We start from the raw sequence: 45,437 nt of genomic DNA on the forward strand, positions 1-45,437 counted from the left end.
CTATGATTTTTTCTTCCTGTTTTCCCATGACTGTTTCTCCTGAAAAAAGTATAGCAAAAAGCTCGATTTTACGCGAATTTCAAGGATTTGACATTCCGTCAAAATGACATGTGTATAAGCTTATGATTCGTCAGAAACCGAAAAAAATCGGACATGGATTTCCACATTTTCTGACATATGTACCAGAATAAACCGCGAATTGTGGATTACACAGATGATATAGGAGTTAATTTAAAAAATCCGAGAGGCTGTCCACAACAGCGTCTCGGATCCTTTGAAAAATATATTTTTAAATTCAGCGTTTTTAACAATATGAAATAGTAGGGGTGTGAACAGTAACTTATTTTCGCAGCGAACAAGGCATCCTGGCTTAACTGTTACGGACTAAATCATCTGAAGCCGCCTGTCTCAGCTGTTTACTGTATCCTGATATCCGTGATGGCCACCTGATTTCCGGTGATGGCGGCGTAAATCTTCTTTGCCCCATCCTGAACCCTGGTGGTATTCTCGATGAAGATGCCCAGATTCTCGGAATTCAGTATTATGCGATTCCCCTTACGCAGGAAAACCACCTCATATTCCACACCATCCTTGTTGAGACGCTTCCAGTCCTCCCAGGAAGTAAACGCCTCGGTCTTTTTCATGGTAAACTTGTTCTCGGCATACTCATTGCTGTTCTCATTTTCACCATTCAGCTTGATGAGAGCATACTCATGATACCCCATTCCCTTAACCTTCCTGTCGTCAGACGAGAAAATAACGATGTAGGGGCAGTCCCACACAAGGCTTGCTGACGGAAGAGTCATTGAATGGAATTTTAGCTGTGTCCAGTCCTTGATCTCGATAGCTTCGGTTGAAGCTGTTCTGTCTCGATCCACCTGTACATTCGGAATATCCGATGTCAGTCTTTCAATATAACTGATTTCTTCAGCGATACGTGGAATTTCACCCTTTTGTACTGCTTTTTCTGTCTGTTCAGTTTCAATATCATATATACGGCAATTTTCTCCGGTAAGGGCAAGGAATGCGGATTTTGACTTATTGGGTAAAGCAATGACAGCATCAACTGTTTTTTTCGCACTTAGGAGCTGAAGCTTTATATGATCCTCATATCTTCCCATAACAATTTCAAAATAATGTTCATGATCCTCTTTTTTGACTAAAGCTTTATCTTCTTTGTCATCATATACAACATTATCTTCTTTATGTGTACGGCTATATACAAAAGTATTTTCTGTGACCTTAACTTCTGTATTCCTTGCTCCCGTTGATATGATATGACCATCAAACCACAGCTCTCCGTACTCAGAATAGTTATAAGCCTCAATGGATTTTGCATTACCATGAACATGTCGGTCAAAAGACTCAAAAAGAATTATGGATGGTATTGCCGGGCCTGTTTCCTGTTCCCACGCCTTGCACTTAAATCTTACCTTACATATATTGTTTAATATCGGGACACCGATGGTGAACTGATCCCTGTATTTCCTGCATTCTATTTCCTTTTGTATGGCTGTCTCTGTTCCATCCAATATCTCTTTGCTGTCAGAATCAATTATCTGTATCATGATACCGGCAAACTGAGGATCAAACTGTCCGCCTGACTCATTAAAAAGCTCCTCCCTGACTATCTGCATAGGAAGTGGTCCCCTGAATCTTTTTTTAGTAACCATGGCATCATAGGAATTCGCAACCGAGATGATCCTGGATATCTCAGGTATCAGATCCCCTGACAAGCCTTCAGGGTAACCTTTTCCGTCAAATCTTTCATAACTGTACCGGGCACTTTGGCTAAGATATGGATACTCGGTTATACTTGACAGTATTTCCCAACTCATCAGAGGTTTTTTCTTTACTATCTCATATTCCTCTTCTGTCAGGTCATCAGTCTTACCTATAAGACTGTCAGGCAAGCCCACCATACCGATATCATGAAGCAATGCCGCATAATAAATCTTTTCACATTCCTCTTCATTTTTTCCGCTCAGGCTGCCGATACGTCTTGCTATATTCGCAACTCTTGAAGCATGCCCCTGAAGAAAAGGATCTTTTTTCTCAATAGCGGCAACAAATGCCGTTGCAGTCTGATCAAACATCCTCTTCATGCTCATCTTTTCTTCATGAAGGATTTCCATTTCAAGCTTGTGGGCTCTGTCCAGAGTTTCATTCATATCGATAAGCACGCAAATATATATGATCACCACCATTCCCGCCAGGCTGATATTAATGATGGATATGCCATATACAAAATACTGTATAATGCTTGCAGCTATCGGAAGGATCGTAAATATCAAGAGTGGGATGATGATCTTTTTTCGAAGCCGGTGGTATAGTCTGCTGACTACCATGAGCTGAATTGCTGCGATCAGAATTGGTACGCAATAGGATATTACAAATCCCGGAGACCTGACATAATGATTGGTTTCATCAAAGGTATAATACAATCCGGTAAACTGCGAAATGATGATCAGGAGCTCTCCTACCAGAGAAAGCTCGTCATTTACATACAGAAGCTTCGGGACTTTATTTAATCCGACATCGTGTATGCATATATCCTTTATATATTGATTCACCGAAAACAGCACGGCTATGATCATACTGAAAACCAGAAAATTGGAGATCCTGGTCATAAAGAAGCCGAAGGGATCTGCCTGGCTGCGATAAATATAAGCATATCTGTCAGCAAACAACAGCACCATTGCTGAAAGCTCCATACCGATCATGGAAGCTTTTCTCCTGAAGCTGACAGATCTTGAGACAAGACTGAAGAAAGCAGTCATTCCGCATATGCTTCCCAGAATGAGCATTATATTTAGTTGGTGTAATGCTAAAAATTCGATCATGTAACACCTGCCATCAGCTTCACTTTGAAAGTGTAAAGAAATCCCATAAAAAATCCTTCCCTTTAGAAGCATTGAAAAAAACACCATTTATGTATTATAAAGATCATGGCTTACCGGCAGAACATCTCTTCCATTCCATCCCAGTCCAGTTTTTTCAGCATCCCCGCAAGTTCTCTGAGCTTTTCAGCATCTGTATCCGGCAGCTTATACTTACTGAGCTGCTCGACTATCATTTCCACCGAATCATAATCCATCTGCGGAATAATTTCCTTCAGCGCTTCATAAGCATCACGGAGTTCTTCCTCCGGAACAGGCTCCATACTGCTGTCAGACTGCTTTGCTTCAATTCTCTGAAGCTTCCCTTTAAATGTTTCATATTCCGAAAGAAGCATGTCTGTATGGGCTTCAATATGTTCTAAGTCCTCCTCATCACCGGCCGCTTCCAGTCTGGCTGCAAGCTGGCTCAGAGCCAGGGCTCCGATTATCCTTGCCGAGCTCTTCAAAGCATGTACCTTGATGGTGTAAAGTCTTATATTCCGGCTTTCAAAGGCATCCTTGATGACTTTTGAGTTTTCGTCAATGGTTTCATAGAATAATTTGAGAGCAAAAATATAGTTGCTGATTCCACCTGAGTTTTTGATACCCTCCTCCGCATCTATTCCATCTGTTCCATATATCCACATCATATTATCAGGCATGGATACAGGTTCATCAACGGTTTCCGTATCCGTCGGTTTTTGCATCATCTCATCCGGCAGATGCTTCATGATGGTTTTTTCCAGAACAAGGCTGTCTACAGGCTTGCTAAGTCTTCCGTTAAAGCCTCTGGAGATATAATATTCCTCAGTCAGGGCAGCATTTGCAGTAAGGACATACACAGGAAGCTCAGGATAGTCTTCCCTTATCTTCTCTACAGTTTCTATGCCGTCCATTCCGGGCATCATATGATCCAGCAGGACGATATTGAATTTTGTTTCCTTAAGCTTTTCAAGACACTCTTCACCGCTTGTTGCAGTTGTAACAAATATCTTTGTAGGCTTCAGAAGACCTTTTATGACACTCAGGTTCATTGGTGTATCATCAACCACCAGCACATCCGCATCAGGAGCAATGAACTGCGGAACGTAAGCTCCCCTGATGGAGGTATCATCATGCTCAAGGAATACCCCCATGGGGGCAGCATCCAGAATCTTCTGAGTGACTGTGAAGATAAATTCAGAACCTTTTCCGTAAGTACTTTTACATACCAGGGTTCCGTTCATCAGCTCCGCAAATCTTTTCGAGATATCAAGTCCGAGACCGGTTCCCATGATATTGATGTTCTTATCCTGATCCAGACGCTCATAGGCCGTAAAAAGTCTGTCCTGATCCTCGGGCTTTATTCCTATTCCGGTATCTTTAACAGAAAAAACAATTTTACATATATCATCCTTCCGTTCATTCATTGATACCTGTAGGATAAATCCCCCTTTTTCTGTATACTTGACTGCATTTGTAAGAAGATTCAATATTATTTCCTTGATCTTCCCGCTATCTCCCAAAAGCTGTTTCGGCAAGATTTCATCAACCACAACATCAAAGGTAAGCTCTTTTTCGGTACTTCTCACCTTGATCATGGAGACAACGGATCTAAGAAGCTCCTGCAAATCATAGGACTGTTCTGAGACCTGCATCTTTCCTGATTCCACTCTGGAGATATCGAGGAAATCATTAATGATACTAAGAAGTGATTCCGAAGCATTTCTGATATCCATGGCGTAATTCATAATGGACATAAAATATCCCATGGGAACACCCTTTGCATCTTCTCTTAATATCATTTCATCCATTCCCATGATGGTATTTATGGGAGTCCGAAGCTCATGTGTAATATTGGCAAGAAACCTCGTCTTTGCACTATTGGCACGCTCAGCCTCATCCTTTGCATGCCGTATCTCCTCATACTGTCTGCGAATGATGGTCGTATTCATGGTATGCCAAACCACAAGTCCCATAAGTATTGCCGCAAGGAGAATCAGGAGAAGCTTAGTGATGAGCAGCTCTCCTATCCTCGGTATCTTATTAATCTTATATGTGTTCTCCGAAATCAGCGTCCTTCTGTCATTTTTGTATATCTCGATATGAAGCTCATAAACACCATAGGGAAGATTGGTATACTCCAGGGTACTAAGCTTACTTCTCTCTTCAAAAACACCTTCATCAGATACTCCGTCAAGATATATATGTACCGGAGGATCAGAAACGGAATAATCAAAAATATCCGGAACTATCTTTACCCTGCTTACATCCGAGGGTATGGTAAAATGCTTTTCATCATCAGGATATATTTTAGACCCGTCACAATCTATATATTCCAGCTTAGTCTTTATATATGAACTGCCGGCGTAAATATCTTTAACATTGGTTTTTATGACTCCCTGCCTTCCCGCAATGAACATTTCCCCGTTTTCGTTCATGGCACTGAAGGAATTTCCGGTGATGGCATATGGAAGTCCGTTATTAACGGTATATAGATCATAATGATCTACAGCATCTGACAGCATTTCCCTGTCCTTGACAACGTAAAGCCCCAAAGAGGAGAGGATCCAAAGCTTATCATCCTCGTCAAAATATATGTCATAATTGTTGCTATAGGGGAATCCCGAAACCTGTTTCAGGCTTCCATTCCTGAAATACTGAATAGAGTTTGAGGTTATTGCCCAGACAACATCCCTTACGGGATCATTCTTTACTCTGAGAACAACATCACTCGTGAGACCATCCTCGCGGCTTATCCTGGCAACCTGATCACCTTCAGCGATATATAGCCCTCCGCCGTCGGTACCCATATATATTTTACCGTCAGTACCCTGAGCAACGGTCAGGATGGTGGAGTTTGACATGCCATCCTTATGACTATAGGTCCTGATGACCTTTCCGTTCTTTATGACTGCGAGACCTTCGTTTGTACCCACAAGCATGCTGCCATCATCAGCCTCAGCTGTACATCTTATCTCATCAGAAGGCAGTCCGTCCTTTCCGGTATATCTGGTTATCTGGCCATCAACTGACCTTTTTACAAGTCCCACACCGTTAGTATATACAGATACCCAGATGTTCCCGCCGGAATCCTTTGTGATGCACCTTATCCTGTTATTTTTCAGGAAATTGCATAACTCATCATCTATGGGCTCCCCATTCATATTGAGGACTGTGTATCCCGAGTCGGAACCGATATGTATACTGTCTCCTGTCAGACACACTGCGTTAACAACATCTTTATTTATACCTGCTGCTTCGGTCAGGTCGATAAAATTGTTTGAAACAAGCTTCATGACGCCCTGTTTAGAAGAGGCGAACCATAAATTCCCCTGATAATCAGAAATCATCCTCTCAATGCCGCTGTTAAGCTTTATATCAGAAAGTATATGTAATTTGTCTGATTCATCAAGATAGCCCACTGTATCCGAGGACATCACAAAAACCCTGCCGCAGCTGTAGCTCAGCCATTCAACATTCTTTATCGGCGCTATGGAGATCCTTTTCATATCCATTGAGACAGCGCCAAAATCCCCATAGTAAATCTCTTTGCTGTCGGTGCTCATATAGAATTTGCCGTTACTTTCCGGATCATGGATTATCGAAGATATTTTTTTTATCCCCAGCTCATTGCTGCCATGTATCTCAGAAAAGGCACCGTTTTTTATAAGAAAAATGTCTCCCTCTGAGGTAAGTCCGTACACCCTGCCATCCGGGGTTTTCCCAAGTCTCATTATGCGATGACCATCTACCCTGCTGTCAGAAAGCTGAAGTATTTCTCCCGAAACAGTTATATAAGCCATTCCGGAGATAGTCCCTATGTAAATATTACCTTTACCATCCTCGCATATAGCACGGATCGATGAAGAAGGAAGTCCTTCTTCATATGTATAGTGGATCCTTTTTTCTCCTTCTATCAGAATCACTCCATTATCATTTGTGCCTACCCATATCCTCCCTTTACTGTCTTCATATATATCTCTTGCACTTGTAAGGCCGTCAGTTGAATCAAGTCTTTCAAATTTTGAACCGTTGTAACAAATAACTCCGCTGTAGCCGCCTATAAAGATATGTCCGTCTGACCCACTGCAGATACACATGGCATCGGAGGTGGGCAGCCCGTTTTGAGCATCATATATCTCGGTGGTATATGACATTCCGCTTATCTGTCCTGTTGCGGCATAACCTCCCCCTGTCCTTTCCTGTTCTGCCTCTGATGTGCCGGTGTACTGATCTGCGGCAACAGCATCCACAGCCCCAAAAACCGAAAAAACCATACACATGACAGTTATCAGCATGATCAGTTTTTTATAAGCTCGATACATCATAAGTTCCAATACTCCTACTTATTCTGTCTTGTTATACTTTCTAAGTATCACCTTGACTTCCGGAAGCGCCTCAAAAAAAACCTCTACACATTTTGGATCAAATTGCTTTCCTGACCCATCCTTAAGTATCTCCAGCGCTTCATCAATGGGAAACGCAGGTTTATATACTCTGGGGGAGGTAAGTGCGTCAAAAACATCCGCAACTGCCATTATCCTAGCCGAAAGTGGTATCACCTCACCATGCAGCCCCTCAGGATACCCTTTTCCATCCCATCTCTCATGATGATATGATGCCATATTACGTGCTTCCTTTAAATAGTTTTCACCATTTACAGTGCTTATGGCATTTTCGATTATCTTCTTACCGTGAATAGTATGGGTCTTCATTATCTCAAATTCTTCAGGTGTCAGTTTTCCCGGCTTGTTAAGTACATTGTCAGGTATATTGATCTTTCCGACATCATGCAGGGGGGCACTTCTGACAACATCTGAGACGAACTTAGGAGTGATCTTTTCCGGATAATAGCCTTTTTTTACAAGACCCTCAACAATTATCTTTACATAGGCCGCTGTTTTCTGAATGTGTGCTCCCGTATCGGAATCACGGTTTTCGACCATATCCGCCATGGTTATGATAAGACCATCCTGCATCATGGCAGTCGATTCTGACAAGCGTCTCAGCCTTCTCATCTGTTCAGCCTGATTCAGCGTCAGCTCACAAACAGATGTATACAGCTTCTCAACCTCATCCCCCGTATGTATATCCAGTTTTCTCAGAACCCTTATATTCCTGTCCAGGGTTTCCTGGTCATATCCGGAATTCGAAAAGCTGTCTACGCACTTGGCAAGACTGCTTATAGGGTAAGAAGTATACATGTCTGTAACAGAGAGTCCGTAAACAAGTATCACCAGTAAGAATCCGGAAAGAATGATGGCGACCCTCAGCAAAAATGTCCTGACATACATCGCCATGTAATCAAGACTTACATCAGCACCCACATAGCAGACACAGTTGCCTTCCTTATCTTTGACCGGATGGTAAACTGTCATAAGCCATTTACCAAAACTGTTGTTTTCTATGGGACTGATCTCCTTTCCCTGAAGAAGATCCGGCAAATAGGGATAAAATGCTTCTTCAATAGGGCTGAAATCACCAGGCTCATAGTGTATGGCTTCATTTTCCGTAGCAAGATCGAAAATGAATACACATCCCTCTTCCTCAACTTTAAGAACATACAGATACTCAACCCCGGAGGCATTGCTGCGGATTTTGTAAAGCAGCTCTTCCGTCTCATCGTATCCCTCGGCATTTCTGCCCTTTCTGATATAATCCTCAACTCTGTCAGGATCTATAACAGAAGCGGCAAATAAAACAGCATTATGTGCATTATTTGTCCTTTCCCTTATTTCGTTTTCAAAGAACAGGCTTCCTCCTATCCACCCCATGATGGCGCATAAAATAACGGAAATACTTATCAGAACAGATATCATCCTGATCCTGGAGGATTTTTTAAGATCCTTTTCCCATTCCTTTATTTCATTAAGCTCTATCTTTGTAAGCGGTCTCTGTTTCCATATACCCTTACGGATAGCTGTCTTTTTTTCATCCGGAATGAAACGAAGCAAAAATGATACAGTGAATACAGATATTATCTTATCGAGGATATTGAAAAATATGTTTATGATAAAATATGCCAAAGTAAATGATATTTGCAATGATTTCGAAAGAGCTTCCGTGAAAACATTCATGGACAGGCTCAGGCTTTTTCCGAGTATTATCATACTCACAAAGGTTCCTAAGGTTCCGCAAAGGATTCCGGCAGCGATGCCAAGTCGTAAAAGCTCCCCCGGCTTTTGAAAACTGTACTTCTTTATAAAGTAATCTGTATAAATCGCAACAAGGACGTTTATAAAAGCGAAATACAGAGTACCGTCCATGTAAAAATTACTTATGATATTTGTGACAAAAGCAGTCAAAACACCCGGGAATACGCCTCCCAGTACAACTGCCCAAATGCTTCCAATGGTGTCAAAATATAAAGGCAATCCAAATTTTGCCACCAGAAAAGACATGCCGACATTGATGGCTACACCTATGATCACCACCATGACACGTTCATGAAATTCCTGTTTTATCTTATTTGATCTTAAATTCATAATTCGGCCTGCTCCAATATCCTACACTTCTTTATTTCGACATTTTTTTACAAATATATATATTTTTATAAAAAAAAACTGATATCAGTTAAATCCTTAAAAGGATCAACCAATATCAGTCAGAACTTAAATTCTGTTTTATGACGGCTTATATAAGACAACATGTCAAGACCGAAATCTCAAGGTCAGTTTCGCGGCATTGGCAGAAACCGTATTTACGATGTTGTCCACATCTGCCAGGGCCTCACTCAGGTTTCTTCCGCTCTTTACTTCTGCAACTATGATGTTGGAGAGGATTTCCGTCATCATGTTGCTGACGTCATCCGGTCCGAAGGAAACCCTTCCATCCTTGTCAACATTGGCCCTCATCTGAAAAGCTCTGCCGTAAGGGAACATGGACGGTATGGGCTGTGGTGCAGCAGACATGGCACTTAAGCGATCCCTCAGGGCCTCCATGATATGTCTTCCCAAAGGTGAGTTAATATCTATTTCCTGTATGCCATTTACATCAACCGCATCTCCCATATCCTGCTTAAGCTTTTGAGATTGTTTCTCAAGCTCTGCTTTTGAATCATTATATTTCTTATCAAGCCGCTCTATATCCCGGTTAAATTCCTGAAGCTTGTCATTGGTGCATTTAACAACCGTCTCAGCCAGTTTATCGTAGGTGGAAACGATGGAGCCGTCTTCTATACGTCCATCCACGTAGGCGACAAAATCCTCCATTACCTGAAATCTGTCATCCTGAGACCTGTCCAGAAGTATGAGCAGATCTTCATCGCCCTTCCCCATGTATGCAGAGTACACCCTGTCATCTGCATCATAGATATATAAAATATAATGATCTTCAAAACCATTTATTTTTTTCTTAATAGCATTCATACATGTGTCCTCTCTCTGCTCACAATTTTTAATCGTGAGAGCCACGGAACTTCAGATGTTCCAAGCTGATCAGCCGAAACCATCCCTGTGAAAACCAGGCTCCAAAAAAGCCGCCGGGATTAGTTTCTTATTATACTAATCGGCAAAAAGCAGTAAACAGATAATACCAAAGCCTATACAAAAAATCAAATGGTCAGGCCAATGTCACCTTCACCTTATGATCGTACCATTTTCCTTTTGCTCCAAGGAGGGCAAGGTCGAATTCCTGATCCAGTTCCTCAACCGGGATATCGAAGCCATATACCTCTTCCTTTGTTCCGTCGGAATAGGTAACTTCATCCGTAGTCGGCTCTAATATCTTTGACCCTGCTTTTTCTGCATCCTTTGCAAGTCCCGGGAAAAGCTTCACTATGTTCTTTGAAGCAAGACTTACATGGATAGTCATCCTCCCGTCTTCCACGGTAAGTTTTCCGAGGTCTGCATTAGCCTCGTTTACATGGAACATGCTGCTGTCGGTGGTGAACTTTGCATCATATTCTCCGTCCTCAAGGGCAGTTACTTCTTCTGTGGTTCTTTTGGTTCCGGCTGATTTCTGTGAAGCCTTGATGGCAGCACCGGAATGCGCGGCATAAACCTCCTGAACTTCCTTTATGCTGCCAAGACCTGCGATCTGTGTGTCCACGCTGTCAAATGCTTCCGAAGCAAGGAACATGCTCTTCCAGGAGTCATCCTCGTCCCCGGCCATGTCATTGTTTGCGTGATCTCCGGCAACCACCATTAAAGGTCTCAAAATAACCTTCCTGTAGCCGGCATCCTTAATTTTTTCGATAACCGCCTCACAGGCTGTATCCTCAGGTTCACCCTCAACAGTTCCGATGAAAACATTGGCATATCCAAGCTTTTCCATCTGTGCCTGCATCTGGCTGTAGGTCACCTTTGCCGTATGAGAGGTTCCGTGGCCCATAAATACAAAAGCAGTACCGTCTTTTTCTGCATCCTTTATATCCTTGAAGCCGGCGGTTTTGACCGCTTCCTCAGTGATCGCCTCAGCTACAGACTCCTTGTCTTCATTTACGGTATCCGCATCTTTTCCTACCTCTCCAAGAAGAGGCTCGGCAACGGTGACACTCTCGAACATATCTTCATAATCTGCAAGTATGTCGCAGAGCTCGTCATACTCCGCACCATGCATGAGATGTGTAGGCTGAACCACAAGATGCTTTACCTTGTTTTCAACTGCGCGTTCCAGAGCCTGCTCAACATTATCGATCTTTTCCTCATCACGGGCCTGTATATGGTTAATGATGGTCTGTGCTGTGAAAGCTCTTCTTACTGACCAGTCCGGGAATTCCTCTGCAAGATACTTTTCGATACCGCCAATGTCTTCTGCTCTGCTGTTATTGAAGGAAGTACCAAAGCTTACCACCAGAAGTTCGTTTTCGCCAATGTCGTCCGCATTCAAAGGATCGTCCTTTGAAGCATCGCCGGTGTCTCTTCCGAAATAATCGGGATCCGCATGTTCACCTTCAACCATTTCCTTCTGCTCATCTGTAAGGGCGTCCCAGGCTTCCTTTGCCTCCCTGCACTGATCATCCGTGTCATCGTTTCTTTCCTGAACATAGATGGCATCAATGAGTTCCGCTACATGATCGGCTTTTGCCTTATCATCCTCTCCGGAAGCTTCACCTGATGCAGCGGTGGTTTCTTCTTTTGCTTCCCCTGATGCAGCAGTGGTTTCTTCCTTTGCTCCCCCTGTTGTTTCTTCAGCCGTTTCAGTTTCCTGAACCGCAGCCGCTTCAGTTTCTGCACCTGCTTCAGGTACACTTGTGCTTTCGCAGGCTGCCATCGTGACTGATGTAAGCACTGCAGCTAAAAGAACAGTAAGTTTTCTCTTTTTCATTTTTCCTCCCCAAATTAACTATTTATCAAATCGTCCGCTGCACTTCTCAGGTATCCCCCTGTACTATATACTGCAGCCAACGACAGGTAAAACGACATTGATATCCTATTTATAACACTAATCTCATGGATTGCAACAACAGTTTAAACTGCTCATCCGTAATGCCGTAAAGCTCCTTAAGCACATCCGGCTGAAGCACTTCCTCCGGTTTCCCTGCCCTGCTGATGCCCTCTTCCCCTACGCATATGACCTTATCCGCAATAACTCTGGCAAGCTCAAATTCATGAAGTGACATGACTATGGTGATATTCTTTTCACTTCTCAACTTTTTAAGTATCTCTATCAGTTCAAGCTTGTGGCGAATGTCGAGATAAGACATGGGCTCATCCAGTATCAGTATCTTCGGCTCCTGGGCAAGAGCTCTTCCTATAAGTATCCTCTGTTTCTGCCCGTCGCTGAGCTTCCTGAAGGGTCTTTCGGCAAGCTCTGAAATTCCCAGAAGCTTTATGATCCCATCCACCACAGCATGATCCTTTTCGTTCAGTATCCCCATTTTTCCTGTGTAAGGATATCTTCCGGTTTCGATAATGTCTCTGCCGGTCATATATTCCGGATCGATACGTTCGGTGAGAAGCAGCGACAGAACTTTCGCAAGCTCTGAAGAACCAAATTTCCTAAGCTCCCGTCCGCTCACATAGACAGCTCCCAAAACCGGTTCAAGCTGCTTTGAGATAGTCTTTAAAATAGTGGACTTCCCGGCTCCGTTTGGTCCTATCAGGGTAACTATCTCTCCCTTTCCGATTTCAAGATCAATGTTCTCTATGATGGCATCACCCTCATACCCGACGGAAAGTCCGTTGAGCCGGATGATATCTTTCATGGCGACATCACTGTCATCCCTGACGGAAAGTCCGTTGGGTCTGATGATATTTTTCATGGCGGCATCACTGTCATCCCCTGCAGAAGATCCCTTCTGTTTCAGGGCTTTTTTGTCGGTGTAATTTTCAGGCCTTTCCATCCAGCCTCCTGTCCATCAGCATAAAAATAACTATCGGCGCTCCAAAAATACTTGTAACGGTGCTGATATTAAGCTCCGTCGGAGCAAAGGTACATCTTGCAATAAGATCACATAGCATGCAGAAAACCGCACCGCTCATAAAGGATACCGGAATCAGTACCACAGGATCCGAGCTTTTAAGCATCTGTTTTGATAGAAACGGAACTGCTATACCCACAAAAGAAACCGGTCCCGCAAAGGCGGTTACACATGCTGAAAGAACACTTGATAAAAGTATGATGACTATGCGGAAGACCTTAACATTGACACCCATACTTTTTGCATAATTCTCTCCAAGCCGTAGTGCCCCTATGGGTTTAGATAAAAGAAACGTGATGATGAGGGTAATGCCTATAACCACGGTGGATACAAAAACCCCGTCCCAGCTCATACCGGAAAAGCTTCCCATGGACCACCCTCGCAGATTAATGATGTCCTTGTCCTCAGCAAAGGTCAGAAGAAAATCCGTAGCCGCGGAACATATATAGCCTATCATGATGCCGGCCACTAAGAGTCCCGCTTTATGCCGGACGCTGCCCGAAACAAGAATAATGAATGCTGTTGACAAAAGTGCTCCTGCAAAGGCTGAAAGAATCATGGCAAGCGATGAGCCGGATTTTGACATATTTACCCAGAAAATCATATTGAGGGCAACCGTGAATTTGGCTCCTGAAGAGATTCCCAGCACAAAAGGTCCGGCTATGGGGTTTCCGAAAAAGGTCTGAAGCAGAAACCCGGATACCGCAAGAGCCCCGCCCAGAAGGGCCGCCATGATAACCCTCGGCAGCCTGATGATCCGGATGATCTTCACAACATTGGAATCACCGGCTTTACCTGTCAGGGCTTCAAGGATCTCTTTTACCGAACCCGGCACACTGCCTGTTGTAAGGTTGAGTACAAATACGGCAGAAAATGCCAGGACCAGAAAGATGCCGACACATAGATATCGATGTATTCTTTTTTTAGTGTTATTTTCAATCATTATTATTTAGCCCACTTTTAAGAACTATATAAATAAACAACTCTTTTCACTTATGGCACTTATTATCCGGTGCATTAACTGCATTTCACAAGAAAAGACGCAGCTTCATCTTTGCCGGTCAAAATGATGTTTATGTCCTTCGCGAATTCGGAAACCCTGTCGGTGGACTGATAGAATTTCCTGTCAATAAGGTAAACATTACCCTCCTTTACCGCTTTGAAATCCTTTAGCAGCGGGCTTTTGTTCAGAAGGTCGCTGAGGGTTTTTACATCCGTATCGATGTTTGTGTTGTAGATGAGAAAATCTGCTTCGGAAGCTTTTGAATAGAACTCCTCCATAGATATGCCCGTACTTCCGGAGTCGATGGAATCGAAAACATTGATGCCGCCGCCGTCTCTTATCATGGCAGAAACATAATCTCCCGAATCCCGGACTATGGCGAGCCCCCGGGTGTTGAAATGGAAAAAGGCAACGGTTTTATCCGTCTTTTCGAAGCCGGTATCGGCCCCTGACCGCAACACTTCATCCTTGAAGAATGCTTCCGCCTTTTCCTCTTCATCAAGTAAGGCTCCGTACAAACGTATCCATTCTGTGCGCCCCAGAGCACTAGTTTCATAGCTGGACCAGTCTGTAAAAACCGGAATTCCCAAAGCCTCAAGCTGCTCCTTCACATTGGGCTCATGAAGGATCATGGTGGATTCTATAGCCAGTCCACAGTTTCCGGTAAGCAACATTTCATAATCCGGCGCACTGTACTTTCCCGCAAACTTCATCCTTCCGGATTCCAATGCTTCCTTTGGTGCTTCAATGCTCCAGCCTGACACATCTGTGCCGGTAAAACCGATGGTATCCATAGCTCCCATGGCATCAAAAAGTGACATGGCACTCGTTGCGGCAAGATATATGTTGCTGACAGGTTTCCTGATAACAGTGGTGTTTTCCGGAAGCTTGCCCGGTTCTTCGGCTCCCTCCGGAATTACAAGATACCGGCTTCCATCTATAACAGAAATAAGCTTTACATCATTTTCATAATAATGAACCGCAAATCCCTTTGCATACTTCAGCTCCATAGAATGATCATATTTCAGGCCTTCTATGGTGGAAATATCCTTTGTAAGATTTAAAGACAGATCATTGATCTGATCTTTTACTCCGGCACTACTAGCAGGGTTATTTGTCGCTCCCGATATTTCATCGAGAGAAATGTATATCGTGTAGCTAATTTCATGAGGTGAGGACATAGCCGTGGTGCAGCCAATGAGCGTCATCTCCTCATCAAGCTTCACGGGGACCTTGAAAGTCGATGTTTTCTCCGTATATTCTCCGGTGATCTTTAAATCATCAACACGGATATACTCATAATTCGGGCTTGAAAAAGCTATGGAAGCTATCGCCTCTCCGCCTGAAAGCTCAACCTCTTCACAGGATATCGTCACCCTGCCGCTGCCCCCGGAATAATTGAAGACTGCAGGCACATATATGCCATCAAGCTTTGAACCTTCGCCGGCATATGTTGACATTATCTGAACAGCTTCCAATGACGTTTCTATATAGGCTTCTGTTTCGGATTTTTCGTTTACAGATTCCTGTCTTAACGTTTCTTCGGAAAATTCCTGCGAAGATTCCCGCATGGGATTTGATATTCCACAGGAAAGAAGAAAGAAAAATGCCAGTAACAATACCGGCAGAGATATTTTAAAAGTCATTCATTTCCTCGATCATATTGAGTTTATTCATCTATAGAATATCTGATTTACATAGATGCATTGATATCCGTAGATGCTTTGATATCCGTAAGAACGGTTTTGACATCATCAAAAACCGTATCTCGCAAAGTGAGTTTTCCGGAATCCTCGGGAAAACTGATTATCAGAGTAATGACTTTAGTACCTCAAGTACGCCATCTTCCCAATACGGCTTTATCACTTCATCTGCAACAGCCTTAAGCTCATCTCTCGCATTTCCGACAGCGTAGCTGTGTCCGGCACTTTTTAGCATTTCTATGTCATTAATATTATCTCCGAAGGCATAAGTATCCACTTTACCGATGCCGAGATACTCCTGAAGCCACTTTAATGCAGTCCCCTTGCTTGCATTCTTCTCCACACAATCCATCCAGGCACTTCCGGCTGAAGCAATCTTCGCTTTATCCTTCCATTTCGGAGTAAAGCCTTCCCTGCATGCCTCCTCGCAGTCAACACCATGAAAAACCGAAAGTTTGATAACCGGATCCTTTATATCATCGATATCCTTCATAGGAGTCATTTCAAACCCATAGGACTCAGTAAGCCAGCGATACATCTCACTATCCGGATCAAGTGCATATCCTGAAGCTCCTGTTGATATAAAACCATCACACCCCGGAATCTTCATTGCATCCCTGAACAACCCCTTCCAGAGACTTTCTTCCATAGGAAAGTTTTTGATGATCTTCCCATCCTTCCATATGCTGGTTCCGCCATCGCAAATAAAATATAATTCATTCACAAATGAACCTAAAAGCTTCGAAGCACTGGAGAAAGACCTGCCGCTGGAAATCACCACCTGAATCCCTTTATCCAGTAATTCCTTTACCACTTCGAAATACTCCGGATTGATATCCAAAGTCCCATCCTTCACCAAAGTTCCATCAACATCCGAAATCACAATTTTATTCATATATTAAAAACCTCAAAAACATTTTAAAGTTGCTCTTTACTGTACAGATTTTTATTCTATATATTTTCAGGGCGACATGCAAGTTTGATTGATATGTAGAACAGTTCAGCCGGTATGCCTTATTTTCGCAGTGAACAAGGCATTACATTGACCCAAATTCCGTTTACCAGCATTTGAGTCATCCTGAATGGCAGGTTATAATGACTCAATTTCAGGTAATCAGGATTTGGGTCATACTGAATGGCAGGTTACATTGACTCAATTTCAGGTAATCAGGATTTAAGTCATACTGAATGACAGGTTACATTGACTCAATTTCAGGTAATCAGGATTTGAGTCATACTGAATGACAGATTACATTGACTTATATTCTGAATTCTGAGTTTTAAGGTCAATCAGTGGTTCCAATAACTCCGGATGGTGGGGAAAAGAGCCGACCACGGTCTTTGCGAGCCATTGCCGGCTGAACTGTTTTCCCCCAATAAAAAAAGACGGTCGCCCGCCAAGGTGATCGTCTTATCTGTCCAGCACCTGCAACTGCCAAAGATCCATGTCTTCCAAAGAAAACGTATTATGGGTCGGTGTAAATGCCGATGCAAGTTCTTTTGCGGTAACAGTGAAAATGTTTGCCATTCCCGTGACAAGAGTGATCTTACCCTCCTCTTCATTGATAACGGCAGCATGTTTTCCGTCCGCAATGTTCTTGTAAATTCTAGTCTCGTTAATAACCATGAATGAAATACCTCCTCATCTATAAATGCATGATTTCCGCCGTTTATATCTGACACACAGATGTCAATCTAACCGGCTATATCAAGACTAATCGGTGAGTTTACATACAAATCCTGCCATTTGCTGCCGACACACATTTTAGACCCGTACAATTACTCACCCGGTTTTGCAAATTTGTTGCACGAAATTTCTTTACTATCTATTATATCGGCAGAAATTATTTTTACTATAACAAAAGATTTTTTATTTTTACAAAATTCATAAAAAATAATAGTAGCTATTCAAAAATATAATTTTATATATCTCTTCTTTAGTGTAAAATGTTTCTCAATTGCAGTTTCTTCGGATGACAATATTTTATCATTCCTATTAACTTTGCAATTTGATCCGTATCACGGATTTTATCATTCGTTTTACGTCTAAGGGGGATACTATGGAAAACTTCAAATCATTTCTGAAACGTAAGGATATCGAGATTTCAGTGAAACGTTATCTTATCGATGCTCTGGGTGCCATGGCACCGGGACTTTTTGCTTCACTTCTTATAGGAACCATCATTAACACACTTGGTTCACAGCTCCATATTCCGTTTCTGACCAACACAGTGGCAACTATCGCCGGAACGAAATACACCGTCGGCGGACTTGCTTCCGCAATGAGCGGTCCGGCAATGGCTGTTGCCATCGGTTATGCACTTCACTGCCCGCCATTGGTTCTGTTTTCTCTCATAACTGTAGGCTTCGCTTCCAATGCTTTGGGCGGTGCAGGCGGACCTCTCGCGGTACTTTTTGTGGCAATCTTCGCAGCTGAGGCAGGTAAAGCCATATCAAAGGAGACAAAGATAGACATTCTTGTAACTCCTCTTCTGACTATAGGTATAGGCATTTTCCTCTCTGCTCTGTGGGCCCCGGCACTTGGTAAAGCAGCCATGAAAACAGGAACTCTCATCATGTGGGCTACCGCTCAGCAGCCTTTCATAATGGGGATTTTAGTGTCTGTTATCGTGGGCATAGCATTGACACTTCCTATTTCTTCCGCTGCCATATGTGCGGCTTTAAGCCTTACGGGACTTGCGGGAGGTGCCGCAGTTGCAGGCTGCTGTGCCCAGATGGTAGGCTTTGCATTTATGAGTTATAAAGAAAACGGCGTGGGCGGTCTCGTATCCCAGGGTATAGGAACCTCCATGCTTCAGATGGGAAACATAGTTAAGAATCCACGTATATGGATCGCACCTATACTCTGTTCCGCCATCACAGGACCTCTCGCAACCTGCGTTTTCAAAATGCAGATGAACGGAACTCCTATTTCATCCGGTATGGGAACCTGCGGATTTGTCGGACAGATCGGTGTTTACACAGGCTGGCTTAATGACATTCAGGCCGGTACAAAGGCTGCTATCACAGCAAATGACTGGATTGCTTTATTTCTGATATGCTTCATCCTTCCCGCAGTTTTGTGCCCGGTATTCAATATGTTCTTTACAAAACTTGGCTGGGTGAACCCCGGAGATATGAAGCTTTAATTAGAACAGTTGAGTTTTTCCTCCTCTGCTCATCCATTGACCGCCGGTCTGTATGAAAGACGTTTTTCTTTCTACGGTCCTTTAATGCTGAAAAGTTCGAGGTGTTTTGCCTCGCACTTTTTTATTAAGCAACTACATTTAAATCTTTCGTTATGGTATCATTAAATTAAGTAAGGATATTTGGAACGGGTAAAAATCAAATAAGAAACAGCATGTAGATTTCATAAAGGAAGGGTTGTGAAATGGGTATAAACAAACGTGATTTCGGAAAAGGAGCCATAAGCGGATATGGCATCCAGCTAAATGATCTCAGCTGCGGAGCTGTCATCAGCTTCATAACAAAGCACAGAGGTATCGTTCAAAGTCTCTATCCCGAAGTTGAATTGGATGATATGCTGGGCTGGCTCTATTATGATAACAAAATAAGTGACAATGATTTTGAGTCTGTACTTTATGACCATGGCATGGACTTTTTTCCCTACATAATCGGCCTGGTTCTCAATATAGACCATGGCACAACCGGTTTTCTTGGTTTCGTGGGAGAAGAATTCTTCGGAGACTGTCTCCTGTGGATGCCCTTATATCCTTGGGAAATGACGGATTCAGACAAAAATCTCACTAAAGAAGAATTGGATGAGATTTTCGCAAAGCTTTTGGATGAACTGGGCATCAAGGGAACCCCCAGATTTCTTTCATTGTTCTACGATGATTTCCCCGCAGATTTTAAATTGAACTGACAGAAATGAAGGAGAGGAAACCCCTCTCCTTCTTCTTTTTAGTTACACGTATCCATCGGGGACGGTTCTCGCCGGCGAGAACCGTCCCCGATGGATATGTCACCTTTGAAACGATATACTCGTCAACCTTATAGGATAGTCCGTTATTTTCCAGGGCACCGATAAATCTAAGGGGCAGAATAACTCCCTTTACAGGATCGATCCAGCGGGCCAATGCTTCAACCCCAGCAACCCTTCCGGAAAGAGTCCTGATGATGGGCTGATAATAAACTTCGATATTGCCGGAGGCCAATGCTGAATCAACATTTTCAAGAATATAGGCTTCAAGGGCATCGGTTTTATCAAATCCCGGCTTATAAACGCAATAAAACCTGTCTGGATCGTCTCTTATATGGTCACAGGCAATCTTAGCAAGATCACAATCGATCATAACAGCAATATCGTCTGTACTCATATTATAGATTCCTGCATTCAGCTGTATGAGCTCTCCTTTTTCCCCAGAAAGAACAGCCGTATTCAGGTTTTCAAGCTTTTCAATAAGTCCAAAAGTTTCAGAACAGAAAAAATACTTGTCTTCAGAAAGACGTGAAATATGTTCATCTTTAAAAAGGTCACGAACAACAGAAAACAAGTCCTCCATAGTCTTGCTGTCCTGATTTGTCACCTGACTGTCAGTGGAAGGATCAAAAATGGTGAAATCAAAATAAACCAAAGAATGCTTTGGAAAATCAAAATCGGTCTTGATCTTGCCCAAAACATCTTCTGCGTATGCTAAAACATCACCTACAACGGATAAAGGTGTAAAACCATACCAGCTACCGGTTTTCTTGTTCCCGTTTTCAATGACATTATACTCATTCATCACAAAATCCTTTTAAAAGTAAATCTCAGTTTTCTTCCAACAAACAGCTTCCGGAATGCTGCGGAACATCCTGAACCTTCATATCCACAAATCGGAAAATATTTTCACTATCATGTACGTATATGTCGGCACATTTTACGAAAATATATCCTTTTATTAAATAATAATTTCACATTTTTTGAACGATTTACCAAAGTATGATAATATCTACTTGTATAAACATCATTTAACATATACAAAAACTGATTCAGAAAAAAATTTCAATTATAATTAGCTATGGTTAAACTTAATGATTATTTGTACGAAGGCTATACTGTTCTGGAAATTCTGCATAAGTACAGTGCAGATCTGAAAAAAGATGCTCTTTTGACCCGGAATCAGCTGGATATCGCTCATTGTAATTTTTTACTGGAGCTGTCGGAAATCCTTGAACATAATGAATTCCTTACGTCTGAATCCCAGCGTATCCAGGACTTCTACATATATTTGTCCGAAAAATATCCTTATTTATCCTTTAATTTAAAGGGACGCATCAAATCCATATTAAGAGCCGAAAAGAAATTCAACGGCTACATCGTGCAGTTTATTTATGATTATTATCTTGAGCACAATGAATATCCACCTATTTCGGCACTTAAGGCAAAGGTGAACAATTTCCGGGATCTTATCGCCTACAGGATAGTCATATCCCTTCCTCCAAGCAATCGTTCGGAAGGACAGGATCTCGAGACAGAAGAACTGAAGTATCTGTATGAAATGGCTAATGTTCTGCCGGAGTTTCTTGAAGAACGCGGTTTCACCGCAGAGCTTGCCAATCTGAAACAGCCAAACACTTCTCCCTTACTGTCCGGTGCAGTCATGCCCTATTACAGGGATTATATAGTTAATCCACGTTCCTCAGGATATCGCTCATTGCATATTACCTTTTATGACAGAATTTCCAGAAATTTCACAGAAGTTCAGCTAAGAACAAAGGATATGGATGACTATGCCGAGATAGGTACGGCAAACCATTATTTTTACGAGAAAAAGCAGGATAATCCTCTGGTTCAGAGGAACACTATTCCTGTTGGCGAAAACCTTTACTTTGACGAAGCCTATAACCGCATCATCGAACTCAGAAACTTAGATTTATCCAAAGTTAATGTCAACATGTTCAACGCTTTGGATAACAATACCATGAATGACGGCTGCGGTCTTTATAAAGGCAGGCTCATCCTGCCCTATGAACATCTTGCAAAAATCCGGGGACCACTATGAGGTGGTTCCCGGATTTTTAAATTCAAAAGCAAAAGGAGACGGTTCTACGGTGAGAACCGTCTCCTTTTTTCATTTTACTGACCGGCACCGTACTATCCCGGTATGGTCGTAAGCCTGTTCAGACATGGATTGTGTTTGTAACATTTCAGGAAATTCCGAATATTCGATGCTCTAAACGGCATCCGCTTCTATATCAGTCTGACCGCCAATGCTTACTTCTGATAATCATCCTGCGCAGCATAATCGTCGTTATACTGTGGCTCCATAGGTGAAACAGAAGCCTGTGAAGGTGTAGGCTGCATAGCATTGTTGAGCTCTCTTCTATTGTTTACAACAACACTGTAGGTCTTCTGCATGCTATCCTGCATAGCCTGGAATCTCTGATGCTGTTCAGAAATAGAATTGCTCATAAGTGCTTCTATAGATGCAAGAATAGAATCTGTATATGAAATAGCGCTGGCCTTAACGCTGTTTGCCTCGGCTGTTGCATTGGCAAGGATCTGATCAGCCTGTGCCTGTGCCTGCTGAACAAGTTCATTGGCCTTGTTGTATGCCTGCTGCATGATTTCATTCTCTGAAACCATCTCTTCAGTCTGCTGTTTAGCATCCTGGATCATAGCATCTGCCTGGCTCTTTGCATCAGCCAGAATAGCATCCTGCTGTGAAATGATCTTCTGGTATTTCTTTATCTCATCAGGCACTCTGAGTCTGAGCTCAACGAGAAGCTCCTCCATCTCTTCTTTATTTACAAGAATCTTTGTATTTGAAAGAGGCTGAAATTTGCAGCCGTCAATGTATTCTTCAATCTCACCAATTAACTGTTCTATTCTGCTCATTTATCTATTCCACCCTTACGTTATTTTTTATATTTTTCTTTGATTTTTTTCTCTACATTTTCCGGAACGAATTCATGAATCATTCCGCCATAGCTGGCGATTTCTTTCACCGTACTGGAACTAAGATAAGAATACTTAAGATTTGTAGTTAAGAACATAGTATCAATATCGGGTGCTATGACCTTGTTGGTCTGTGCAAGCTGAAGTTCATACTCAAAATCAGTTACTGCACGAAGCCCTCTGACCATAACTGTCGCTCCGCAATCTCTTGCAAAGTTCACAGTGAGGCCATCAAATGATCTGACCTCGACATTAGCATAATCCCGAGTCAAATCCTCAATCATTCTAACACGTTCATCCATCGAAAACAACGGAGTTTTCGAGCTGTTTACGAGAACCCCGACTATCAGCTTATCAACCATCTTCGAGGCTCTTTCTATAATATCAAGATGACCATATGTAATCGGATCAAAGGAACCGGGATAAACACCTACTATCATATCTCTTCTTCTTTCTCGGTATATATTTATAGCACGTAAACTTATCGCTTGTAAACAGCAACATTTTCCAAACTATTGCAGTTTTTTGAAGAAAACATGTTTATTTGTTTTATATGTTTTCTCTTTTTGGAGCTCATAACCCATTTTTGTTATATCTTCCGATATATCATCATTAAGATCTGCTTCTATAACAAAAAGAGTATTGTCATCAACATAATCTGCGTCATGCATCAGCTCCATAGCTTTTCTCTCAAAGCCCTTATTATAAGGAGGATCCATGAAAACGACACCAAAGTGATAACCTTTTCCATTCAGCCGGTTTAAAGCTGACATATAGTCCGAGCTCATAACCAGGGATCTGTCCTCAAAGCGACAGTGCTCAATGTTTTCCTGTATGCAGGCTACTGCCTTCGGATTGTTTTCCACAAATACCGCTCTCCTTGAGCCTCTGGAAAGAGCCTCTATACCGATCCCTCCGGATCCGGAAAAAAGATCAAGGAAATCGATACCCGGCACTTCAAACTGAAGCATATTAAAAAGGGTTTCCTTGATACGATCCGTTGTGGGGCGTGTATCCATCGAATCTATGGTTTTAAGCAAAAGTCTTCTTGCAGTTCCTGCAATAACTCTCATATCATTACCTCCCGGGGGACAGTCATAAGCCAGATGATATAGCTTGTATCCGACCCTGCAATTATAAGTTTATCATCAAACCTTGATTACGTTCTGTACATCACTTATCAAAAACATCATCGCGAAATGATTCTACATTAAGAATGCATTATTTACAACTGAGGAAATGCTTATCCATGAACTTTATTTTATACTAAAGAACGTAGCTTTCTTCCAGAAACATATCAAGTTCGTGTCTCAGTTCCATGTTTTCAGGATTTGCAAGTCCAGGATCTGTCCTAAACACATAAATTGCATCTTCCGATGCCTTTTGCAGGAGCTCCTTATCCTGATATATATCCGCAATACTGAAATCCAAAGCTCCCGACTGTCTGATGCCGAAGATATCTCCGGGGCCCCTCAGTCTGAGATCCTCCTCTGCTATATGGAAGCCGTCATTGGAGGACGCAAGTATCGAAAGTCTTTCCTTTGATTTTTTTGAATTCTCCGTATCCACAAAAATACAAAAGCTTTGATGAGAGGATCTCCCCACACGTCCCCTGAGCTGGTGAAGCTGCGCAAGTCCGAAGCGCTCTGCATTCTCAACCATCATGACTGTGGCATTGGGCACATCCACGCCCACCTCAACCACAGTAGTGGATACAAGAATATCGATTTCCTTTTTCAGGAAACGCTCCATTATTTCATCCTTTTCTTTGGGTTTCATTTTCCCGTGAAGCTTTTCTACCTTTATCTCCTTGGGGAACACCCTCCGAATCTTCGAAACATAGTCGGTAACATTTTCAAGGTCAAGAATATCATTCTCTTCAACCATCGGACAAATGATATAGGCCTGCCTTCCTTTCTTTATCTCGTCGTATATAAACTTATAGGCTTTCTGACGATAGCCTTCATTCACAACAGCATTCTTTATGGGCAAACGATTGGATGGAAGCTCTTTTATCATAGAGACCTGCATGTCCGCATACATAAGCATTGCCAGAGTACGGGGAATGGGGGTCGCCGACATTACCAGTATATGGGGACTTCTTCCCTTTTCGTTTAATGTCTTTCTTTGGTTGACTCCGAATCTGTGCTGCTCATCCGTGACCACCAGAGCCAGATCTTTATAGATAACCTTTTCCTGAAACAGTGCATGGGTGCCTATGATTATATCTGCTTTATGGTTTTCGATCTCCTCATAGATCTCCCGTCGCTCTTTTGCCTTGAGTGATCCCGTAACCAGCACTGCCTTAAGGTTCAGATCATTGTCCTCCAGAAGCTTTTTCATTTTGTCATAATGCTGACCTGCCAGGATTTCTGTGGGAGCCATGATAGCTGCCTGATAACCGTTAAGTGCTGTTTCAAGACAGGCCACAAAGGAAACTATAGTCTTTCCGGAACCTACATCTCCCTGAAGAAGTCTGTTCATGATCATTCCGGAAGAGAGATCTTTTCTTATGATTTTAATGGCTTCAGACTGACCATTTGTCAGAGAGAACGGAAGCTTTTTTATAAAATCATCTACACGTTTATCAGGAGTAAGCTTAAAGCAGGATTTCAGATCCTCCGTATTCTGCTTCTTCTTCACGAGGGCTAATGAAAACAAAAAAAGTTCATTATAGGCAAGACGGCCTCTGGCCTTTTCAAAGTCCTCTATGGTATCCGGAAAATGAACATGTGCCACAGCATCCTTCATTTCCATAAGGTTTCTATTGTATCTTATGGCAGCGGGGACAAAATCCGTCTTATACTCAGCCACCTCTATGGCCTGACTGACTGCTTTCACGATGGAGGCATTGGACAAGCCCTTCACCTGACTGTAAACAGGCTCAAGGGTATCCACTTTCTTTTCATAAGCCTCGGGAGAAAAGAGCTTTGGCTGGTTCATGGTTTTCTGGCCGTTGTAGCTTCCGACTTTTCCCATGAAAACAAACATTGATCCGGCTCTCAGGGTATTCCGGAGAAAGGGCGCATTGAACCAGGTGATCCTGAGTCTTCCGGAAATATCCTTTAAATATACACTGGTCATAAGGAGTCCGTGCATTCTGACAACAGCCGCATCTTTTTCCAGCATACCTGTCACCGCCTGCACTTCACCCTCCTGAAGATTCCCTATGGGGACAGGTTTATGAAAGCTCACATATGTGTTGGGGAAAAAATACAGCAAATCATTAACTGAATATATTCCGAGCTTGTTATATAGTTTTTCTGTTTTTGGACCAATGCCCTTAAGATCTTTTAGTTCCATACTTTCTATATAGGTATATTCTATGCCTTAACTACAGGATTTCTGTGTGCCGGATTTAGACCGGTACATATTCCACAGCCTTATCGTGAACTGAAAATCGCTCCCGAGTAATCTCAGGAGCGAAATATGGTCTATAATCTGTGTGATGATAATGTCGGCTTATCCATCCGACACATCTTCAGGATAAAATGCTTATTCTACTGAAAGGAAGTAGTAGTATATCGGCTGTCCGCCAAACTGAAGCTCTGTCTCCAGGGACGGGTACTTCTTACGGATGACTCCCGCAAGCTTTTCCGCCTCTTCCTCTTTCACATCAAGTCCGTAATAAATGGTAATAATCTCAGACTCGCTGTTTACCATCTTTGAAACTGCTTCCTCCACAGCTTTTCCGATGTCCTTCTGAACAGAAAGAAGTCCTTCATCACCCAGAGCCATGATATCGTTTTCCTCTATTGCATGGCCGTCAATTGTAGTATTACGGACAGCATAGGTGATCTCGGCAGAACTTACATATTCTGAAGCATCCTTCATAGCTTCAAAGTTTTCGTCTGCGGTCATATCCGGGCTGAAGCTTATCATAGCGGATATTCCCTGAGGAATGGTTTTTGTAGGCACAACCATGATGGTTTTGTCCTCAACAATTGCCTTAGCCTGATTTGCTGCAAGGATAATGTTTTTATTGTTAGGCAAAACGAAAACTGTCTTGGCATTAACCTTCTCACAGGCATTTATGATATCCTCGGTTGAAGGATTCATGGTCTGTCCGCCTTCGATAACGTAGTCAACACCGACTCCCTTAAAGATTTCAGTGAGACCGTCACCGGCAGAAACAGAAATGAAACCGAATTCCTTCATAGGTTCACTGCTTGCAACTCCGGCTTCATCATCCTTTCTTGCAGAGGCTTCCTCTGCGGCGATCTTTGACGCATCCTTAATGAGAACTTCGTTGTGCTCAAGTCTCATATTATCAACCTTCATCTTTGAGAGATATCCCATGCTGAGACCCTTTTCAAAGGCATCACCGGGGTGGTTGGTATGCACATGGACCTTGATGACATTTTCATCCGAAAAGCAAACGATAGAGTCTCCCACACCGTTCAGCCAGTCTCTGAGACCGTCAACCTCTTCATCTGTAAATTCATGGTCACCGTTAACCATAAACTCCGTACAATAACCGAATTTGATCTCGGCTGTTGAAATGTCTCCTCTGGATTTTCTCTCGCTTACAGGTGCTGCGGAAGGATTTACATCGATTTCAAGATCCTTAACATCTATGTCAAGCTTCTCACCTTTTACTATGGAAAGCGCACCCTTTACCACAGTCATAAGTCCCTGTCCGCCTGAATCAACAACACCTGCTTCTTTCAATACCGGAAGCATCTCCGGGGTTTTGGCAAGAACTTCATCTCCGTAAGCTATTACATCAGAAAGCATCTTGACGATATCTTCTTCTGATACAGATACTTCTGTGATACAATCTGCCATTCCCTTGGCTACGGTAAGTATCGTACCTTCTTTAGGCTTCATTACCGCCTTATATGCAGTCTCAACTGCCCGATTAAAGGCTCTTGCAAGAGTAAGCCCGTCAATATAACCTGACCCGGAATTCTCACGTATCTCCTTTGTGAAACCTCTGATCAGCTGGCTTAATATAACTCCCGAGTTTCCTCTTGCACCGCGGAGCGAACCGCTGGCCATGGCCTTAGCCACATTATCGATGGTAGGCTCTGCAATGGCAGCAACCTCCTTTGCAGCTGACATGATAGTCATGGTCATATTGGTTCCGGTATCACCGTCCGGAACAGGAAATACGTTGAGCTCGTTGATGTATTCCTTATTCGCATTGAGATTATTTGCGGCTGCAAGAAAAGCATCCTTTAACTTTTTTGCATCAATCTGATTACCCACAGGTAATTCCTCCTATATTAACGTTGCTTTGGGGAGCTTTAATCTGCATACAGATGCAGCTCTAATCAGCTCCTTTAAAACCGGTACATCAATCAATAACTCTTACGCCTTCAACGTAAATCTTTACATTCTTTACCTTCATACCGGTATACTCTTCAACTTTATATCTTACGTTTTCGATAAGGTTGTCGGCAACTGCCTTGATGCTGACACCATAGGAAACGATGACATGGAAATCCAGAAGGATCTCATTATCCTCAATCTTCACCATGATGCCCTTTGTAAGACTTTCTCTCTTAAGAAGCTTTACAAGACCACCGGACTGATATGACACCTTAGCCATACCAACGATTCCAAAACACTCTATCGCGGTAGTTCCTGCATAGGTAGCAATAACATCGGGATTGATCTGAATTTCACCCAGCTTGGATGCGATTGTTCCTTTCATAAAGTACCTCCAGAAATATCTTAATTCATATAAAAAATCTTCAGTTAAAACCACGCATTAACATAAGGCACATCCTACGATACTGTCTTTCAGATGTACCCATGTCTTTTGATTATAACATATATATCATAACCATGCACTCTTACTTTGGTCCGGTGACCACAAGAGAGCGCTCTTGCATGAAAAAAGGGTATTACGAAAATGCTCTCGTAATACCCTATCATACATCAACTAGACGATCCTGAATCAAGCGTTTGCTTCAACAGTCTTAGATGTACCGATTGCACGCTGAACCTTGCCAGATCTTAAGCAGGAAGTACATACATACATCTTCTTTGTACCGCCATTTACCATAACTCTGACTGACTTAACGTTAGCCTTCCAGATCTTGTTTGATCTTCTATGTGAATGGCTTACCTTATTTCCGAAGTGAACTGCCTTCTCACAAACTGCGCATTTTGCCATGGTTGCACCTCCCTTTCACAATAATCGAATCAGATGCACATCTGAATTCGCGACTTGAATATACTATCAAATATCATTCTATAATGCAAGCTTTATTTTACAAAAAAAACTTTTATTACGAGGATCAAATTTAGCAATAATTGCCAAGCTGACGATTTGCTCAGGCTATGTTAAGCTGCAACATCCGGTGCATAACCGGATCTGGCCGGTCTGCAGCTGACATCTGCAATTTCAGAGTGACAGCCGGATCAAATCTCATCCACCATATATGTGTCTTCAGCATTATCAGCTATTTTGTCGGCAGCAGCCTGGGCATCCCTGGAGACTCTGTTTCCGCCGGTTATCTTATCGATGGCTTCCGGCAGCATATCTAGGATCTTTGTCATGGCATCCTGATTCTTGATATTAACAAGCTTAGTGTTGCCGCCCTGTAAAATAAGAATAGCTGTCGGGGTGATCCTTGAGCTTAATGCTCCCGCACCGCCTTCTCCCTCTTTTGTCTCCTTGGGCTTTACAAATCCTCCTGCTCCCATACCACAGCTGACTTCAATAAGCGGGATCAATGTTGCATCACCAACCTTAACAGGCTCGCCCACAACTGTCTTGGAATTTACAAAACCATCCATCCCCTGAAACAGAGTGTTTAAAATATTCTGTACATTATTGTTGTTATTTTCATCCATCATTAATCCCCCTTGAAATGGTTTGCGACTACCAGTCGGATTTTTTTATTCATCATAAGTTCAACGATCGAGACCAAAAGATGTATAAGCCTGATATGTCCTTTGAAGTTCATATCCCCTTTCATAACAGGTCTGTTGAATACCGGTTCGATGGAAAACTCTCTTCCATACAGAGGATGCAGCAAACTCAGGTACATCAGAACCTGACCCACAGTTGCAGGATCTTCTGATCCATATACAAAATGTCCCTTCAGCACTCGGAATTTATAGTGTTTTATAAGATACCGGACATTTTTTACGAGAAGCCCGACTGCCTTCTGATTTTCAGGATCGTTTATCTGTTCTCTTATTTTGTTTATATTTTGAACAACATCCTTTATTCTACCAAGAAATGCCGCAAATTGCTCTTTGATTTTATCTAAAAGTGTTTTTTCTATTATATGTCTGGTGTTGGATTTTTTGCTGTCGGGTGCCTGCTCAGGGCTTTGCTCCGAAGTTTCGGAAGGTTCTTTTTCCTGATCAGGTTCAACCGGTTCCATATCATCCGAAGGTTCTATGACGGATACTTCATCGGTAATATCAGTTTCGGTTGTACTGATATCTTCAACATCAGCTTGTTCCAGATTCGAAATCTCTGATGATTCGGTAACAGTCACCGATGTTTCTTCCGGTTTAACCATTGCTTCCGATGTTTTTTCGGTGTCTTCTACGATTTGATCATCGTCTGAACCGGTTTCTTCTGCCTTTTCTAATAAAATATCTGTCGAGTCAACATTCTCTTTAGAAGTCACATTTTCATCCTCCTCGGATTCTGTCTCTTCCAAATCCTCTTCTCTCAAAGCTTCTGCTTCCTCTTGAGGTTCATCCTCCTCCGGAGATTTCATGAGAGTTATCCATAACACTTTCAGAAACATCTGAAGTCCCTCATCTGTATAGACGGCTTTGAAACGTACGATTTTCATCAGCCAGTCGGCTTTGAAATTTATACTATAATCCGTTAACTCCTCGCCCTTATATCCTTCGGAAGCATATCTTATGGGAACAAACAGAATCACTGCCAGAAGCAGCAGGATCAGCAACAAAAAAAGGAGGAGTATGCCGCCTATGACTTTTAATATCGTCAGGACAATCATCAATTCCTCCTTGTTTAATGGTTTAGTTTAAAAATCTTTTCTGGCCAGTATCATCTTAGTGACACAATCCACCGCATCTTTGTAACCGTAACCTATGCCAAGTATTTCAACATTTTCCGTATCCAGTTTCGGATTCAGAAACATGGCCTGATTATAAATCTCATAAAGATTCGGGCTCTTGGCTTCAACTATGACATACGCTCCCGGTTGAAAGTGCCTTTTTTGAAGATTTTCAAGTATATATTTCTTATGTTCTGCAGCATGTCTGCCCCAAAACATATTTTTAGAAAAGATCATACAAATTTACATTCCGCCCTCTGTGATAACCCTGATATTTTTTGCCATATAATCCACTAAAGATACTATGGTAAGAATCAAAGCAATGACTGCGAATATATCCATGACAAGCTTCAAAGCAGGAACATTAATGATCAAAAGGATAACAGTAAACATCTGAAATACCGTTTTGAATTTCCCCCACCAGGAGGCCGCTATAACGATTCCGTTGTCAGCCGCTACAAGTCTGAAGCCTGAAATGATAAACTCGCGGGCAATTATGATGATCACATACCATGCCGGAAGCTGATCAAGTTCAATAAGACATATCAGAGCCGAGCACACCAGAAGCTTATCCGCAAGGGGATCCATAAACTTTCCAAAATCAGTCACGAGATTCTGACGGCGCGCAATCTGTCCATCCAGGAAATCCGTGAATGAAGCAAGGCAGAATACTACCAGCGCCGCTATACGCATATTCTGATCTGTGCCCCCCTTAAAAAGAAGCAGGAACACAAAAACCGGGATCATGACAACACGAAGTAAAGTCAGTTTATTTGGTAAATTCATCAGATACGCTCCCCAATCAGGTCATAACCGTCTGCATCAATAATACGGCAGTCGATCATATCACCGGAAACTTTATTGTTGTAATCTCCTGCATCAACGAAAACCAGACTGTCGATATCAGGATTATCCATGTATGAACGGGTGAGATACATATTGTTGTCAGGATCGTAACCTACAATGATTACACGAAGCTCCCGTCCAACCTGCTCTCTTGCTTTTTCAAAAGCGATACCCTGCTGAAGCTTCATTATCTCGTCCTGACGCTGAAGCTTTATCTTTTGCGGGATCTGAGGTTTCATTTCTGCCGCGGCAGTACCCTCTTCCTGAGAATATGGAAATACTCCAAGCCTGTCGAAACGCATTTCCTTTACAAAATCCTTCAGGATGGCAAAGTCTTCTTCTGTTTCTCCCGGGAATCCCGTAATAAGAGTGGTTCTCAGGACTATATCCGGAATAGCATTACGAAGCGCAGCTATCCTCTCCTTAAGTTCAGCCTGTCTTGTCTTTCTGTGCATATTCTCAAGGATATGATCCGAGGCATGCTGTATAGGTATATCAAGATAATGAACAACCTTTTTGTTGTCACGGATAGCAGCGATAAGTTCATCATCGATTTCTTCCGGATAACAATAGAGAATACGGATCCACTCGATACCATCTATCTCTGAAAGTTTTTCCAGAAGTTCGGGAAGAGCCTTCTTATGGTAAATATCCTTTCCATATAAGGTTGTCTCCTGAGCCACAAGGATAAGTTCCTTAGTTCCTCTTTCCGCAAGCATCTCAGCTTCTTCTACGAGATGCTCCATGGGAACAGAACGATAATGTCCTCTTAATGAAGGAATGATACAGTAAGTGCAATACTTATCACAGCCTTCGGCAATCTTCAGGTATGAGGTGTAATTGTCAGCATTATCAACCCGGGCAAGCTGAACATCCAGCTTATCCACATAATCACTTATACCCATGACTTCATCAACCTCAGGCAATTCCTTCCTGATCTGGTCTTTATAGCGTTCAACTAAACAGCCGGCGACTATGATTTTCTTAAGATTCGCCGACTGCTTATATTCACCCATTTCAATAATGGTATTTATGCTCTCTTCCTTTGCATCCCCGATGAAAGAACAGGTATTTATGATAGCGATATCAGCCTCTGCAGGATCATCGGTTATCTCTGAACCGGGATACTTCTCCAGCAGATTACTGAGCATCTTTTCACTATCAACCCGGTTTTTATCACAACCGAGAGATATCATATGTATCTTCATATTTATGCTTCGCTATCGGAATTATAGTCATCTTCTGATGATGCTGAAGGTGAATTGTCAATTATCTCAGATGTGCCATCATCTTCCTCATCATATTCTTCTGTAGCAAAATCAAAACGCTTTTCAACAGCATTGGTTCTGATCTCGTCCTCTACTTCAGCTCCACGCTTGATGGTTATGGCATTTTTAGCAAGCTCCTCTACTGCAATTGAAAGAGGCTTTCTGCCGGGATCTACAGGGAGAACAGGCTCCGCACCATCGATCAGCTGTCTTGCACGCTTTGCGCTTGCGATAACAACAGAATATCTGCTTTCTACAAGTTTATCGGTGTCATCCTGAATGGCATTGGTATTGTTAGCCGCATCGATCAGGTCATTATATGTTTGCTGTGACATCTTCTATCCTCCTAAGATCTTTTCTCACATTTTCAATGATATCAATATGCTGAGCCGCTCTTTCGTGCTGAGCACGAATGAGATTATGCAATTTTTCGGTGCATGTGTCAATATCATCATTTATTAAAATATAATCATAGGCTTCTACACCTTCAGACTCCTGAACAGCCCTCTGAAGCCGCTTTTCAACAACCTCGGGAGATTCTGTTCCTCTTCCTATAAGACGGCTCTTCAACTCTTCTCCGGAAGGAGGAGTAATGAAGACAAGTACCGCTTCCGGAAACTTCTCCTTGATCTTGAGCGCCCCCTGTATCTCTATCTCCAGAAGCACGTCCTTTCCGGCATCAAGCTGCGACCGGACAAATTCCTTCGGAGTGCCATAGTAGTTATCTACATACCGGGCATACTCCACAAGCTCATCCTTGCTGATCATCTCTTCAAACTCTTCCTTTGTTTTGAAGAAATACTCTCGTCCGTCAAGTTCTCCTTCTCTCGGCTTACGGGTGGTACAGGATACAGACAGGGCATAATTGTTATATTTGGCAAGCAGGTTCTTCATAAGAGTACCTTTGCCCGCACCGGAAAAGCCCGATACCACAACCAGCGATCCTTTGTTCATAAAATATTCCTCTCATCTATTAACGCTGTTTTTGAGCCTTAATATCTGACACACAGATGCACATCTATCCGGCTCTATAAATGCCATCAAAAACTCTCTGCTTTATACAGGATTCCGAATTATACCATAAAAACCCGCCATCCACACATACGAGTATTTAACATTGGCAAAAGCCGGTTCTGCATGACAGTGTTAATGTTATCACTCCAGATTCTGAATCTGCTCTCTTATCTTCTCTATCAGAGTTTTGAGTCCGATAGCATCATCTGAAATTATAAGATCATTAGCCTTGCTGAGGGTTGTATTGGCCTCACGGTTCATCTCCTGTGCCAGGAAATCAAGTTCTCTTCCCACAGAGCCGCCCTTTTCGAGCTTTTCCCTCATATTTTTAATATGACTGTGGAGGCGAACCCTCTCTTCATCCGTACAGGTCTTGTCAGAATACATGGTAACTTCCTGGACTATACGTGATTCATCGATTCCGGCAGTTCCAAGCAGTTCTTCAACCTTCATACGAAGCTTTTGTTCAAATGCTGCCGCAATTTCAGGAGATCTCTCATCGATTCTTTCGACGATGGCTTCCATTTCATCAAGCTTTCCGAGAAGATCCGCTTTGAGATTTTCGCCCTCCCGAACTCTGGTATCAACAAAATCAGATAATGCCTTACGCAATGCAGGATTAAGTCTTTCCCAAAGCTTGTCATCATTTTCAGACTCTTCCGAAATAACAAGTACATCCGGCAGGTTGGCAATGCTTGTTACTTTAACATTATCATCCACACTAAGCTCGCTGCTGATCCTGCGAATAGCCTCAAGATACTCTCTTGCCAGGTCCATATTGAGGCGCAAGGACTTTGAACCTTCTCCAAACTCTTCATAGGTAACGAAAAGGTCGACCTTTCCTCTGGAAATAAACTCCTTGATAGTATTACGGATATCGGCTTCAAGTGCATTGAACTTCTTCGGCATCTTGATGTTAAGATCAAGAAAACGCGAATTAACCGACTTAACTTCAACTGACAAACGGTAAATATCATTGGATATCTCGCATCTGCCAAATCCGGTCATACTTTTTAAATCCATAACATACCCCTTTGAAAACATATGATATTTTTGTAACAGTTCCGCCTGCGGGCCATGGGGAGGGAGTTGGTGGTCTATTTTAGGGAAATGAACCACCAACCCAGTCCCCATGATCCACTGACTAAACTGCTGCATTTTTTTGATATGTCGGAAATTGATACCCCCGTCTGCGGCTTGTCTTTTCCGAACATTTGTTATAAATTATAGTCTACCTATAAAAATAAGTAAAGTTAAAGAAATTACGGAAAGAAGGTTGGTTCAATGGCATACGATGGCTTGGTTGTATCTGCAACCGTTAAGGAGTTTCGTAAAAACCTGATCGGTGGAAAAATATCCAAAATCACACAGCCGGAAAAGGATGAGATTGATTTAACTATCAGAAACCAAAAGGATAATTATCGTTTGAAAATTTCTGTGAATCCATCTCTTCCTCTTTGTATACTCACAGAAGAAAAAAAGCTGTCTCCCATGGCAGTACCGACCTTTTGTATGGCACTCAGGAAGCACATAGGTAACGGTGCCATACTTAATGTTATCCAGCCTGACCGGACTCTGGAAAAAAACGGGCTGGAAAGAGTTATCATTTTTGAGATTGAGCATCTGGATGAAATGGGCGATCTTGGAAAGCGCTACTTATCTGTTGAATTGATGGGAAAATATTCAAATCTCATACTCTACCGAGAGGACCGGATCATCATTGATTCCGTGAAACGTATTTCTGTTTCACAGTCTTCCGTCAGAGAAGTATTGCCTAACAGGCCATATTTTATACCGGATTCGGGAGATAAAAAGAATCCTCTGGAACTTGGTAAGGAAGCATTTGCAAATCTTATAGGTAATATGCCGGAGCCTGCATTCAAGGCTTTGTTCCATGGAATAACGGGCCTCAGTCCTCTCACAGCTTCAGAAATCTGCCATGTGAGCCGGGTGGATCCGGACCTTTCAGCCAACTGTCTGGAGCCGGAAGCATTGGCCAGACTTTACAATGCTTTCCATGACATAATCGAGAATACCGTTTCTCTTTCCGGACCGGATCCCGTGATCATTTATAAAGACGGAGTGCCTTCTGACTTTTCCGCCTTTGATCTTTCCATATATGAAGAGGATCCTAAATACGAAGTACGCCACTTCTCCTCCATGAGCGAAGTTATCAACCAGTTCTACAGCGAAAAGGACAAGAGTTCCCGTATGCGCCAGAGATCCACGGATCTGAGAAAAGTGGTTAGTACTCTTATGGAACGTACCTCAAAGAAGCTTAACATCCAGGAAAAGCAGCTTAAAGACACAGAGGGCATGGATAAATTCCGTGTATACGGAGAGCTTCTTCATACTTATGGCTATTCACTGGAAGGCGGTGAGGACCATCTCACCTGTGAGAATTTCTACACCAATGAAGAGATCACCATCCCTCTCAAAAAGGATCTTACAGCATCTGAGAACGCAAAGCATTACCTTGAAAAGTATGACAAGCTTAAGCGCACCAAGGAAAATGTCACCGTTCAGCTCAGAGAAACCAGGCTTGAGCTTGAGCATCTGGAGTCTATACAGACATCTCTTGATATAGCCGAAAGCGACGAAGATCTTCAGGATATCAGAAGAGAAATGAGCGATTATGGTTTCATCCATAAGGTTCAGGGTAAAGAAAAAGCCAAGCTTCAGCGTAAATCAAAGCCCTATCACTTTGTTTCCGAAGACGGCTACGAAATTTTTGTCGGAAAGAACAATTACCAGAACGAAGATGTTACTTTCAAAATAGGTGACGGCGGAGACCTGTGGTTCCATGCGAAGAATGTCGCAGGCTCCCATGTCATCGTAAAAACCGGCGGACAGAATATTGAAGAAATTCCCGACAGACTCTTCATCGAAGCCGCAGGACTGGCAGCCTACTACTCTTCTCACCGCAGCGACCAAAAGGTCGAAGTGGACTATACCGTCCGAAAGAATCTCAAGAAGGTGCCTAATGCTGCTCCCGGATTCGTAATCTACCACCAGAACTGGTCAGTTACCGTTGAACCGAAAAACATGACGGAGAACTAAAAAATCCCCGCGCATCGGTATAAATCCGATGCGCGGGGATATATTTTTATATATAATTACTGAACGCTGTCGTCGTTCTCCTCTTCCCAATTGGTGTAAACATTCTGAACATCCTCAGATGCATCAAGAAGATCGAGAGTTCTGCGAAGTCCCTTTACTGCCTCAGGGTCTGTTACTGATACGTAGTTCTGAGGAACCATAACCACATCTGCCTCAGCCATAGGGATGCCCTGCTTCTCGATGTTGGCACGAACCTCATCAAAATCTGAAGGAGCTGTGTAAATTACGTATGAATCTTCCTCATCCTGGATATCCTCAGCACCTGCTTCGATAGCCATATCCATAAGAGTATCGAAATCCTTATCAAGATCATCCATAGCTTCCTTATCAAGGATGATCTGTCCCTTCTCATCGAACATGAAGGAAACCGCACCCTGGGTTGCAAGTGAGCCTTTTCCCTTTGTAAAAGCGGAACGAATATCTGCAGCTGCACGGTTCTTGTTATCTGTAAGTACCTTTACGATAAGGGCAACACCGTTAGGGCCGTAACCCTCGTACTGAAGCTCCTCAAAGTTATCTGCCTCCATGGATCCGGCAGCCTTCTTGATACCGTTGTTGATTGTATCGTTAGGCATGTTGTTTGCCTTAGCCTTTGCGATAACAGCTGCAAGCTTAGAGTTGTTGGAAGGGTCAGGACCGCCGGCTTTAACAGCAAGCGCAATCTCATGGCCGATCATAGTGAAAATTTTGCCCTTAGCAGCATCATTCTTTTCTTTCTTTGCTCTAATATTAGAAAATTTTGAATGTCCTGACATATCTTTCTCCTCATATCATAAATTACTAAATCCTCGGTTTCCGGAGTAAATAATACTCCATGACCGGACTTTCTATAAATCAAACTCTAGTACTATAACGTAAAATACAAATAGAATCAAGAGGGATATGAGTCATGGTAAATCAGATTCTTACTTGGCTCATAATCTGTTTTTAGAGATATGAGTCATGATGAATCGTATTCTTCCTTGACTCACATCTGTTTTTTGAAGATATGGGGCATGGATAATCGGACTTAACATTGACTTATAATCCTTTTTGGGAAATATGGGTCATACAAAATCTGACTTGACATTGACTCATAATCCTCATTGGGGAGATATGGGTCATAGCTAATCGGAAGCTTAGTTGACCTCATTCAGTAATTTGTGATTTAAAGTCAATTACTTATACCAGGCAATTGACTCAAAAACCCAGATTCGAATATGTGGTCATTCGTAATACAATAATTATTACCCCGTCACTCCATTCTGATTCTGTCCAATACAGTTCCGAGTTTATCTGCAGTATCCCTGGCGAGAACTCCGTTGACTCCAAAGGTTTTGGCGGCTTCTCTTCCGGCTTCAGCGTGGATGAGTACTGCGGCAACTGCGGCTCTGTATGCGATTTCCATCGGATTCAGAGCTATCTCAAGAGATACAGATGGTCTCATCAAGGCGTATAAGCCTGCAATGGTGCCGCTCAGAACATCTCCGGAGCCGCCTTTACTGAGAGCAGGACTTTCTTTCGTATTTTTAAACATGGCTTCATGTTGTGCATCACATATCAAGGTTTGTGAACCTTTCATGACTGTTATCAGACCAAACTCTCCGGAAACAGTCTCTGCATAGTATTCCGTATTATTAACCACTTCCGATATTTCACAATCTGCCAGTCGACTCATCTCCATTGGATGCGGGGTGATAACCACCGGGATATCTTCCGCTACGGACTTCAACTTATCTTTGAGATGAGGCATGGAGCTTATGATGTTGAGACCATCCGCGTCTATTATAAGAAGCGGATGCTTTTCTTCTGCCTTGTCCCCCAATTTATCAGACACAGCGTTTAATATCTCTTCTACCATATCTTTGCTGAGATCGGTCGTTCCCATACCGGGTCCCAGCACCATAACATCCGCCCAGACTGCATTCCTCTCAGATATTTCCTGAAGATCCGTTTCCTCATCATAGCCTTCGAAAATGGCTTCCGGCAGCAGAGTCTGAAGGATCAGACGATTATCCTTATGTGTGAGAAACTTGACAAGTCCGGCTCCGGTCCGGTAAGCAGCCAAAGCCGAAAGATAGGCTGCTCCGCTCATCCCTTTGCTTCCTGCAACTATAAGAACTTTCCCATAGGTGCCTTTGTGACTGTCCACAAGTCTTTTCGGAATATAGGCATAAAACTTTGAATCATCTGTCACTATCTGCATGGTCTCTCCTTTTTGACCCATACCACGTACTTAAATCCAGCAGATTCGTACTTTGGCAGTCAATGATTCTGACCCAAAAGGGTCATGACTTCAACAAAATTGTTTAGTGTAAATGAAAGATATGAATATACTATACAAGATGTCTCACCCTTCCATTACTGCAAATGCCGACACCAGATCTTTTGTGTCGGTAATGGATAAGTGTATGGTTTTTCCGCCAAGCTCTTCGAATTTCTTTTGTGCATTACCGTGGAGTACAGCATAGGGTTTTCCTTTTTCATCCCTGAGGATCTCAATTTCAGAAGGACGGATTCCTTCGGTGAAACCTGTGCCGAAGCACTTGACTATACATTCCTTACATGCAAAATCGCCGGCAAGCATCGAATCTTTGTCAGATGCCTGCCGACGCTCGTTCTCGGAAAAAATACGTTCTACAGTTTTGTTTCTTCTTGTATTTTTTATGCGGCTGATCTCGATAAGATCAGTTCCGATTCCTATGATCATAACTGAATCCTATCAATCGTTTAATCTTCAAGAGCCTCGCCCATACGATAGCTGAGTCTCATAAGTGACTCTGAAAGATGAACATTCTCAATAACAATATTATCAGGAACATCAAGGTCTACATGGGCAAAATTCCAGATTCCCACAATTCCTGCATCTATAAGCTGCTCAACAACTTTAACTGCCGGGCCCTTAGGGATACACACTGCAGCCATTTTGATGTCGTTCTCTTTGATGATACTTTCAAGCTTTTCCATAGGCTGGATCTGGATTTCTCCGACCATATTTCCGATAATGCTTGGATCCTTATCGAAAATGGCCTTAACGATAAATCCTCTCTTACGGAAATTTGTATAGTTGGCAAGAGCCTGTCCGAGATGTCCGGCACCGACGATGATCATTTCATGTTCATTGTCAATGTTTAAAATCTTGGCTATCTCATCATGGAGATTCTTGATGTTATATCCATAACCCTGCTGTCCGAAACCTCCAAAGTTGTTCAGATCCTGTCTGATCTGAGAAGCAGTAAGCTTCATACGCTTGCTGAGCTCACTTGAAGAAATACGTTCGATGCCCTGATCCATAAGATCTTCAAGGTAACGATAATACCTGGGAAGTCTCTGGATGACTGCCTGTGAAATATCTTTCTTAGCCATAATATCCCTCTATAATTACTTAAAGATTTTTATTGTCAATGCGGTCTTTCGAACAAGTAATAATCACCTATTTCCTTTCAGACCCTTTGATAAATATTATACATTTTTGTTAATATTATGTCAAAAAGAAGTTGTAGAATTCTTAACAATTCATAGAAACCATACGAATTCTTTTGATCCGCAAAAAGCCTTATGACTCTCACGATTATAATCCCCGGGCAGATATAAAAAGACTGATCGGACACCATATCCGATCAGTCTCGTATTATCATACTATAAATATATCCACCAGGAAGCTTTCTCTGTTTTAGATCTTCGGTGTTCTCTTAAGTATTGCGTGTCTCTCAGGACCGTTGGAAACCATGGTGATAGGTGTCTCGATCTGCTTCTCGATGAAGTCAATGTAGTCCTTGCACTCCTTCGGAAGATCCTCGTAATTCTTGATACCGCAGATATCACAGTTCCATCCCGGAAGTGTTTCATAAACAGGCTTTGCTTTGTGAAGAAGCGGTGTTACAGGGAAATCTGTAGTTACCTTTCCGTCTATCTCATAACCTGTGCAAACCTTAAGCTCCTTAAGATAGCCAAGTACATCAAGTACTGTAAGGACAGCCTCGGTTGCGCTCTGGAGCTGACAGCCGTACTTTGAAGCAACCGCATCATACCAGCCTACTCTTCTCGGACGGCCTGTAGTTGCACCGTACTCGCCCTTGTCTCCGCCTCTCTTACGAAGCTCCTCTGCCTCATCTCCGAAAAGCTCAGATACGAAATCTCCGGCACCTACTGCTGAAGAATAAGCCTTTGTAACAGCAATTATATCTTTAATCTCATATGGAGGAATACCTGCACCAACTGCACCGTAAGCTGCAAGTGTTGAGCTTGAAGTAACCATCGGATAGATACCATGATCCGGATCCTTCATTGTTCCCAGCTGACCTTCCAGAAGAACAGTCTTTCCTGCCTTAAGAGCCTCTCTCAGGAACTTGGAAGTATCTGTAACATATGGTGCGATGAGCTCTCTCTGCTTGTGCATCTCTGCAAGAAGATCCTCATATACAAGCTCAGGAGCATGATAAAGCTCACGGAGTGTAGCATTCTTCATCTCAACAACCTTATGAAGTCTGTCAGTGAGAACCTCTTCATCAAAAAGCTCATTTACCTGAAGACCGATCTTTGCAAACTTGTCAGAGAAGAAAGGAGCGATGCCGGACTTTGTGGAACCATAGCTCTTTCCTGCAAGTCTTGCCTCTTCAAGACTGTCAAAAAGTACATGATATGGCATCATAACCTGTGCGCGATTAGAAACAAGTATCTTAGGTGTGGGAACGCCTGCATCAACGATTGACTTAAGCTCGGAAACGAACTTTTCAATGTCCAATGCCACGCCATTGCCAAGTACCGATGTTGTGTGATCATAGAACACACCGCTTGGAAGAAGGTGAAGAGAAAAACGGCCATAATCGTTAATTATCGTATGACCTGCATTTGCGCCTCCCTGAAAACGTACAACGATATCAGAAGACTCTGCAAGCATGTCAGTTATCTTACCTTTTCCTTCGTCTCCCCAGTTTGCACCTACGATTGCTCGAACCATAAAAATCCTCCTAAAGGGATAGTATCCATATGGACACTACTGATGCTTCTCACCTTTTTGACACATACCAACAACATAAAATGAAATCGGGCGGTTGAACCGCTGTGAGAGATTCGTGACCGAAGCATCAAAAATATTATTTTTTAGTCAGACCCGTGAACCAGATGAAAATATATATCACCGTTGGTATCACAATCAGACAAAACAGGACCGCCAGGATATACTCTTTTTTCGCACCAGTAAAGGCAAAAAACAAAAGCATCACAAGCAATATGCCTATTAAAACCAATGCCAAAACGGCAAGTATCCGTTTTAATGACATAACTGCACCTCCCGGCTCTGCGCTTTAGCACAGACAAAAAAATTATATAAATAAACCTCATATATTTCAAGGTTAATGTTATAAGTATTCGTTATGTTTCTTGTTCAAAAAGTAACAGTTCAGCCGGTGGACCATGGGGACGTGGTTAGTGGACCATTTTTGAAAAATGGTCCACTAACCACGTCCCCATGGTCCACCGGCTAAACTGTTATTGTATGTTTTTATACCTTGATCTCAGCTGTAAGTCCGAGCACTTCCTTGTTCTCCTCAAGAATCGGATTTACAACTTCGTTAATGTAGTCCTCAGTCTGCTTTGGTGAGCGGCCTACATAACGCTCAGGCTGCATGCTTGCTTCCAGATCTTCGAGTGAAAGGTGGAAGCTTGGATCAGCGGCGATGAGTTCAAGGAGGTTATTGTCCTTGCCCTCTTCCTTGACTGTCTTTCCTGCTTCCATGCTGAGCTGTCTGATCTTCTCATGAAGCTCCTGACGGTCTCCGCCTGCCTTAACAGCATCCATCATGATGTTCTCTGTAGCCATGAAAGGAAGCTCCGCCATAAGGTGCTTTCGGATAACCTTTGGATAAACTACAAGACCATCCACAACATTAAGGTAAAGGTCAAGGATTCCATCGATGGCAAGGAAGCCCTCAGGTACTGAAAGACGCTTGTTTGCAGAGTCATCAAGGGTACGCTCAAACCACTGGGTGCTGGACACAAGCATTGGATTCATAACGTCTGACATAACATAATCAGCAAGAGATGCGATACGCTCCGAACGCATAGGATTACGCTTGTAAGCCATGGCACTGGAACCGATCTGGTGCTTCTCGAAGGGCTCCTCAATTTCCTTCATATGCTGAAGCATGCGGATGTCGTTTGTGAACTTGTGAGCTGACTGGGCAATGCCTGCGAGAATGCTTAAAACGCGGAAATCCACTTTACGACTGTAGGTCTGACCTGAAACCGGATAGCAGGACTTGAAGCCCATCTTTTCGGCTATCTTCTGATCCAGCTCACGGCACTTTGCGTGATCGCCGTCAAAAAGCTCCAGGAAGGAAGCCTGGGTTCCTGTTGTTCCTTTGGAACCAAGTAACTTAAGAGAATCGAGAACATAATCCAGATCCTGAAGATCCATAACAAGATCATTGATCCAGAGAGTAGAACGTTTGCCGACTGTGGTTGGCTGTGCCGGCTGGAAATGCGTATATGCAAGAGTAGGGAGATCCTTGTGCTTCATGGCGAACTTGCTGAGCTCATTGATACAGTTGATAAGCTTCTTACGAACAAGCTCGAGACCCTGACGCATGATGATGATATCGGTGTTATCACCAACATAGCAGGAAGTAGCACCCAGGTGAATTATTCCCTTTGCTGTGGGGCACTGAACGCCATAAGCATAAACATGACTCATTACGTCGTGGCGAACCTCTTTCTCACGGGCTTCCGCAACTTCATAGTTAATGTCATCCTGATGTGCTTTAAGTTCATCAATCTGCTCTTTGGTAATGTTAAGACCCAGCTCATGCTCAGTCTCAGCCAGAGCTATCCAGAGCTTTCTCCATGTACGGAACTTGTTGTCCTGTGAGAAAATGTACCGCATCTCCTCTGAAGCGTAACGACCTGTCAGTGGGCTGGTGTAACGATTGTGTTCTGCCATCTTGATCTCCTTTTAATAAATCATAAATGAATGATGATCGGATTATAAAATAACCCGCAACATTTAAAAATATATACTATTTTTTTCCGGCTGTCGAATCCATATTAACATGTTCAATTAAAAAAGCAGTTTCGGATATAATCCGAAACCACTTTGTTTTTATTTACGCCAGAACATCCTGCATGGAATAAAGTCCTGCAGCCTTTCCGTTAAGGAACTTAGCGGCGTTGAGGGCGCCGTTAGCAAAAATGTTTCTGGAATAAGCTGTATGATTGAAGGTGATGACTTCGTCTTCACCGGCAAAAATGATGTCATGAACGCCGGCGATAGTTCCGCCACGAACGGCACTTACACCGATTTCATCATGAGGACGTGCTTCACGACGGTTTGAACGGTCATAAACATAAGCCATTTTGTTATCGAGAGCCTCATTTACTGCATCTGCAAGGGCAATGGCTGTACCCGAGGGAGCATCTGCCTTTCTTCTATGGTGCTGCTCAACGATATCGATATCAAAGCCTTTCTCATAAAGCTTCTTTGCAGCTTCCTTCACAAGTGAAAGAAGAAGGTTTACACCGATAGACATATTAGCACTTCTAAGAACAGGAGCCTTCTTTGAAATCTCCTTTACACGGGCAAGCTGCTCCTCTGAAAGACCTGTTGTGCACTGAACGCAGGGTTTTCCGGTCTTCTCTACATAATCAAGAAGTCCGTTAATGGCAGGTGCCACTGAGAAATCGATGATCACATCAAAATCCTCAGTAACTTTGTCAAAGCTGCTGTATACAGGGAATCCAAAAGCGGGGTCATCGAGATGGTCCTCTCGGTCCAAACCGGCCACAATTTCAATGTCATCCATAGCTTTAGCACAATTTGCAACATTTCTACCCATAACGCCCATAGCGCCGAAAATCAATACTTTAGTCATTCGTCTCTCCATTCTGCTAAGTTTAATACCCTACAAGCTGTAATATAACTCCCATCTATTACAGTATTTTGAAGCCTTTATGTCTGAAATTTTGATCTGATTAGCTCTATAATACAGCCTATATGCTTATAGCCATCAATTGTTTTTTAAAAACAGCAGTGATCGAATCTGATTTAGGATCACTGCTGTATATTATATTACTAATACTTCCCACATGAATAAGTGCCGGAAAGCCTTATTCTAAGCGGGTTTCCAACAATAAAATAGCGTAGTCACAACCCAGCTGTGATATAATTAAGTTGCTAACAAAAACATTCACAACATAGGAGTGCTACGCTATGAATACTATATCACAGTCTGAGATATTGCTTCAAGATGCTACGAACGAAGTCGGTTCTTTCCTCCGAAAATATCAGGTATCTGATATTCTGAAACAGTGCAATGGTTACAAGCAGAAAGGCTTTTCGGTGATCCAGCTGTTTGCCTACCTGGTAACGCTGATGTTCCA

At 42.7% G+C, this 45,437-nt stretch carries 37 protein-coding genes; 4 read left to right on the forward strand and 33 right to left on the reverse strand.

What is annotated here, in order from left to right:
* Window positions 1-416: 416 nt before the first annotated feature.
* The 10 genes from G625_RS0109895 to G625_RS0109940 all read right to left on the reverse strand — a co-directional run bounded on the left by G625_RS0109895 (window position 417) and on the right by G625_RS0109940 (window position 17,557).
* Window positions 417-2,843 (reverse strand): HD domain-containing phosphohydrolase, encoded by a 2,427-nt coding sequence (locus G625_RS0109895; protein ID WP_029200999.1) that lies wholly within the window; start codon window positions 2,841-2,843, stop codon window positions 417-419.
* Between the two features lie 110 nt (window positions 2,844-2,953).
* Window positions 2,954-7,189, reverse strand: a complete 4,236-nt coding sequence (locus G625_RS19290) for a two-component regulator propeller domain-containing protein (protein ID WP_044932230.1) — start codon at window positions 7,187-7,189, stop codon at window positions 2,954-2,956.
* An 18-nt stretch (window positions 7,190-7,207) separates the two neighbouring features.
* Window positions 7,208-9,346, reverse strand: a complete 2,139-nt coding sequence (locus tag G625_RS0109905) for an HD-GYP domain-containing protein (RefSeq protein ID WP_029201000.1) — start codon at window positions 9,344-9,346, stop codon at window positions 7,208-7,210.
* A 165-nt stretch (window positions 9,347-9,511) separates the two neighbouring features.
* Window positions 9,512-10,228, reverse strand: coding sequence for a hypothetical protein (locus G625_RS0109910; protein ID WP_029201001.1), 717 nt, complete (start codon window positions 10,226-10,228; stop codon window positions 9,512-9,514).
* Window positions 10,229-10,421: 193 nt separating this feature from the next.
* Window positions 10,422-12,128, reverse strand: coding sequence for a sirohydrochlorin cobaltochelatase (locus G625_RS19295; RefSeq protein ID WP_084152844.1), 1,707 nt, complete (start codon window positions 12,126-12,128; stop codon window positions 10,422-10,424).
* Window positions 12,129-12,237: 109 nt separating this feature from the next.
* A complete protein-coding gene (locus G625_RS19300) occupies window positions 12,238-13,146 on the reverse strand; it encodes an ABC transporter ATP-binding protein (protein WP_049895839.1) in 909 nt (302 codons plus the stop codon).
* Complete coding sequence (locus G625_RS0109925) at window positions 13,133-14,167, reverse strand: FecCD family ABC transporter permease (protein WP_044932232.1); 1,035 nt, start codon at window positions 14,165-14,167, stop codon at window positions 13,133-13,135. Before G625_RS0109925 ends, G625_RS19300 begins: the two co-directional genes overlap by 14 nt.
* A gap of 74 nt (window positions 14,168-14,241) precedes the next feature.
* Window positions 14,242-15,873, reverse strand: a complete 1,632-nt coding sequence (locus tag G625_RS0109930; RefSeq protein ID WP_049895840.1) for an ABC transporter substrate-binding protein — start codon at window positions 15,871-15,873, stop codon at window positions 14,242-14,244.
* 163 nt (window positions 15,874-16,036) lie between these two features.
* Window positions 16,037-16,825, reverse strand: a complete 789-nt coding sequence (locus tag G625_RS0109935; RefSeq protein WP_029201004.1) for a Cof-type HAD-IIB family hydrolase — start codon at window positions 16,823-16,825, stop codon at window positions 16,037-16,039.
* Window positions 16,826-17,341: 516 nt separating this feature from the next.
* Window positions 17,342-17,557 carry a hypothetical protein gene (locus tag G625_RS0109940; protein WP_029201005.1) on the reverse strand — a complete coding sequence of 72 codons (216 nt, stop codon included), beginning with the start codon at window positions 17,555-17,557 and terminating at the stop codon, window positions 17,342-17,344.
* 433 nt (window positions 17,558-17,990) lie between these two features.
* Between G625_RS0109940 and G625_RS0109945 the strand changes: the two genes are divergently transcribed.
* Window positions 17,991-19,079, forward strand: a complete 1,089-nt coding sequence (locus G625_RS0109945) for a PTS transporter subunit IIC (protein WP_029201006.1) — start codon at window positions 17,991-17,993, stop codon at window positions 19,077-19,079.
* A 242-nt stretch (window positions 19,080-19,321) separates the two neighbouring features.
* Window positions 19,322-19,816 carry a hypothetical protein gene (locus G625_RS0109950; RefSeq protein ID WP_029201007.1) on the forward strand — a complete coding sequence of 165 codons (495 nt, stop codon included), beginning with the start codon at window positions 19,322-19,324 and terminating at the stop codon, window positions 19,814-19,816.
* Here the strand turns inward: G625_RS0109950 and G625_RS21285 are convergent.
* On the reverse strand, window positions 19,803-20,678 hold the full coding sequence (locus tag G625_RS21285) for an EAL domain-containing protein (RefSeq protein ID WP_049895841.1): 876 nt from the start codon (window positions 20,676-20,678) through the stop codon (window positions 19,803-19,805). The genes G625_RS0109950 and G625_RS21285 overlap by 14 nt on opposite strands.
* A 276-nt stretch (window positions 20,679-20,954) precedes the next feature.
* Here G625_RS21285 and G625_RS0109960 point away from each other — a divergent pair, with 276 nt between their 5' ends.
* Window positions 20,955-21,938: a guanosine polyphosphate pyrophosphohydrolase gene (locus tag G625_RS0109960; RefSeq protein WP_029201008.1), complete on the forward strand. Its 984-nt coding sequence runs from the start codon at window positions 20,955-20,957 to the stop codon at window positions 21,936-21,938.
* A 212-nt stretch (window positions 21,939-22,150) separates the two neighbouring features.
* Here G625_RS0109960 and G625_RS19310 read toward each other — a convergent pair whose 3' ends face one another.
* The 15 genes from G625_RS19310 to G625_RS0110035 all read right to left on the reverse strand — a co-directional run bounded on the left by G625_RS19310 (window position 22,151) and on the right by G625_RS0110035 (window position 34,985).
* Window positions 22,151-22,774: a hypothetical protein gene (locus tag G625_RS19310; protein ID WP_044932235.1), complete on the reverse strand. Its 624-nt coding sequence runs from the start codon at window positions 22,772-22,774 to the stop codon at window positions 22,151-22,153.
* A gap of 20 nt (window positions 22,775-22,794) precedes the next feature.
* Window positions 22,795-23,274, reverse strand: a complete 480-nt coding sequence (gene coaD, locus G625_RS0109970; RefSeq protein ID WP_029201009.1) for a pantetheine-phosphate adenylyltransferase — start codon at window positions 23,272-23,274, stop codon at window positions 22,795-22,797.
* 72 nt (window positions 23,275-23,346) lie between these two features.
* Window positions 23,347-23,907 carry a 16S rRNA (guanine(966)-N(2))-methyltransferase RsmD gene (gene rsmD, locus G625_RS0109975; protein ID WP_029201010.1) on the reverse strand — a complete coding sequence of 187 codons (561 nt, stop codon included), beginning with the start codon at window positions 23,905-23,907 and terminating at the stop codon, window positions 23,347-23,349.
* 193 nt (window positions 23,908-24,100) lie between these two features.
* Complete coding sequence (recG, locus tag G625_RS0109980) at window positions 24,101-26,137, reverse strand: ATP-dependent DNA helicase RecG (protein ID WP_044932239.1); 2,037 nt, start codon at window positions 26,135-26,137, stop codon at window positions 24,101-24,103.
* A 192-nt stretch (window positions 26,138-26,329) separates the two neighbouring features.
* Complete coding sequence (locus tag G625_RS0109985; RefSeq protein ID WP_029201012.1) at window positions 26,330-28,045, reverse strand: DAK2 domain-containing protein; 1,716 nt, start codon at window positions 28,043-28,045, stop codon at window positions 26,330-26,332.
* Window positions 28,046-28,133: 88 nt separating this feature from the next.
* Window positions 28,134-28,493: an Asp23/Gls24 family envelope stress response protein gene (locus tag G625_RS0109990; protein WP_029201013.1), complete on the reverse strand. Its 360-nt coding sequence runs from the start codon at window positions 28,491-28,493 to the stop codon at window positions 28,134-28,136.
* A 246-nt stretch (window positions 28,494-28,739) separates the two neighbouring features.
* On the reverse strand, window positions 28,740-28,958 hold the full coding sequence (gene rpmB, locus G625_RS0109995; RefSeq protein ID WP_029201014.1) for a 50S ribosomal protein L28: 219 nt from the start codon (window positions 28,956-28,958) through the stop codon (window positions 28,740-28,742).
* A gap of 248 nt (window positions 28,959-29,206) precedes the next feature.
* A complete protein-coding gene (locus G625_RS0110000) occupies window positions 29,207-29,644 on the reverse strand; it encodes a GerW family sporulation protein (RefSeq protein ID WP_029201015.1) in 438 nt (145 codons plus the stop codon).
* On the reverse strand, window positions 29,644-30,774 hold the full coding sequence (locus G625_RS0110005) for a DUF2953 domain-containing protein (protein ID WP_029201016.1): 1,131 nt from the start codon (window positions 30,772-30,774) through the stop codon (window positions 29,644-29,646). Before G625_RS0110005 ends, G625_RS0110000 begins: the two co-directional genes overlap by 1 nt.
* A 27-nt stretch (window positions 30,775-30,801) precedes the next feature.
* Window positions 30,802-31,071 carry a hypothetical protein gene (locus G625_RS0110010; protein ID WP_029201017.1) on the reverse strand — a complete coding sequence of 90 codons (270 nt, stop codon included), beginning with the start codon at window positions 31,069-31,071 and terminating at the stop codon, window positions 30,802-30,804.
* A 6-nt stretch (window positions 31,072-31,077) separates the two neighbouring features.
* Window positions 31,078-31,620, reverse strand: a complete 543-nt coding sequence (pgsA, locus tag G625_RS0110015; protein WP_029201018.1) for a CDP-diacylglycerol--glycerol-3-phosphate 3-phosphatidyltransferase — start codon at window positions 31,618-31,620, stop codon at window positions 31,078-31,080.
* Entirely contained in the window at window positions 31,620-32,888 is a 1,269-nt protein-coding gene (gene rimO, locus G625_RS0110020) for a 30S ribosomal protein S12 methylthiotransferase RimO (RefSeq protein WP_029201019.1), read from the reverse strand. Before rimO ends, pgsA begins: the two co-directional genes overlap by 1 nt.
* 2 nt (window positions 32,889-32,890) lie before the next feature.
* Window positions 32,891-33,283, reverse strand: a complete 393-nt coding sequence (gene rpoZ / locus G625_RS0110025) for a DNA-directed RNA polymerase subunit omega (RefSeq protein WP_029201020.1) — start codon at window positions 33,281-33,283, stop codon at window positions 32,891-32,893.
* A complete protein-coding gene (gene gmk / locus G625_RS0110030) occupies window positions 33,264-33,902 on the reverse strand; it encodes a guanylate kinase (protein WP_029201021.1) in 639 nt (212 codons plus the stop codon). The genes rpoZ and gmk overlap by 20 nt, the downstream gene beginning before the upstream one ends.
* A 201-nt stretch (window positions 33,903-34,103) precedes the next feature.
* Window positions 34,104-34,985 (reverse strand): YicC/YloC family endoribonuclease, encoded by an 882-nt coding sequence (locus G625_RS0110035; RefSeq protein ID WP_044932242.1) that lies wholly within the window; start codon window positions 34,983-34,985, stop codon window positions 34,104-34,106.
* 261 nt (window positions 34,986-35,246) lie between these two features.
* Between G625_RS0110035 and G625_RS0110040 the strand changes: the two genes are divergently transcribed.
* Window positions 35,247-37,022: an Rqc2 family fibronectin-binding protein gene (locus G625_RS0110040; protein ID WP_029201023.1), complete on the forward strand. Its 1,776-nt coding sequence runs from the start codon at window positions 35,247-35,249 to the stop codon at window positions 37,020-37,022.
* 56 nt (window positions 37,023-37,078) lie between these two features.
* On the opposite strand, the gene G625_RS0110045 is transcribed toward G625_RS0110040, so the two are convergent.
* From G625_RS0110045 to dapB, 7 genes are all read right to left on the reverse strand, one after another.
* The gene (locus G625_RS0110045; RefSeq protein WP_029201024.1) at window positions 37,079-37,837 is read right to left on the reverse strand and encodes a YebC/PmpR family DNA-binding transcriptional regulator; all 759 of its coding nucleotides are present in this window, start codon (window positions 37,835-37,837) and stop codon (window positions 37,079-37,081) included.
* A gap of 479 nt (window positions 37,838-38,316) precedes the next feature.
* Complete coding sequence (locus G625_RS0110050; RefSeq protein ID WP_029201025.1) at window positions 38,317-39,267, reverse strand: NAD(P)H-hydrate dehydratase; 951 nt, start codon at window positions 39,265-39,267, stop codon at window positions 38,317-38,319.
* A gap of 144 nt (window positions 39,268-39,411) precedes the next feature.
* Window positions 39,412-39,771 (reverse strand): holo-ACP synthase, encoded by a 360-nt coding sequence (gene acpS, locus G625_RS0110055; protein ID WP_029201026.1) that lies wholly within the window; start codon window positions 39,769-39,771, stop codon window positions 39,412-39,414.
* A gap of 20 nt (window positions 39,772-39,791) precedes the next feature.
* On the reverse strand, window positions 39,792-40,427 hold the full coding sequence (locus G625_RS0110060; protein WP_029201027.1) for a redox-sensing transcriptional repressor Rex: 636 nt from the start codon (window positions 40,425-40,427) through the stop codon (window positions 39,792-39,794).
* Between the two features lie 307 nt (window positions 40,428-40,734).
* Entirely contained in the window at window positions 40,735-42,021 is a 1,287-nt protein-coding gene (locus tag G625_RS0110065; protein ID WP_029201028.1) for an adenylosuccinate synthase, read from the reverse strand.
* Between the two features lie 543 nt (window positions 42,022-42,564).
* Entirely contained in the window at window positions 42,565-44,001 is a 1,437-nt protein-coding gene (purB, locus tag G625_RS0110075; RefSeq protein ID WP_029201030.1) for an adenylosuccinate lyase, read from the reverse strand.
* Between the two features lie 163 nt (window positions 44,002-44,164).
* Entirely contained in the window at window positions 44,165-44,929 is a 765-nt protein-coding gene (dapB, locus tag G625_RS0110080; RefSeq protein WP_029201031.1) for a 4-hydroxy-tetrahydrodipicolinate reductase, read from the reverse strand.
* Window positions 44,930-45,437 lie beyond the last annotated feature (508 nt).

It is taken from the genome of Oribacterium sp. NK2B42 (genome assembly GCF_000424445.1).
In the GTDB taxonomy this organism is placed as follows: Bacteria; Bacillota; Clostridia; order Lachnospirales; family Lachnospiraceae; genus Oribacterium.

Bases quoted from the DNA above. Each gene is read 5' to 3' on its own strand.
- G625_RS0110050 (WP_029201025.1), bottom strand. From the start codon at position 39,267: ATGCAGATAGTGACAGATGATTCAAAGTTTTATGCCTATATTCCGAAA.
- coaD (WP_029201009.1), bottom strand. From the start codon at position 23,274: ATGATAGTAGGTGTTTATCCCGGTTCCTTTGATCCGATTACATATGGT.
- G625_RS0109905 (WP_029201000.1), bottom strand. From the start codon at position 9,346: ATGAATTTAAGATCAAATAAGATAAAACAGGAATTTCATGAACGTGTC.
- G625_RS0109930 (WP_049895840.1), bottom strand. From the start codon at position 15,873: ATGACTTTTAAAATATCTCTGCCGGTATTGTTACTGGCATTTTTCTTT.
- G625_RS0110060 (WP_029201027.1), bottom strand. From the start codon at position 40,427: ATGGCTAAGAAAGATATTTCACAGGCAGTCATCCAGAGACTTCCCAGG.
- G625_RS19310 (WP_044932235.1), bottom strand. From the start codon at position 22,774: ATGAGCAGAATAGAACAGTTAATTGGTGAGATTGAAGAATACATTGAC.
- G625_RS0110005 (WP_029201016.1), bottom strand. From the start codon at position 30,774: ATGATTGTCCTGACGATATTAAAAGTCATAGGCGGCATACTCCTCCTT.
- dapB (WP_029201031.1), bottom strand. From the start codon at position 44,929: ATGACTAAAGTATTGATTTTCGGCGCTATGGGCGTTATGGGTAGAAAT.
- rpmB (WP_029201014.1), bottom strand. From the start codon at position 28,958: ATGGCAAAATGCGCAGTTTGTGAGAAGGCAGTTCACTTCGGAAATAAG.
- G625_RS0110010 (WP_029201017.1), bottom strand. From the start codon at position 31,071: ATGATCTTTTCTAAAAATATGTTTTGGGGCAGACATGCTGCAGAACAT.
- acpS (WP_029201026.1), bottom strand. From the start codon at position 39,771: ATGATCATAGGAATCGGAACTGATCTTATCGAGATCAGCCGCATAAAA.
- purB (WP_029201030.1), bottom strand. From the start codon at position 44,001: ATGGCAGAACACAATCGTTACACCAGCCCACTGACAGGTCGTTACGCT.
- rsmD (WP_029201010.1), bottom strand. From the start codon at position 23,907: ATGAGAGTTATTGCAGGAACTGCAAGAAGACTTTTGCTTAAAACCATA.
- G625_RS0110045 (WP_029201024.1), bottom strand. From the start codon at position 37,837: ATGTCAGGACATTCAAAATTTTCTAATATTAGAGCAAAGAAAGAAAAG.
- G625_RS0109990 (WP_029201013.1), bottom strand. From the start codon at position 28,493: ATGAAAGGAACAATCGCATCCAAGCTGGGTGAAATTCAGATCAATCCC.
- G625_RS0109910 (WP_029201001.1), bottom strand. From the start codon at position 10,228: ATGAATGCTATTAAGAAAAAAATAAATGGTTTTGAAGATCATTATATT.
- rpoZ (WP_029201020.1), bottom strand. From the start codon at position 33,283: ATGTCACAGCAAACATATAATGACCTGATCGATGCGGCTAACAATACC.
- G625_RS0109960 (WP_029201008.1), top strand. From the start codon at position 20,955: ATGGTTAAACTTAATGATTATTTGTACGAAGGCTATACTGTTCTGGAA.
- G625_RS0109950 (WP_029201007.1), top strand. From the start codon at position 19,322: ATGGGTATAAACAAACGTGATTTCGGAAAAGGAGCCATAAGCGGATAT.
- G625_RS0110000 (WP_029201015.1), bottom strand. From the start codon at position 29,644: ATGATGGATGAAAATAACAACAATAATGTACAGAATATTTTAAACACT.
- G625_RS19290 (WP_044932230.1), bottom strand. From the start codon at position 7,189: ATGATGTATCGAGCTTATAAAAAACTGATCATGCTGATAACTGTCATG.
- G625_RS0109935 (WP_029201004.1), bottom strand. From the start codon at position 16,825: ATGAATAAAATTGTGATTTCGGATGTTGATGGAACTTTGGTGAAGGAT.
- recG (WP_044932239.1), bottom strand. From the start codon at position 26,137: ATGGAACTAAAAGATCTTAAGGGCATTGGTCCAAAAACAGAAAAACTA.
- gmk (WP_029201021.1), bottom strand. From the start codon at position 33,902: ATGAACAAAGGATCGCTGGTTGTGGTATCGGGCTTTTCCGGTGCGGGC.
- G625_RS0109945 (WP_029201006.1), top strand. From the start codon at position 17,991: ATGGAAAACTTCAAATCATTTCTGAAACGTAAGGATATCGAGATTTCA.
- G625_RS21285 (WP_049895841.1), bottom strand. From the start codon at position 20,678: ATGAATGAGTATAATGTCATTGAAAACGGGAACAAGAAAACCGGTAGC.
- G625_RS19300 (WP_049895839.1), bottom strand. From the start codon at position 13,146: ATGGAAAGGCCTGAAAATTACACCGACAAAAAAGCCCTGAAACAGAAG.
- G625_RS0109940 (WP_029201005.1), bottom strand. From the start codon at position 17,557: ATGGTTATTAACGAGACTAGAATTTACAAGAACATTGCGGACGGAAAA.
- G625_RS0110035 (WP_044932242.1), bottom strand. From the start codon at position 34,985: ATGGATTTAAAAAGTATGACCGGATTTGGCAGATGCGAGATATCCAAT.
- G625_RS0109925 (WP_044932232.1), bottom strand. From the start codon at position 14,167: ATGATTGAAAATAACACTAAAAAAAGAATACATCGATATCTATGTGTC.
- G625_RS0110065 (WP_029201028.1), bottom strand. From the start codon at position 42,021: ATGGTTCGAGCAATCGTAGGTGCAAACTGGGGAGACGAAGGAAAAGGT.
- G625_RS19295 (WP_084152844.1), bottom strand. From the start codon at position 12,128: ATGAAAAAGAGAAAACTTACTGTTCTTTTAGCTGCAGTGCTTACATCA.
- G625_RS0110040 (WP_029201023.1), top strand. From the start codon at position 35,247: ATGGCATACGATGGCTTGGTTGTATCTGCAACCGTTAAGGAGTTTCGT.
- rimO (WP_029201019.1), bottom strand. From the start codon at position 32,888: ATGAAGATACATATGATATCTCTCGGTTGTGATAAAAACCGGGTTGAT.
- G625_RS0109895 (WP_029200999.1), bottom strand. From the start codon at position 2,843: ATGATCGAATTTTTAGCATTACACCAACTAAATATAATGCTCATTCTG.
- pgsA (WP_029201018.1), bottom strand. From the start codon at position 31,620: ATGAATTTACCAAATAAACTGACTTTACTTCGTGTTGTCATGATCCCG.